Raw genomic sequence first — 57,671 nt, 5'->3', positions numbered from 1 at the left:
CCGTCCAGGGACCCTCGGTCTCGGCGCATCCCGTTGTCGGCCAGCAGTTCTCGTCGAACGACGTGAGGCTCGTGGAGCTGATGCCCGTCATGTTGATCAGTGATATCTCGGTCCACGTCGTGAACTGATTCGACTTGGGGTTGAGGTTGATCTCCTGGATGATCTGCATGACCGCGTTGCCGATGGGAGCGCCATCGCGTGTGGCCGTAAGGGGGAGCATGCCGCGCAGACAGCCTTCTGTCCGGGTAAGCATGGCGCTGCCGTTCACATTCTTGCACCAGCCGACAGGACCTGTGCCACCTGCTGCGGCGGCCCTGGGCTTCGAGGGAGCGGCCGCGGTCGGGAGCGGCGAGGCAGTCTTCTGTGTCTTGGCACTGAGCGGCTTGTACTCGGCGCACAGGGTCACGCCGTCGCCACCGACCCGGCACGAAGACGCATGTGCCGGACCTGCTGCAAGCTTCTGGGAGGCAGCTCCCGCAGGCGCCGTCTCCTTTGCTTTCTGCGTTGCCACGAAGTCAATATCCGGGGCGTTGGGGTTTTCTGCAGGGACGTGGATTTCGGGCAGGCCGGAGTAGTTGCCGGGGACGAAGGCGACGGCTCCCCAGGCGATGTCCTTGTCCGCAGTGCCGCTGCTGTTGGCGTTGGACAACTTCACCTCGGGCTGCTGGCCGTTGAAGCGGTAGGCGCCCAGGTCGACCCACTTGCCCGCGTTGGCGCCTTGGTCGACCGTCCTGTTTACCGTTCCGAAGGGGGTGACGATCTGGTAGATCGCTTCCTTGGTCTGGGCTCCGGTGTCGGGGATGTGGGCGTAGACCTTGGCCTGTCCCTTGTCGACGGCCTTGCCGAGTTTCCAGGCGCCGTCGATGCTCATGACGCCGCCGTTGCCGCCGAGGTGGGCGACGTTGCGGTCGTGGGCGTACCAGAAGTGGCCGCCGTAGCCGCCGCCGATCTGGTGCAGGTCTGCCTTGGCTTCGTATCGGCCTTCCGCGCCGGGGGTGAAGGTGAACTCAAAGCTGCCCGCCGAGCTGGCCTTGCCGCAGTCACCCCAGGTCGGGGTTCCATCGGGCACGGAGGCCACGACCAGAGCGCCGGCCGGGGCTCCGGTGCAGACCGGGGTTCCGTTCTTCAGGCGGGTGCCGCGGCCCGGTTCAGAGATCAGCGTCTGGTACTTGATGCTCTCGTGGCCGCACTGACTGGCGCAAGCCTGCTTCCAGGTGGCGTTGGGCTTGTTCCACCAGAACTGGGCGTAGCAAGCCTCGTCCTTGCAGTTGGGCGGCGTGTCCGGGTCACAGTTGTTGGCGCTGTTGCAGAAGACTCCCAGGGGCGGTGAGACGAGGCTGCGGGAGAGGTTGAGGTCCCACCAGGCGGGCCGGAATCCGGCCGAGGAGAAGCCGGATTCACCCTTCCAGTCCTGGCGGCCGTCGGTGCCGTAGGAGAACCCGGTGTCGATCGACCAGGCGGCCCAGCCCATCACCTTCTCCTCATACGGCCAGTCCTGCGGGTGGGCAGCGTCGCGGTTGGCTTCGGTGCCGTCGACGGTGGTGTCCATGAAGGGGTGGCCCCAGCTCTTCTTGTAGAGCGGGTTGGCCGGGTTGTTGTACCAGCCAAGTCCCCAGTGGCCGCCGTGCGCGGAGGCTTCAGAGGGCGGGTTGAAGCCGAGGTTGTAGTTCCAGACGGCGGTGAACCAGTTCTCCACCATGGACGGGTCGTCGTTGTTGACGGTGATCTTCTGCCCGTCGGTGTGGACCTCGTTCCACTTGCTCGCGAGGATCTTCATCGACGCGGCGACGTTGGTGGCGTAGTCAACGGCGATGAGCTTCTGCAGCGCCGGGGACAGGCTGGTCTCGCCCGTTTTCTCGTGCCCGGCCAGGCGCATGCCGTCGGTGACCTGCCCGACGCCGTAACCACAGTCGGACTTGTCCCAGTGGATCTGCCAGGAGGCATCGGGGTTACCGGCGACGGCCTTGTGGCCGTAGTAGCCGTCTACGGCGGCGAGGGGGTTGCCCATCTGGCCGGGGATCGAACCGGACTCGGCCTGCCACAGGTTCGACTCCTGCGCCATGATTCCGAGCAGTACGTTCGCGGGGATCTTGCCTCCGCCATTCAGCGTCGGCGGGGGGAACAGACCCTGCGGGTCGATGGTCCCCAGACCGGCTTGGTCGCGGTAGCCGCCCTGACGGAGGTAGCCGGCGCGCAGGTTGCCGCGCACCGCCATGTCGACGGCCCACTCGACCTGGTTCGGGGTCGGCTGCAGCGCTTGCACGTTGACGTCGTTGCGGGAGACCGAGCACCAGCGGTCAGGATCGGTGGGGTCGTTCGATGCCGCCGCAACGCCGCGCAGCATCTTGGGGCGCGCGGGGGCGGCTGCCTTGAGAGCCGGGGAGAGACCGATCGCGGAGCCATCGGTGTTTTCCTGCTGCACGCTCTGGGCGAGCTTCGCCCCGGTAGTGGTGGCGGTACTGGTGATGGTGACCGGCTCGTCGGCGGAGGCGGCCGGTGCGGTCGGCGCCGCTGATCGCTCCGGCGCCGGTTTGACCTGGGTGAATCCCTTGCCCGCGTCCTTGACGTGCTTCAGACCAGCGCGGAGGCCGGGGGTGAGGACCGGGTCGACGGCCAGGCGGCCGTGGGAGGAAATGTCCGTGGCGGCCGGGGCATTGATCGGGATGACACCGGTGCCCCGGGCCGCAGGAGTGGTGGCGGGGTGGCCGGTGAGGAACACCTTGCCCGCGTCGCCCTGCATCAGGTCGAGGTCGCCGAGCTTACCCGTGGCAATGGAGGAGGGCTTGCCCTTGCCGGTGAAGAGCTTGGCGTGGGCGGTGGAGGTGTTCTTGCGGTCGACGAAAGCGACCTTGCCGTCAGCGGCGGGCCGGATATCGAAGGGCGTACTGTCCGCGTCCGCGAGGGATTTCACCTTGCCGGATTGGTCCAGGTGCACCAGGTGCTTGCCGAGGGCCGCGACCGTCCCGTTCTTGACCGGGACGGCGCTGGTGAGCTCACCCTTTGCCGCGGCCGAACCGAGGGTTTTGCCGCTGGTGTCGACGGTAATGACGCGTGTCTTCGTGCTCGCCGGATCGTTCATGTCACGGAAGGCGGTGAACGCGGCCGTGTGGGTGATGGTGTTGCAGGCCGGGTCGAAGTAGGCCAGCGACGCGGTGAACGGCAGCTTTGCCACCCGCCCCGATTCCAGGTCGACGATCGCGGTGAACGCACCGCCCTGCATCAGGTCCGGCTTGTTCGTGAAACTGCGCGGCGCGTAGACGACAGCGGCGTGGCCGCGGTCCATCTGGCACTGGTTGCCGATCCACGAGTCCGCGGGCATGCCCGGCTCGGACAGCGTGGCCACCGTCTTCCACGTGTACGCCTTGCTGCTGTCCGCGACGAGGATCTGCAGCCCGTCCCGGTCGGCGGCGGCGGTCACTGCGCGGTCGGGACTGGACTGCCAGTCCTTACCGAGCTTCTTGCCTGGATCCTGCACCTGGCCTGGCGCCGATGGCGTGGCAGGTGACTTGGGTGTGGGTGCGTCAGCCCACGCCGATATGGACATGCCGGGCAGCAGCCCGGTGAGGAGGGCGGCAGCGGCGACCGCGGTCACCGGCACCCTTGCCCTCTTACTGAGTCTCATCAGATCTCCTAGTGAATGTCCACCACCCGCACTGATGGCGGGCAGCTACCGGTACGCATGGGGCGTGGTGCCCGGTGCGTGCCGGAAGTCATGAGTGGGAAGCCGCCGCAGGGCGAGCCCGGACAGCACAGGCGCCGGCGCTATCCGTGGGGGTGCAGGCAGGCCAGTGCGGTGTGCTTGGGGCGGCCCGGACCCGGGTTGGCTGCGGGGGCTGGTTGTTGTGGGGCGTTAGCGGCGCTGTGCATCGGCTGGAGGGATCCGTGAGGCGCGCCATGCGGGACAGAGGCCGGGCCCTGGTCTATCAGCGCATCCCTCACCAAGAGCGCCCCGCCCGCGCATCGGCCGTGCAGAGCGCTGCGCCCGCGCCGGCCGCAGCGCACAGAGTGCACGAAGTTCGGCCCGAAGACGCTCGTCGACTGGTGTTACGACGTCCATGACAGGCAGCTGGCCGGGCAGCGCGGCTACAGCGTCGGCATGATGGTCACCGGGGGGAATCTGCGGATGACGGGAAGGTCGGGGAACGGGCTTCAGCTACCGCTGGCCGTTACCCAAATGACCCGTGGGCGGGCACAGTTGGCCACGCATGAGAGGAAGTGGATGTCCCCATCGATGAACCCCCTGGAACGCTTTTGTACGCTCACGCCCCCACGGGCGTGGTGTGTTGACGAGACTCACTCCAGGCCTGCTTCCCCCGGCCATACGAAGCGGATGCTCGCGCAACTGCCTGATCATTAGATCATCTTGATAGGCGATTAAAAGCAACATATACCCGATACAGGACACCAAGAAATAGCAAAGCTATGGATCTTCTGTGATGCCGTGTGCTGTGTGGGGTGATGTGAGTCGGGTAGGTGGCTCCGACTCTGGAGCCTCGACACCGACGTCAGCGAAGACGCCGTCATCAGCAACACATTCTCCCGCTGCCCCGACGTGACCCTTTTCGTCACCCGCACGCGCTGTACTTGCGTCGATGCCGCGTCTCGTGGGCACGGAGGCAGCGCCGACGGCCGGTTGGGTTGTCAGCGTCGGGGCCCCGGACCTCGCGCCGGGGCCGGGGCCCCGGGTGGCGGTGCCGTACCGGTCAGGTCCCGCATGTCCGGCCTCCTCTGTGAGCGTCCAGCCGTTCTTCCGCTCCAGCGGAGCGATCAGCCCTCGCATGTGCCGGTGCCGTTGCTGGTCGAGGCGTTCGGGGATGATGTGGCGGATTCCGCGTCGCCGCAGGTAGCGGCGGTTCTTGCGGGAGGTGTATGCCTAATAGGCGCTGGGCAGGGGTTGGATGAGACGTCTGAGATGTATGCGGCGCCTGAGCGCTTCGACAACAGGGATGCACCAGCCCCTGCCCATGGTTGTCGCGTCGCCGTACGGTGCCATGGTTCGAGCCACGCTCAAGGTCATCTCCCGTAAAAGCCGGGGCTGTTGAGCCCTTCGCGAGAACGAGGCCCTTGGGTGCAGCTGGGGCTACGGATGGCTGATGGGGTGGTGCGCCAGGAGCGCTTCTATTAGGTCGCCGGGTGGTCCTGCCGCGGCTCGACGCCGACGGGCAACAACCGTTCGAAGGAGTTCACAGTGGCTGTGACCTGTGGAATCGATTGGGCCGAGGACCATCATGATGTGGCGCTCGTCGACGAAGGCGCCCAGCTGCTCAGCAAGGCCAGGATCACCGACGATGCGGCCGGCCTGCAGGACCTGCTGACGCTGCTGGCCGCGCATGGTGACAGCCCGGACGATCCGGTCCCGATCGCGATCGAGACTTCCCGGGGGCTTCTGGTGTCGTGCCTGCGGGCCACGGGACGCAAGGTCTATGCGATCAACCCGATGGCGGTCGCCCGCTATCGGGACCGGCACTCGGTCTCGCGCAAGAAGTCCGACCACCAAGACGCTGTGGTCCTGGCGAACATCCTGCGGACCGACCGCGAACTGCACCGCCCGATGCCCGCCGACTCAGACCAGGTCACAGCCATCGCGGTCCTGGCCCGCGCCCAGCAGGACGCCGTCTGGGAACGCACGCGCATCCACAACCGGCTCCGTTCGCACCTGCGCGAGTACTACCCCTCCATCCTGGAGGCGTTCACCGACAAGCGCGAAGGGCTGATCCGCCGCGAGGCCCGTGCGATCCTCACCGACGCGCCCACACCCTCCGAGGCGGCCCGGCTGTCCCCGCGTCAGCTCAAGGCCGCCCTCCAGCGGGCCGGGCGCCAGCGGAACATCATCGCCGAAGCCGGCCGACTGCACGAAGTATTCCGCCGCACCTGGCTCCACCAGCCCGCTGCGGCCGAGACCGCCATGGGCCGTCAGACTGCGGCCCTGATCGCCCAGCTCAATGCTGTCTGCCAAGCATGTGAAGACCTCGCCCGAGGCACCGAGGCACCGAGGCACCGAGGCACCGAGGCACCGAGGCACCGAGGAACTCTTCCTCGCACACCCCGACGCGGAGATCGTCACGAGCTTCCCCGGCCTGAGCATCCTCACCGGAGCCCGCATCCTCGCGGAGATCGGCGATGACCGCACACGCTTCCCGCATGCACGCGGCCTCAAGGCGTATGCCGGAAGCGCCCCCGTGACCCGGGAATCAGGCAGAAGCCGCCACGTCACCCACCGCAGGATCAAGAACAGCCGACTGGCTGCCACCGGACGGCACTGGGCCTTCTCCCCACTGACCGCCTCGTCTGGAGCCCACGCTCATTACAACCACCGACGGAGCATCGGAGACCGGTACTACGCGGCACTTCGCCACCTGTTCAACCGCATGATCGGACAGCTCCACCACTGCCTGACCACACGCCAGAACTATGACGAATCGATAGCCTTCAACCCTCCTGCATCAGATCAACTCATCCCGGCTGCTTGACCGTTAACCGCATGGGGTGCCTTGTCGCCACGCAGTTTGGCGGGGCGGCGCCGACGGGGGCCGCGACGGGACCGGATGGGTGGGATGCCCCGGACGAGCGGTTCGAGTGCGTGGCTGTCGTGGACGTTCGCGCCGGAGATGCCGACAGACAGGGGCAGGCCGGTCCGCTCGGTGATCAAGTGGATCTTCGAGCCGAACTTGCCCCGATCTACAGGATTCGGGCCTGTCAGGCCCCCTTTTTCAGGGCTCGCACGTTCACCGAGCCGACCGCGCACCGCGACCAGTCCAGCTCGCCGCGGGAACCGAGTTCATCGAGCACCAGGCGGTGCAGCTTGGCCCACACCCGCAGCCGGCTCCACTCCATGAACCGACGGTGGGCCGTCGCCCCGGAGGGGCCGAACACTGGAGGGATCTGCGACCACGTGCACCCCGTGGTCGCCACGAAGATGATCGCCGCCAGCACCTCCCGGTCGCCCTACCGACGCCGACCACCCCCTTGAGGCCGCGTCGGCGCCTCCGGCACCACCCGCTCGAACAACTCCCACAACCCGTCCGGCACCAACCGCTCAACCATCAACACCCAGACAGGCTACCGGTCAATCCAAATGAGATGATCTCTTTAAAGCAGTGTCCCGCTACGTCGCCCGCCTCGCTTCAACGGCTTACCCACCAGGCGGTTCCCGTTCCGCTGGTCGTGGTCAGCAGAGTGATCAGCCATACGGGCACGCGCTGAATAGTCAAGCACACTCCCCCGACCCGAAGTTCCAACACAGGCGGCGCAACGCCTTGGTCATGGGTAGTGCGCTGTACAGGGGAACTGTTAGTCACGGTTACCTCCAGCATGCAGGGGGTCCCGGCGGGGGCGCGGCACAAATAATGCGAGTGCTGTCCCGTGAGGCAATGGCGTAGCAAACCCCTGATCAGAGCCGCCAACACGCCTCAAAATGGCTCTACTTGAAACGGTAACAAGAGAACCGCCCTTCGCGAATTCGCTTCGCGCTTCCACGCGCCCCTCACGGGACGTCATCCCCTTATGCCCTCGCAAGCCCCCATTGCCCTGCCCCCGGATAACCGCCTGCACTCCAGTCTAGGCATGATCAGCCCCACCGAGTACGAGGCAGCGCACTACGCTGACCCACACCCCCTGACCGACTGATCACCGGCCAACAAAACACCGGCAGGAAAGCCGGCACGGTTCACTGCGCGACAATCGTCGCGGTGGGCGGGTGCCTTTCAGTCCAGGGACCAACGGTTCGGCCGCTGATGGCCGGCGTCGGTCTGGGCCAAGAGTCACTCCGGGCCAGGACTGTGACGGGCCACGCCGTGAACGGCGGGCAATCTCGTGATCAGGACACCGAAGTGGCCCAAGGCGGCGTCGGCTCCCACCACGTCGGACAAGTCCATTTGAAGGCACCCTCTGGGGCCACCATTGACAAGAGTCACCACATGGCGGGACGACCGATACCACCCTGGCAGCCGATCCCAGACCGGCCACTCCGAGTCTCACAGCCGTTGACAGTAGGGGACGATGCTGTCCCGCGAGCTGGCGTCGCCGGGGACGCCGGGCAGTGTTCACTGGATCAGCTCGATGTGCGGATGGTCCGGGGATGCCGGGCAGACGTGGAGTTGCAGATCGTATCCCCGGGCAAGGTCGATCATGGTGTAGTTCGCCGGAGGATAGCCGGGAAGGGTTGCAGTGGGGTTGGCCTGGTCTTCCTCGGGGGCCCAATTGTCGGTACCGGCGCCCCATTCGGTGGTGGCGATGGTCAGCAGCGGCTCCGCCTCGGTGCCGCATGCGGAGCAGACGCGGGGGACGGGGTCGGTGAGGCCCCAGCGGGTCCACCCACCGGCCTTCCAGCCGGGAGCGATGGACAGCTTGTCCGTGTAGAGCTCCTGCGGGGCGGGCGCGTAGTAGCTGTCGACAGCGGCGCCGGCCGTCTGCCACGTGCTCCAGTCCCCCAACTGCTGCTGCAGCTCCGTGCTCAACTCCATCACGTGGGGGTACTCGGTAACCTGCTCCGGTTCGAGTAGGCACGGCTCCGGCAGATAGCCGGGGAACTGGACGGCGGGCGGCTCCGGAGGGGTGTAGAGGACGTCGGTGACCGCGGCAACGGACCGCCAGAACAGGGCGGTCCTGGGGTGCGCCGGGTGGTCGAAGGGACACCACAACACCTGGAGCAGATCGGCCCCAAACCGACCGGGCGGGCGCAGCAGGGGGACGTCACGCCCGTACAGCTGGGCTACGGGCAGCATGGCGATCGGGCCCACGGGCCACGGGTGGCCGGCGTTGATCCGCTCGTTGGTTGCCTGTTCCTCAGGCGTGTACCGGGCTGTTTCGGGAATGCCGTGCGGTCGGCTCGCCACGGCTGCCTGGATGCGCCGCTGCAGCCGCACGTCTTCCGGCGAGAGGGGCGCGTTCACCTGGTCCCACACGTGTGGTCCGTCGCAGTGTGGCCACGGCTCGTCGGCGGGCCACAGTAGTGGCCCGCCGACCGAGCTGTCGTGCGGCGTCGGCGATCCGGGGCGTGGATGCAACCGGGTCGCCGTGCGCACCAGGGGAGCCAGTTGAGGGAAGACCGCGGTGACATCGACCGGTCGCGGCGGGGTGGTACGGCTCATGCTGGCTCCCTGCGGTGTGCGTCAGATCGGATCAGTTTCCGAGGTTGAGCAGCCCAGTATTGCCCTGGGTGTTGGAGATGGTGGTGACGAAGAGCAGGGTCTGTGTTCTGTCCGCCCGCTGAAGCGATGCACTCACGGTGACGCCGGTGGGGATCGTGCTGTCGCTGTCCTTGTAGAGGGGCGTCACCACATAGAAGACCGCATCATCCGGCCCCGTGGTGGATGCGACCGCGTCCTGTACCTGCTTCTCGTAGGTTCGCATGCTGGGCGTTCCGGTGTTCATCCCCACCTGCCAGCAAGGGACGAGGTTGGCCTGTCCGCCGTCGAGTATCTGGCCCTTCCCGCCGAGGACGTTGGCGATCAGGTGGCAGCGGGAGATCGCCGTGCCGGGCGAGTTCGTGGCGACGAACAGCTGCGCGTCCTGCCAGCCGGTGATGTCCCCCGAAGCCGCGCTGCCCGAGCCGAGCGGCTTGCGCAGACAAGCCTGCGCCCCGGCCGCCCGAGTACCGGCCTGGCTGGTCGGGTCAGTCCGGTTGCGATGCGGCACAGGGTCGGTGCTGTTGAGGATCCACCCACCGCCGGAATTGGGCTGAGCCACATCCAGGCAGGCGGCCTTCGGCTTGGTGAGGCGCGCCGTATTGCGCGCCGGCTCCGAAAAGCAGATGTCGCCGCTCACGTACTGGAAGTGGGAGACGCCGGCATCGACCTCGGCGGTGTAGAGTCCCTCGCCCTCGTCCTTGTCGCTCGTGTAGCTGCCCTGCCAGCTGTCACGCAAGAGCAGGTTGCCTTGACTGGTGTACTCGTGGGCGTAGTTGTTCGGCCCCTTGATGGTGACGAGCCACTTGTAGCCGATGGCTGACCCGCCGAAGACATCGAACCCGGTCTCCATGACGAACGGCTGGTGGTTGGACTTCAACTTGAACCTGACAAAGCTTCTGCCGCATTCGACGGGCCCGGCGGCTGTGAGCTGGGTCTTGGCCTGCTGGGCAGCGCGGCGCATCACCAGGTCCTTGTTGGCCGCCGGGATAGGAATGGTCTTCCCGTTGGCCAGCCGCACGGTGACGTTGCCCGCGCGATCCGGTGTTGTGGTGACCAGCTCCGTCACCCGCACCGTGGTCATCTTGAACGTGATGGTGTGTTCCGCCGGGCCTGGCGTGACGGCGCTGATGCGGTCAGTCGGATGCGCGGGCGCGGCGGCGGCCGTCGCGGTGCCACCGAGTGCGACAGCGGCGGCCGTCGCGGCCACCGTCGCCCCTGACAGGACACGGCGCAGCCAGTTCGGCTTTCGGTCCCGTCCTCTATGGTGGCGACGTATACCTGGTAGAGACATGATCGATCCCTCTCGCATTTCTGGTGGATAGGGCCTGTCCGCACCGGAGTTGCCCGGAGCTCATGCCGGTGGTGGCGGGGCGGGCAGGTGGGCGTGTCCATCGCGCCGCACGCCTGGTCTGCTGTGACGACGGCCGGCTCAGGCCTTCGAGTTCACGGACGGTCCGGCAAACGCGCCTGACCGCGGTTCACCAGGGAATTCCCGAGCCGGGCAGTTCAAGTCCCGGGCGGACCGGCATCTCTTCGGGGAGCCGGAGTTGCCGAGGCGAGGCGCGATGTCAGTGATGTATTCGGGCGGGTGAGGTTCCTGGCGCTGACTCCCGGCTCACGCCGCGCACCTTGACGAGTTGTCAACGGCCAGTGCCACACCGTCACGCTCCTGAGCGCCCGCCCGGCACGCCCCTGTCGCGCGCGAGGGCCCGGGGACGCGGAGTCCCCGGGCCCTCGCTATGTCACCGGTGCTCCCGAACCAGGCGTGGTGTCAGGGGTCAGGCCTTGACCAGGACGTAGGTGCCGCTGCCGTCGGCCCTGCCCATGCTGTACTGGCGTACGGGCTGGTCCTGGGCATTGCGGTCGTGGCCCATCATGAAGCCGGTGTACTTGTTCTGGACGCCGATCTTGTCGGAGCCGGGCACGTCGCGGTAGACGAAGAACCGCTGCAGGTCATCGACCTTGCAGTCGTCCTGCACCAGAGCGGCACCTTCACTGGAGGCGGTGGCCTGCGGGACGGCCAGGCACTTGCCGGTGCCGCGGTTGATGAGGATCTGCTCGGCGTTGCCGTTGGTCTGCGGACCGTGGCACATCTGCCACTGGTCCGGCCCATTGCCGAACATTGAGGCGGTCTTCAGCGTGATGCTGTTGTCCAGGCTCAGGATGGGCGCCGACCAGAACAGGGACCGGTCCTGCGTAGCGATCTTGTAGTAGCCCGCGTCGCAGGTGAAACCCGCCGGCACGTTGCCAGTGGGCGGCCAGTCGACCGCCGCCTTCACCGCCGGCTTCTGCGCGTTCGCCGACACGGATGCCTTGTCTGCGGCGGGTGCGCGCTCGGTGCGGGCCAGGGCGGCGCCGCAGCCGAGGATGTCCTGGGCCTTGCGCATGATGCTGCTGGCAGGCACGGCGTCCTCGCAGCGCACCGCGCCCTCTTCCAGCGTGGTGTAGGTGGTGTAGCTGCCGGCCTCGGGGCCGTCGACCCACTTGGTGGCGTAGCTGCCGTTGCCCAGGCTCACCCGGTTGCAGTTCAGGCTGCCGTACTGGCCGGTGACCTTGCGGGTGCCCTCGTACAGGGCGTAGTAGCCGGGTCTGCGGAAGTCCCAGGTGATCGACTTGGACTCGCTGCTGGTGTGGCTGTAGGACGCCTGGACACTGATGCCCAGGCTCGCCCCGACCTGGGCGAGGGCCTCAATCTGGAAGCTGCCCTGGATGGAGGCGTTCAGGCCGACCGACACGGTGATCACGGTCTGGGTGCTGGTCTCCACCGTCTGCGAACCCATGGTTCCCTCGGTGACGTACCAGCCCTTGAAATGTGTGATCGTCGGAACGATCTGGGTCGACTTGATGTACGGGTACCGCTTGCCGAGGTCAGCGGGCGTGCAGGCATCCCCGAGCTTGGGCTGGTCGGCCGCCACAGCGGCGGCCTTGGAAGGAGCGGCCTCGGCGGGGGCGGCCGTGGCAACCGCCGCGGCGAGCGTGGAGACGGCGACCGCGATGAGGACCGTCAGTCCTCGTCTGCCGCGGCCGGATGATCGTGAATGACGCATCGAGCTCATCCCCTCCCCCTGGACGAGACTCCCGGGTTCGAGCAGGCGGGAGTCCCGGCCAGCGGTGTGGTCGGTGTGACGGTGCAGATCGCGGGGCACGGGGCGTCATGGCCGTCTTACCTGTTCGTCATGCTGCCCCGTTTGATACCGCTGCTTGCGGCGGAACCAGATCAGCGGTGATTGGGCAGAACCGACTCTGCCCGAAAAACCGCGGGACGTAATTGGCGCCCAGTGCACCCTTGTTGGCGTGGAACGCACTGTCGGTCCCCAACACTGCTGCACTTTGCTGACTGTTCTGGATCACTGTTGCCAGAGTGCGTGGGGGTAGGGATGCGTTCCACAGTCGTCGACACCACCGGATTTCCCGTCCGCGAGCGGCCGGAGGCGTGGGCCGCGGCCATGGCCCTGGCGCAGGTGCCCCAGCGCGTCACCCCTCTGGAGGCGGGAACCTTCAAAGCGCGGATCGAGATGATGCCCCTGGGCGCCGGGCAGGTCTCCGTCCTGTCCTCCTACGCCTCCGTGACCGCGCAGCGCACAGCCCGGCATATCCGCCAGTCCGACCCGGAGATGTACCGGATCCACCTCGTCACCGCCGGAGAAGTAAGCATCGAGCAGTACCGGCAGCGGTCCCTGCTCAACCGCGGCCAGATGGCCTTCGGCGACAGCTCGCAGCCCATCGACATCCACGCCGGTGACACCCCGGGCAGGCATCTCGTCTACCAGTGCCCCAAGAAGCTCCTGCGGCTTCCGCACGAGCAGCTCACCCGCCTGTACGGCCGGTCCCTGCCATGGACACAGGGCATCGGCCGCCTGTTCGGCCAGTTCCTGACAGGGCTCGCCAACGAGTACGCCCAGTACACACCGGCCGACGCCGCCCGCCTGGAAGCCAGCGCGCTCGACCTGCTGTCAGCCGTCCTGGCCCACCATCTCGACCAAGACGCTTCGCCCAGCAGCCCTGCCGTATCAGGCGCTTCGGGCCAGCAGGCGCTGTTCCTGCGGATGAGCGCCTTCACCACTGAGCATCTGGCAGACCCCGACCTTGGACCGGAAACCATCGCCGCGGCCCACCACCTCTCCCTGCGCTACGTGCACCGCGTCTTCCAGCACCACGGCCTCACACCCCGGGCATTCATCCGCCGGCAACGGCTCGACCGCTGCCGCAGGGACCTGGCCGACCCCGCCCTGCAGCACCTCACGATCCACGCCATCGCCGCACGCTGGGGCTACCCCCAACCCGACGGCTTCTCCCGCGCCTTCCGCACGGCCACCGGAATGTCCCCCAGCGAATACCGCGCCACCCAGCGCCACTCCACACTCACTCCTGACGAGGACGGCGTCCCGGGCCGAGATCCGCGCCACACCGCGCGTTGATGTCCGGCGACACGGGGACATGACCGAGCTTGCTGCTTCCCGAGTCCCCCACCACTCCGACTCCCTCGTCGGCGGCGTGATCACGCCGTCCGGCACCGCCTGCTCTGCGGGCCTGTAAATAGAGCGGCTCTGTCCCGTATTCGGCTCTGCCCCGTAATCGGTGGTAACGATGGGTGACAGTCAGTGCGGGAGGATGCGGTGGCGGAGGAGATCGAAGCCCGCGCGGCCGTGCATCTGTCTCATGATTCGTCTGGTGCGGGTGTTGACGCCTTGGTCCGCCCATTGTGGTGCGGGAGGGTGAGGCCGGCGGTGACGGCTGCACGGTCGAGTTCGAGGCCGTTCGCAAAGGCGTGGAGGCAGGGCAGCTGGGCCGTGCGGACGCTGACGATCCACGCGGCGAGTTTCTCGTCATCGCCTGCGGCCGACGTGAGGAGCTGTGCGAACTCGCGAATAAATGAGGCCAGTTGAGTCATCTTTGGGCAGGACGAGGTGAGCTCGGCGAGGAGACTTGCGTCCCTGTCCCGGAGGTGGTCGGGATGGGTGAGTAGGAGGCGGCCCAGCCATCGCGGGGTGGTGACGGGCCGGTCGACTTCGGCCCGGCCTTGGGGGATGTAGCGGTAGCCGACACGTCTCACACACCTACCTGTAAAGCCCCGCAGCCCCGGACAGCACCGGGTGAGTGACCAGGAGGCGTCCGGGAACACCGCGAGAGCAGCCAGCGGGACGGGCTCCCGCTGTTCCTCATGCGTACGGGGGTGGTCCATCAACTGGCCGCAGGGGCAACTGCCTGCCCGCGTCCCAGGGCCGTCAGCGAGCCGTGGCTGCCACTCGCGAGCCTGAAGCGCCACGACCGGCGCATGGTGTTGCATCTCCAGGCCCGGCGTGCGCTTCTCACCACACGAAGGCCGGAGCGCACGGCGCTTCACCACAGTGCACGCCCCTGCGCGCATCGCTGCGCCCTGTTGACTGGATGGCCAGATCTGGCTGGTCGGCGGACACTTCCCGTACGCGCCACACGCGGACGAAGGTGGCTCCGCAGGTCGACCGACAGTAGCGGGCCGGGCGTCGGTGGCCCGGACCCGCCGCCGTACCGATCGCGGTACGCCCCCCCGGGCGTGCGGCGCGGACAAGGGCACCCCGTACAGGGAGGAGCCACCCGTGATGGACCTGACATCGTCGGCCTCCCCGAGCGTGACGGCAGTCGCCGACACCGGCCGCACCTATCGGACCGCATACGCGCCCACGGCCGCGGTAGACATAACCAGCCAGGGCGGTGGGCGGTCCGTGCCGCGCACCCGCCACGCTGAGGTCGGCGGCCGGCCCCGGCGTAACACCCTGGTGAGCAAGGCCATGGCGGCGTCGGCGAAGGACGCGCCAGGCTCCGGACGAACCCGGTCGGCCTAGGCCTGCCCCGGGGGCCCCGGCCATCTCCTTACCGCCCCGTGAGCGGTGGCTTTCCCCTCCACGGTCTCCACCGGCGCCGTCGTGCGCCCGTACACCGCCTCACCTCGTCCAGGCCGTACGGCACCGACACGACGTCAGGCCCGGTGTGCGACCCGGCGGTGCCACGGCTTACGCGACGTCATGCCCTCCCACCCCCCGTATCCCGTCAGGAGGTCCGTCATGCGACGACTCGTCAGGACGATCACGACCGCGGCCACGGCCGCGACGCTGGCCCTGGGCACCGCACTGGCTCCCTCGGCACCGGCGGTGCCGGACACCGAGGGTTGTACGGAGGCGACGACGCCCGGCGGCGACTGGCCGATGTACGGCAGGGACTACACCAACACACGCACGCAGCAGAGCGAGCACCGCCTTGCGCCGCTCAAGGCCGCGGCCCTCACACCGCGCTGGGTCTACCACACCGGCAACCCGTCCCAGGTGGTCGGCTACGAGGACCTCGCCGGCACACCCACCGTGGCACGCGGCTGCGTCTACATCGGCGACGCCGCCGGCGACGTGGCCGCCCTCGACGCCAACACCGGCCGCCGGGTGTGGCGCACCCCCATCGACCTGAGCGTCGACGAGACAGGAGCCCGCGCGGGCGTCGTGGTCTCCACGATCTTCGTCGACCAGCAGCAGGTGCTGGTGGCCGTGAACAAGCTGGGCGGACCGTACGTCCTGGCGCTGGACGCCCGAACCGGAAACCGACTGTGGCAGAGCCCCGCGCTGGACACCCAGCCCGGCGCCTACACCCACGCCAGCCCCATCGTCTACCAAGGGGCGGTGTTCGTGGGCTTCTCCGGCCCGGAGGGCGTGCCCACCGCCCAGGGCGGGTTCGCCGTCCTGAGCGCTACCGACGGCCATGTCCTCAAACACACCTACACCATCCCGGAAGCCGACCAGCTCACCGGTGACGCGGGCGGCGGGATCTGGAGCACCCCCGCCGTGGATACGGCCACCGGATACGCCTACGTCGGCACCGGCAACCCCTTCAGCAAACAGAAGGAACACCCCCGGACCAACGCCATCCTCAAGATCGACCTGAACCAGAGCCGGTCGGCCTTCGGCACCATCACCGCCTCCTACAAGGGGCTGATCGACCAGTACACCCCCATCCTGCGCGACCTGGCGAAGCCCACCTGCATGCTGCTGCCGGAAAACCCCACCCTCCCAGCCTTCCCACCCTTCCTCCCGCCGCTGGAGGAAGCCCGCGACAGCATCGCCTGCCTGCAGCAGGACCTCGACTTCGGCGCCGCACCGAACCTCTTCCGCGACCGGGACGGCGCGCTCCTCGTCGGCGACCTCCAGAAGTCAGGGATCTACCACGTGGTACGGACGGACTCGATGCAAGCCGCGCGCCGGATCCTGGTCGGCATCGGCTGCCTGGTGTGCAACGGCTCCTCCACCGCCTACGACCCCGCGGCCAGGCAGGTCTACGCCGATGTGGCCCTGGGTACCCTGATGGTCGCCTTCCGGCCGGACGCGAGCGCCGCGTCCTGGCTCTCGCCCGTCGGGGACGGCATCCACTACCAACCGGTGGCCACCGCGGACGGCGTCGTGTACACAGTCGACTCCATCGGCTTCCTCGACGCCTACGACGCACACACCGGCCTGCCCCTCCTCCACCGGCCCCTGGCACTCGACGGCGCACCCGACGCCATCGCCGCACTGGCCGGCAACGGCGTCTCCATCGCCAACCACACCGTCTACGTCGCCGCCGGCAGCCACATCATCGCCTACCGGCCCCTCCTGTGAACACCGCACACCCCGCCGCCCGGAGCGGGACGGGGACGGCACCACACCGCCCCGCTCCCGGGCACGGGTGCCTGGCCCGACCACGAGATCAGCGATCGGATGCGCGCGGCCACCTGGGCTTGATCCGCTTTGACGGACATCCGAGATCAGGGGTTCGTCCCCGGAAGGATGCCCATCATGGAGAACATGGGGAAGAAGAAGCCGCGCCCTCGCCGCTCGTTCACGCCGGAGCTCAAGGCCGAGATCGTCGAGCTGTGCCGACGTGGTGACCGCTCGGTCGGCGATCGAGACCGGCATCCCGGTCTACTTCGCCGACCCGCACAGCCCCTGGCAGCGCGGCACCAACGAGAACACGAACTGCCTGTTGCGCCAGTACTTCCCGAAGGGAACTGACGCTTCTCGATGGGCGGCTGAGGATATCGAGGCGGTTGCTGCCACGCTCAACAGCCGGCCCCGGAAGAGCCTCGGCTGGAAGACGCCCGCCGAATCCCTCAACGACCATCTACTATTGATGAAATAAGCCGGTGTTGCATCCACTGGTTGAACCTGGTCAATACACCAGTCAGCAATTCGCCACCCTGGCAACGGAGTTCGGCATCCGTCTGTCTGTTGGCCGCACTGGACAGTGCTGGGACAACGCGCTCGCTGAGGCGTTCTTCGCCACCATCAAAGGGGAGTTGCTCGACACGAGAACCTGGCCCAGCCGGGCCACGGCCCGCACCGCGATCTTCGACTTCATCGAGGACTGGTACAACTTGCACCGGCTGCATAGCAGCCTCGGCTACCGCAGCCCCGCTGACTACGAGACCGCACTCGCAGCCTGACCACCACACCGATGGTCTCCGTCAAAGCGGAACAGGCTCAGTGCTGGGGCTGGGGCTGCGGCTGGGCGTGGGTGTGGGTGTGGGGGTTGTGGGGCCTCGGCCACCCCTCGTGTCGTACGTGCGCTCCGGTGTGCGAGGCTTCAGGGAGTACAAGTCACGGGGGTGCACAAGTGCGCAAAAAGCGCGTGCGGAAATTGCTGCGGTCGATGGCGTCCGGCGAGCCGGTCAAGCTCCGCCTCTCTGGGTACACGTTCAAGGGTATGACTCGACTCGCCCTCGTCGCTGAGCAGTTCGGGTACGTGTACATGGACCTGCACCAAGACTTTGAAGATCAGTGCGCCACCATGCTGCTCCTGCCGGACCGTAGTGATCACGCCCAGGCCCGCGCGGCGGCGAACTGGGCCCGCTATCCCCACGCGGCCGACGGACGCTCACTGCCGCCCGACGAGCCCGAGGTGCGCGAACTCCTCAAGGCCCGGATGATGACGGACCTCAACCGTCAGTATTCGATGAGGCACCGGGCGCTGGTTATGCTCATCCCTTCCCTGGCGGGCACCTGGGAGCTCTGGTCCGAGTTCAAGACGGAGAACAGGACTTTCGCTCTCCTCCTCGCGGGCGGCTTCTTCGTCCTCGCTTCATCTCTCATCATCTTGAGGATCGCACTCGCCCAACGCGACTCCACCAAGTACACGAGGCGGCTGGAGGCCGCCGGGTACACCGCCGTGACCGACCGGAACGGGCGACGGCGCTACTACCCGCCCGGCCGGCACCTCCCGGGGCCCGACAGCCTCATGTTCTCCGCGAACGAGCTAGGGGACTACTGAGTCAGGAGTGGCCTGGGGCCGACAGCCACCGCCACCGCCACCGCCACCGCCAGCAAAATGGGGCCACTCAAAACGGCCACCCTCGTCCGGGACGGTACAGAAGCCCTGGACGAGGACTGACCAGCCGCCCGCCAGGCAGAACTTTTCAACCCACCGTCTGGAGCCCGGACGAGCCGATGGCTCAGTTGTTGTCGGTCCGGGAGCGTTTCGGGCTGCCTGCCGGGTGCTGTGACAGGCAGCCCCAGAGTGGCTAGGCGATCTTTGTGTAGCCCTTCAGGAGTGGTCTTGCTGCTCTGAGGGCTGCGGCGCCGAGGGCGGTGATAGCCGCAGCAGCACCTGGTAGGAAGAAGTACGCGAGGATACCGAGGACAACGAGGGCGCCCACGGCCACGCCTACACCGGCATAGGTCTTCCAGCTGCTAGCCGCTTGACGTAGTGGGGTCTGCCGCACGATCGGGTGACATCTGAACTGGCTTGCCCTGTGGGGCAGATGGGAAGGGTGTCGCTGTGCCCAAGCCTTATCCGGAAGAGTTCCGCCAGGACGTCGTGCGGGTCGCGAGGAACCGCGGTCCGGGCGTGACCGTCGAGCAGGTAGCCGCCGATTTCGGTGTCCACGCCATGACGCTGTGGAAGTGGATGCGCCGCGCAGACATCGACGACGGGACCAAGCCCGGAACGACCAGCCAGGAGGGTGCCGAACTTCGCGAGTCACGTCGGCGGATCAAGCTGCTGGAGCAGGAGAACGAGGTTCTGCGCCGGGCCACGGCCTACCTGTCGCAGGCGAATCTCCCGGGAAAAGGATCTACCCGCTCGTGAAAGAGCTAGCCGGAGACGGAGTGCCCGTCGCGGTGACGTGCCGGGTGATGAAGCTCGCCAGACAGCCCTACTACCGCTGGCTGGAGCGGCCGGTGACCGATGCCGAATTCGATGAAGCCGCTCGAGCCAACGCGTTGTTCGACGCTCACCGCGAGGACCCGGAGTTCGGCTACCGCTTCCTGGCCGACGAAGCCCGCAATCTGGGAGCTGGCATGGCGGACCGGACCGCATGGCGGATCTGCCGGGACAGCCGCTGGTGGAGCGTCTTCGGCAAGAAGCGTGGCAGGACCAAGAAGGCAGGCCCGCCGGTGCACGACGATCTCGTCCGCCGTGACTTCACCGCGACCGGTCCGAACCAACTGTGGCTTACCGGCATCACCGAACACGACACCGGGGAGGGGAAGTTGTATCTCTGCGCGGTCAAGGACGTCTTCAGCAAGCGGATCGTGGGCTACTCCATCGACGGGCGGATGATGTCCCGCTTGGCCGTCGCCGCGCTGAACAATGCCGTTGCCCGCCGCGAAAGCGTCGCCGGGTGCATTCTGCACAGCGATCGCGGATCGCAATTCCGGTCCGGAAAATTCGTTCAGGCACTCGCCGGCCACCAGATGGCCGGTTCGACAGGGAGAGGCGGGGCGGCCGGCGACAACGCGGCCATGGAGTCCTTCTTCAGCCTGCTGCAGAAGAACGTCCTCGACCGCCGACAGTGGGCCACCCGTCAGGAACTGCGAACGGCGATGGTGACCTGGATCGAGCGGACCTACCACCGACGCCGCAGACAAGCCTCTCTCGGCCGACTGACCCCCGTCGAATTCGAGACCGTCATGACCACACCGGCCCTCCAGGCCGCGTGACCGAACCTGTCACCCAAAGCTGCACCAGACCCAACCATCACGAACATGATCTAGAACCGTAAATAGGTTGCAAGCTGCCCACACCAAACACATGGGCCAAATCAACCTCCACTCAACCCTGACCTCTGAACTCCGCACCGCCGCAACATGCCTGCCCCACAAGACCTCCGCCCAGGCACCCCGGTACCCGACGCGAGCGCCCGCGCCCCCCTACTCGCCCACGAGCCCGAGCACGACGACCCAGTCATGCCGTCACGCGGACCGCTGTGCCGCCCCTCACCGTGCAACTCGCCATCGTGCACAGCGAGACCGCCGACGACTCAGCCCTCGACCGGATGACGCTCGGCGCCTACGCCCCGCAGATCCTGTGGCTCGACACCGACGAGCCGTTCAGTGACGGACTGATCTACGAGGCCCGCAGGTTCGGATGCGGCGCCGTACACGGGACCGCGGCCCAGGCCGTGCTCGTGCCGCCGCTCCGATACGACGAAGTCGTGTTCGGGCTCACCGGCGCCGGGTGGCTGTTCATCGAGCAGGCCTACGCTCAGCTCAACACCGCCAAGGAGGTCTGACGGGAGGGCCGCTCAGCGGGGGAATCGGTGGCTACCGGTCGACCGGCCCATCGACACAACAGAAGATCACCGTGACCGAGCTGTTGCAGAAAAAGACGCTACCCGCGCTCCCTGCCGCACCCGTGCTGGCATGCTCGGCGTCCTGGAGTGTCAGAGCCTGCAGATCGAGGAGTACCACGGCTTCGCCCTCCCTCGTCGGCGACCAACGGCCACCAGCGCTCAGCCTACGAAACGCGCCACGCCCCTGGGCAGGGGTAATTCGGGCAGGCTCAGACCGCATCTTCCCGACAACCACGATGCCCCGCGGCCCCGCGCCTTCACCGGCCGGGGCCGCAGCCACGCCGTCCAACCTCCCGCTCCCACGCCGGCTGCGGCCTGCGCGGGGACCAGTGAGCCGTACGGGGCGACAGGGGCGGCATCCGTAAAGGCCCGTACCCCCGGCGTCGCCGATGGGCGGCTGGATCGCTGACCGGGGTGAGTCGGCGGGGTCTGGCGCCCTGCCTCCGATACGGGCGCCGAAAGACAGCTCCGCGCAGATGTCGGCCGGGTACCGCAGACGGCCGGGCACGTCACGCTCGTTCAGGGCACCGATGACCAGGTCTGCGGTGAGGCCCCCCGGGTCGCGGCGGGCCGTCGTCGGGGGCGGAACCGTCCGGAGTCTGCAGGTGTGAGGCTCTCGGCGACTTGACTGGCAGATAGTTAGCCGCCATATTACTTCTTATGAGTGACGAGGACGCGAACCCCGGCGCTGCACCCACGCTCGAACAGGCGCGGAAGCAGATCGCGCGGTACGGGCTTGAGACCGACCCGCAGGCGGTACTTGTCGCGGTGCGCCTGATGGCTGCCGGGGCGCGCCTGGACCGGGCGTCCGAAGTGCACTTTGCGCGTTCCGGGCTGTCGACCGGGCGCTACCGCCTCCTGGTGGATCTCGAGGACAGCGACGGGGAGAAGTCGCCGTCGCAGCTCGCGAAGAGTCTCGGCGTCTCGCGCGCCACAGTGACGGGCCTGGTCGTTGGCCTGGAGCGAGAGGGCCTGGTGGCTCGCCGCGCCTCAACGGAGGACGGGCGGGGCGCAGTGGTGGTACTCACGGCGCGCGGCAGCCAGCGGTTGCGCGATATGGCCGCGGACCACTTCGCACGGCTTGAGGCGCTGGTCGGCGGACTGGCCGCCGATGAACGCGGGCTGTTCCTCGACCTCCTGGAGCGGATCACTCAGCGGATCGACGCATTGACTGCCGAATAGCTGCGGCATCACTTCCGCGCGGGGGCAGCTTCCTCAACCGCGCGGCACCCTTTCCTGCACCCATATAGTTAGCTTCCTAATCATCTGGTTAGCCAGCTAATTTATTTTGGAGGAGTCACATGAGCCCCTCTCCCAGAACCGCCCAGCGCGGTTTCGCCACGCGTCCGTTCACCCTGTGGAAGGAAGTCGCGACCGCCTACCTGGCCCCTGCGCTCACCGCCGGGCTCGGCGGATTCCTCAGCGGCCAGCCCGAACTGACCAGGGCCGCCTTCACCTCCATCGGGGCCACATCGGCCTTGGTGGCCTGCATCGTCGGCGCCTGGCTGCACCGCCGCGGCCGACCCCGGCGCTGGACAGCCTCGGCGCCGCGACCGCTACTCACCCTCGGCCTCGTCATTACAGCGGCCGGAATCGCCGGCCTGGCCGGATGGTTCGGATCCGACTGGCTGCCGTCGCACACACTGGTCCCCGATGCCGGATGGCTGGAGCGGCTGCGGATCGACCTGCCGCTGTCGGCCGGCCTGGCCGCCGCCATCGTCACCTGGCGGTGGCACGGCACAACATCCCGGCAACCGGCCTGACCCAGCCCTTCCCACCCGGTTCTCCAGACCCCTCACCCACGAAAGGCACACTGTGATCACCATCGTCGGCGCCACCGGCGCCACCGGCAGCGCCCTGCTCCGGCGGCTCATCGAACGCGAAGTCCCCTGCCGCGCCGTCAGCCGTACGCCCGACAATCTGCGCGCCGCGATCGGCGCAAACACACCAGTCGAGATCGTCGGTGCGGACGCCGCGGACCCTCAGACGCTCCGCGACGCGTTCGAGGGATCCACGCAACTGTTCCTCGCCATGGCCAACAGCCCGCGTCAAGCCGAGCTTGAGACCAACGTGATAGACGCCGCAGCCCACTGCGGGGTACGGCACGTGGTCAAACTCTCTGCCCCAGCAGCCGAGCCCGCCTCACCGGTGGCCATCTCGCGCAGCCACTGGCAGGTCGAGGAACACCTGGCGAAAACCGACATGACGGCTACGCTGCTCCGGCCCTACGCATTCATGCAAAAGCTGCTCCTGAACGCCCCAGCGATCGCCGAGGGCGTACTCATCGGGGCCATGCGCGAGGCACCCTGTAACTACATCGACGTCCGAGACATCGCCGACGTCGCCGCCGAGACCCTCCTGCGCCCCAGCCTTGCCGGCGCCACCTACACCCTGACCGGTCCCCGGGCCTTCAGCCACCCCGAGCTCGCCCGTCTGCTCGGCGAGCTGACCGGCCACCCCGTTCGCTACATCGACCTGCCGCCGAGCGAGTTCCACAGCCACCTCCTGTCCACCGCACAGATGCCGCCCTGGCTCGCCAGCCACGTGGTAGAGATCCAGCAACTGGCCATCGCACACCCGGAATCTCCCAACGACACCATCGAGATCATCCTCGGCCGCCCCGCCAGGACACTGCACACCTTCCTCCGCGAACATCTCCACACGTTCACCAAGACCGCCTGACCGACCGCCCAACCGTCTGCCCCGCCCCTCACCCTTCTCCGGGATACCGGTCCCGACATCCCGGAGAAGAGCATGCGACTTCGCGCAGGCGCAGATGCTGGTCCCCGACGGTGTGCTGGACGCCGCCAACCGCGTACGGGTCGCTCTGGCCGATGCCTACAGGCGGTTCAAGCGGCTCAGCGACGCGTTGATGGGGATCTTTGAAAACGGTTCTGACCGCGCTTCCGTGATGGCTACGCCAGAAAGACGACCGAGTCCAGGCTCGCGCGCCACCGCGCAACCGCTTGAGCAGCGCGGGACTCTGCGCCGAAGGCACTCGTGGCCGACGCCAGGCTGAGCCTTCACGGATGCACGGTCAGAACCTTGAAAACGCCCGCTGCCGCTCTTCGCCTCACTCTGTTGTTGGTTGAATGGTGTGAGGAGGGTGGGGATCGGCGAGCTGCGTGAGCCCTGCCGACCGTCAGGTCGGCGAGGCCCGGCGATGGTGAACCTCAGCCCATGGTCAATTGATCAACTCGCACTTCGAACTCGACGCGTCCGTCGAGTGATTCGAGTCCCCAAGGTGCGACGGAGATCGTAAGTCTGTCTGTGGTGGTGTCGGCGGTCAGGATGTCACAGAGGAGGCCGACCTCGACGGGATAGTCGGAGTCGGGGGTCAGGTCGTCGCCGGTGAAGATGGGCCACTTGTCGACGAAGGCCCATTGCTGCTGGTGGGCGTCGGCAAAGCGGACCTCGACCAGGCCGGGCTGGGGTTCGTCATCGACCCATCGGACCGCTTCGCAACGAAGGAAAGCCATGGGCAGAGCCTGCCATCACGGCCTGTGGTCGGCAGCTGGATATCCGGACTGCCGGCCCATCGGTCTCACTGTCATAGAACCCTGCGGAGCGGGACGACATCACGAAGGCCGGTCGGCATGGGCGGACGGGCGGCTTCCGGTGTCGCCAGGAGAGCGACGATGGTGACGGGCTGCTGGTAGTGCGTACAGGTGCCTTCGACGGCGGCTTCAGGGTCTTGGAGTGTTTCGGGCGGAACCGGAGATGCCTTCCTCGAACACCATCTGTCTGTGGTCCCTCACCAGCGCCTTCGTCACCAGCCACTGCGCCGACGGATCCCCTCCATCTCCTAGAGGTACCGGGGTGGCGACGCCTGCTATATCGCGTACCCGAGCCATCAGTACGGAGCACGAAATCGGCCTGCCTATCCCTCATCGGCCTCCTGGTCGTTGGCTTCGTTGGCGCGGTCGATCTCGGCCATGTGCTCCTCCGCCCAGGTCCGCAGCCCCGCAAGCGCGGCTTCCAGGGACAGCCCGAGTGCGGTGAGCTGGTAGAAGACCCGTGGTGGCACGGCCGGTTCGACCCGGCGCGACACCAGCCCGTCGCGGGTCAGGCTTCGCAGCGTCACGGACAGCATCTTCTGCGACACGCCGGGCATCCGGCGTCTCAGCTCCGCGAAGCGCACCTCCTCCGGTGCGGCATCGGCGAGCGTCTTGACGGCCATAGACGTCCACTTCGTACCAATGCGGTCCAGCAACTGTCGCGTCGGACAGTGGGGATCGAACAGATCGCCGCGCACCGGTCGACCGGCGGCCCGGGCTCCTCGGGTGGTCACCTGGGGCTCACCACCTTCCCTGAAAGTGCCGTCTTGGAAGCGGCCAGGCAGTTACCTACCGTTTGGTGGTCACCAATGGTAACCAGCAGGGGAGTCATCATGCCCGCAACCGCCGCACACCACCTGCACCGCATCGTGACGAACGGCGTCCAACTCAACGTCGCCATCGCCGGGGAGGGACCTGCGGTTCTCCTGCTGCACGGCTTCCCGCACACCTGGCAGCTCTGGAGCGGCATCATGAGCCGACTGGCCGGGCAGTACCGGGTCATCGCCCCGGACCTGCGAGGCCTCGGCGCCAGTGCACGCGCCGTCGAGGGCTACGACGCAGGCACCCTCGCCACCGACGCCGAAGGGCTGCTCGACGCACTCGACGAGCCCTCGGCAGCGGTGGTCGGTATCGACGCGGGCACCGCCCCCGCCGTCCTGCTCGCGCTGCGCCAGCCCCGCCTCGTCCGGCGCCTGGTCGTGATGGAGGCACTGCTCGGCCGCCTGCCCGGAGCAGAGCACGTCGTCGCGGGCGGCGCCCCGTGGTGGTTCGGCTTCCACGCCGTCCCCGGCCTCGCGGAAACCGTCCTGGCCGGCAACGAGGCCCCGTACATCGACTGGTTCCTCGACTCGGGAACGCTGGGGCGGGGAGTACCCGACGACATCCGTGCAGCCTTCGTCCACGCGTATACCGGGAGCGAGGCCCTGCGCTGCGCGTTCTCCTACTACCGGGCCCTGCCCACCAGCGCACAACAGATCCAGGACGCCGTCGCGACGGCTCGGCTGACCATGCCCACCATGGCCATCGGCTCCCACCCCATCGGCACAGGCCTCGAACACCAACTCCGCCCCATCACCGACGACCTGGTCGGACACCATCTGAAGGACTGCGGCCACATCATCCCCCTCCATCGCCCCGACGCATTGCTCGCACTCCTCGCCCCCTTCCTCTCCCCCGATCTACCCAAGTGACCGCAGCGGAGCCCAAGGATGGTCGGGCCTGGCGGAAGGGTATGGAAGTCCTGGGAACGGCTCACGGGTGACCAGGTCAGCCCTCGCCATCTCCCCCGCCCTGCCCGCGCCTACGCACCAGCGCCTTCGCCCCTACGACCAGGCCCACCGCACTCACGATCACCGCAACCCCCACGACGGCCACCGCACCGCCCACGGCGAGGAAGAACAACAGCAACGCCCACAAAGGCGGATCACCGTCCACCGGCTGCCCTCATTGTCCGCGACATACGTGTCACGACGTGCCATCAGGCCTACACGGTTCCCACCACTCACCCCACAGCCACACCGCCGACGCAGACACCACTACCGGCAGCCGCGGCCCGCCGCCGCACTCGCCAGGGCTGGTGGCCCTTCGGGCCGCTCCCGCTGAAACCGAGCACAGTCGGCAGCCGGTCGCGCTCGGGGCCAGACCCCGTGCATCGTCTCAACGAAGTTTGATTGATCTCACCGCACCTTGACCGCCAGCAGTCGATGTCGGCGAGAGCGAGAGCACGATGTTCTGGGTGGGCCTCGCCGTCCTGGCCGCCTTCGGGAGCCTCCGCTTCTTCCTGTCGCGCCAGTTGATCGACCGCCTAGGCTCGGTCGCGAGCCGCATCCCTGTCGAAGTCCGCTGTCCGTTGGCACTCATTCGAAGGCGACGAAGGCAACACCCCTGTTTTTAACGGGGTGTACGAGAGCCACGGCTCCGGTGTCTTTGGGGACCGGTGCTTCTCCGGCGAGGTCGGGAGCCGCTTTGGTGTGATGGTCTGTGACATGCCGCGTTTGGCGTAATCGAGTGGGTTGGGCTGTTTGGCCGCCACCCTGTGCATGTTGATCACGGTCCGGGTCAGGGAGACCGCTGGTGCACAGGTCGCATGAAGTGCTGTTCGAGAAGATCCGCCGGGCCGAGCGGGAGCAGGGGCTGTCGGGGCGGGAGCTGGCCGCGCGGTTCAAGGTGTCGCGGAACACGGTGAGGAAGGCGTTGGAGTCGCCAGTGCCGCCGAAGCGGAAGTCGCCGCAGCCGCGGCCGAGTGTGCTGGAGCCGGTGAAGGGGTTTATCGACGCGCTGCTGCGCGAGGACCTGGACGCGCCGGTGAAGCAGCGGCACACGGTCGTGCGGATCAGGAGCGCCTGGCTGCGGAGCACGACTTCGAGCTGGCGCGTCCGACGACCGTCTACGACTACGTCGCCAAGCGCCGTCCGCAGATCAGGGCGGAGGCGCTGGAGGGGCGTCGGCACGTGGAGGGCATGGTGCCGCAGGCGAAGCGGCCGGGTGAGGAGGCGGAGGTCGATTTCGCGGACTTCTGGCTGGACCTGGCCGGTCAGCGCCGCAAGTGCGTGCTGTTCACGCTGCGGCTGTCCTATTCGGGCAAGGCGGTTCACCGGGTATATGCGACGGCCTCGCAGGAAGCGTTCCTGGAGGGGCATGTCGAGGCGTTCACGGTGCTGGGCGGGGTGCCGTCGGTGCACATCCGGTACGACAACCTCAAGCCGGCGGTCAAGCAGGTGCTGTTCGGGCGCTCGCGGGTGGAGTCGACCCGGTGGGCGTCGTTCAAGTCGTGGTACCAGTTCTCGGCGTTCTACCGCGCCCCTGGTGAGGACGGCGCCCACGAGAAGGGCGGGGTGGAGCACGAGGGCGGCCGGTTCAGGCGCAAGCACTTGGTACCGCCGCCGCAGGTCGATTCGCTGGCGGAGCTGAACGAGCGGCTGGCCGCGATCGACGTGGCCGAGGACGCCCGGCACATCCACGGCCGGCCCACCTCGATCGGGTTCGACTTCGAGGCCGAGCGCGTACGGCTGAGGCCGCTGCCCGCGGACGACTACGACTGCGGGATCGACCTGACGCCGACCGTCGCCCGCAACTCCAGGATCACAGTGCGGCAGGGCTACTACTCGGTGCCGGCGAAGTTCATCGGTGCCAAGGTGCGGGTCAAGCTGCGGGCGAACGAGCTGTAGGTGTTCGACGGCCGCCAGGTCGTGGCCCGCCACCCGAGGCTGACCCGCCGCTATGCCTACCACGACATCCTGGACCACTACCTGGAGATCCTGCTGGTCAAACCCGGTGCGTTCGCCGGGGCCTCCGCGCTCGCGCAGGCCCGCGCGGAGGGCGGGTTCACCAAGGTCCACGAGGCGTTCTGGGCCGCGGCCAAGCAGAAGGCGGGCGACCGCGAGGGCACCCGGATGCTGATCGAGGTCCTGCTGCTGCACCGCCAGCTCCCGGCCCAGGCCCTGGCCACGGCGATGGAGACCTGCCTGCGGATCGGCTCGGTCTCCACCGACCTGGTCGCCATCGAGGCCCGCAAGGCGATGGAGGGCACCGATGCCGAGGACGCCGAACTCCTCACCGACCCGGACGAGCCGTCGCACGACGTGGTCCCCGGAGCCGGGGACCGGGCGGACGAGGAGGCCCGGGTGATCTCCCTGCACACGCGCCGTCTGCCGCCCGACCCGCGCACGGCACTTCCCGACATGAGCAAGTACGACCGGCTGCTGAGCCCGGCCACCCGCCGCGACAGCGGCCAGACCCGGAAAGGCCACGGCGCATGAGCCCCACCATCACCCTCACCGACCAGGACGAGAAGCCGGACACCGGGCAGATTCCACCCCGGCGGATGTCACTGCCGGGCGACCCGGAGGACATGCTCATCGACGAGGCCTGCCGCGACCTGCGGCTGCCCGCCTTCCGCGAACGGTTCATCGAGCTCGCCCAGTCCGCCCGGCGCGAGCAGGCCAGCTACAAGCAGTTCCTGCTGGACCTGCTCCAGGTCGAACTCGCCGACCGCGACCTGCGCCGCCAGCAGCGGCTGCTGCGCCTGGCGCGCTTCCCGCGCCCCAAGCGGCTGGAGGACTTCGACTTCGCCAAGAACCCGAACGTCACCCCGGAGGTCGTCGCGGACCTGAAGTCCCCGACCTGGGTACGCGAGGGCTGCCCGCTGGTCCTGATCGGCGACAGCGGCACTGGCAAGAGCCACCTGCTCATCGGGATCGGCACCGCGATCGCGGAGGCCGGCCTGTCGGTCCGCTACACCACCACCAGCGCACTGGTGAACGAGCTCGCCGAGGCCGACGCCGCCCGGCGCCTGTCCTCGGTGATCGCCCGCTACAGCAAGATCGATCTTTTGTGCCTGGACGAGTTCGGCTACCTCAACCTGGACCGCAAGGGCGCCAAGCTGCTGTTCCAGATCTTCACTGAGCGCGAGGAACGCAAGGCCACCGCCGTTGCCACGAACTCCCCGTTCACCGAATGGGACAAGACCTTCGGCGACGCCCGCCTCTGCGCGGCCATCGCCGACCGGATCACCTTCCGCTGCACGCTGATCCAGACCGGCACCGAGTCCTATCGCTACCAGGCCACCCAGGACTCGCTCTTCCCCACACCGCAGTGACCCCTGCCCCATCAGTCGACCATGGTTTGCCGTGGTCGACTCGGCGGTGCGCCGGAGGGCGGGATTACCAAGACGATGGCGAGGGGCTTCTTGGTTCAGGTGGCTGCCGGGCCGGTCCTGACCTGGGCCGACATGTTTGTCACATACGAGACAACGCAGTTGTAGTGGTAGGTGAGGAGAATGGGGCCTGCGGTCAGTGTGCTGTCTTTCGGTGCGCTGGGCGGGACCGTGACGTTGACCTGCCACTGGGCGATTCCCCCGGCGGGGACGAGCACGCCGGTGTAGTCGGAGACGCAGTTGAGGCCTGTCCTGTCGGAGTTCAGCGTGCACGACCAGGGGCCTGGTGCGTTGCCGACGGGGGTGAGGGTGTTGTCGGCGAACGTCATGCCATGCATCGTGTCCGTATACATCGACAGGTACATCTTGCCGGTGTCGCCATACGTCGGGACGCTGTCGTGGATCACGTCCTCGGTGGGGGAGGTGTTCTTCAGGCCGATCACCACCTGGCCCGATGTGCCTGGTGCGATGACGGGGGCCGGGGTCTGCGGGTAGTCGGTCAGCGCAGAGCTGTCCTTGGCCAGTGCCGGTCCGGCGCTCAGGGCCAGTGCCGCGCCCGCCATGAGGGCGGCGGTGCACCACCTCCCGGCCCGGTGAAGCCCCCTGGGGCGAGCCGCCCGGGGGCGTCCCGCTGCGTGGGCCGCCGGCACGGCGGCCGGTCCTTGCGCATCCGTCATCATCCGCGTCCTTCCGGTCTCTGTGAAGGGCACAGTGCCAGCGTCCGTTCCCCACAGGGACCAGTACCGCGGCGCCATGGGATACCCCTACCGCTCCGGGGCCCCGCCTCATTCCCCCATCAGGCCAAAACGACACGAATAGCGTCCAGTCCTCGCGCATCGCCCCCTGGGCGGTGCACGGCCGGCATGCGCCGACGCGCTCGGGACACAGGTGACGCCGTTACATGATCCAAGTCAGACACGAGGGCGGGCTCCTGGCCGCGTCTTGTCAGGGAGGCGACTTCCGGAGCCCGCACCCACACGCTATCGATGCCCCGGCAACGACCCCCTCGGACACTCCGCCCCGACCGGGCAGGTCACCCGAACAGTGGCTCCCAATCTCGCCGGAGTGGCTCCCGATCACACCGGAGCCCACCGCCCACGGTCGAGTACATCCCCTCCACGAACGGCCCAATCCCGGCTCTCACCACCACCGGAGTCGTGGCTCTCAAATGACCCGACAAAATCACAACACCCCCACTACGACCTACCTGCGCACCCGAGAGCACTACGGCCGCGTCAAGACGGACAGGCGTGATGCTCATCGACCGGCGAAGCTGATCCGCCTGGACGATTTGCCCGGTGCGGGTGCCGGATATGGGACAGGAGGCCGGGACGAGACCCTTCGAGGCCACCGGACGGGGCCGGAGCGACGTAGAGGTTCCGCCGATCTACACACAAGTAACATTCAGGTCATGTCTCTAAGCACCAGGCTGGAAGGCTCGGCCAAAATAGGGCTAGCGCTACTGGGCGTCGCGGCCCTCTCTACCTCGCTCAACCGGGCAACACACACCGACGAGGGCGCGGCGAACTGGATCTCGTACTTCACCAATCTCTCCAACCTGCTCGGCGCCGCCGTCCTGCTGGCCGGTGGGCTGGCCCTGTTGCGCGGCACCCGCCCGGTCCCCGACCTGTTGCGCGGTGCCGCCACCCTCTATCTGGTAATCACAGGGCTGGTGTACTGGGCCCTGCTGGCTGGGACCATCGACGCGAACACGATCATCTGGGCGAACAACGTGGTGCACGGCGTCATCCCGGCCGTGTTCCTCGCCGACTGGCTCCTGCGTCCTCCGCCGCGCCGCATCCCCTGGACCCGGGCCCTGCCGTGGCTGGCCTTCCCACTGCTCTACCTCGCCTACTCGCTCCTGCGCGGGCCGCACGCGGGCTGGTACCCGTACGACTTCCTCGACCCCCGCGAGCCGGGAGGCTACGGGCACGTCGCGACCTGGTCGGCGATCATCACGTTGGCCTTCACGGGGACGGCGTCGCTGCTTGTCCTGTACGTCAACGCGCGCCACAAGAGGGGTGGAAGTGGCGGAACCGGCGTCAGCGAGCGAGAAGCCCGTGACCGGGACCTGACGACGACCTGAGAGCAGCCGGGCAGGCGGGCCCGCCCGCGAGGTCGCCACCGCCTACGGCGTCGGCCTCGAACCGTCCAACGTCGCGGCCGGCGGCAACGCCTGCCCGATACGGTTCCGCTGCGTCGGCTGCGACCACTTCCGCACCGATGTCTCCTACCTGCCGGACCTCGAACGCTATCTCTCCGACCTGCTCAACAGCCGGGAACGGCTGATGCCCACGTTCGAGGCCGACGACTGGGCCCCCTCCGAAGCCGCCCCGTCCGAAGAGGAGATCCGGCGCGTCCGGCGGCTGATCAGCCGCGTCGAAGTCGATCTGGAGGACCTGACGGAGCAGGACCGGGCCCAGATCGAGGAGGCTGTCTCCGTGGTCCGTTGCGGCCGCACCGTCATGCTCGGCATGCCCCCCCATCCGCCGGCCCAGGACGGATCCCCCGTCAGCCCAGCCTCGCTCCAAGCCCATCTCGCCCGAGCCCAGGACCACAACTCCCCCGGCGCGGGCACGGAGGTAAAACTCCGGACCAGGGGGTGCTGCCGGTCGCAGTAGTGGGCCGCGCCCTCACCGGCATCGGTGGTGTGGCGCCTTGTCGGCGCAGCGAAGGCGCACGCGGGTCATGTCCCCTGTAGTGGTGTAACGGCGGCTGGTTGATCTTCTGGCTGGGGGTAGATCGAGTCCATGCCACCCTTGGGGAGGTAGCTGCGAGGGAAGGCGATCCACTCATCGTGCATCTCGATGAGGACAGCGGTGGTGAGTCGTTCGAGGGCCGGCGGGTTGGGAAAGATCTGGACGACGTCGACGCGGCGCTTGATCTCACGGTTGACCCGCTCCAGGGGATTCGTGGACTGGATCTTCTTCCAATGTCGCTCGGGGAAGTCCGCGAACGCGGTCAGGTCGGTCTTGGCCTCCAGGAGCATCTCCCTGACCTTCGGGAACTGCCGTCCGAGCATGTCGGCGACGGTGTCGAGCTGGGAACGGACCAGCTCGGCGGTGGGCTGGGCGAAGATCGTGCGGATCGTCGCAGCCACCATCTCCCCGGAGTCCTTCGGGATCACCGAGAAGACGTTGCGCAGGAAATGAACGCGGCATCGCTGATAGGCGGCGCCGAGCATGACCTTGCGGACGGCCGCGACCAGGCCCAGGTGGTGGTCGCCGATGACCGGGCGGACCCCGTTCAGACCGCGGGCCCGCAGCGAGCGCAGGAACCCGCTCCAGAACACCTCGGTTTCGCTGTCGCCGACCATGAGCCCGAGGACTTCGCGGCCGCCGTCCTCGGTGATGCCGGTGGCGATGACCACGGCCTGGGACACGATCTGGTGCTCGACCCTGGCCTTGCAGTACGTCGCGTCGAGATAGACGTAGGGGAAGCGGATGTGGTCCAGGGGCCGAGTGCGAAAGACAGTCAGCTCTGTGTCGAGGTCGCCGCAGATCCGGGAGACCTCGGACTTGGAGATCCCGGTGTCCCCGCCCAACGCTCTGACCAGGTCATCCACGCTGCGGGTGGACACGCCGTGCACGTATGCCTCCATGATGACGGCGTAGAGGGCCTGGTCGATACGCCGTCGGCGCTCCAGCAGCGACGGGAAGAACGACCCGGTGCGGACCTTGGGGATCGCCAGGTCCAGATCCCCGGCCTGCGTGGTCAGCAGCCTCTCGCGGTGCCCGTTGCGCCAGGTCGTGCGGCTGTCGGTGTGCTCGCCGGGCTCCGCACCGATATGGGCGGTGGCCTCGGCCTCGATGAGTTCCTGCAGGATCCGCTGGGCCAGGACGCGGACCAATTCAATTCCGTCCGCCGTACGCAGTGCCTCCATGAGGCGAAGTAGGTCATGCTGGGACAAGGCCATCGCGCCACCTCTCAACGAGCGTCACTACTCGGAGAGTTGCGCGATGGCCGCCCCATGACCAGGGGCTACGCGGAGATCGCCGCTACACCACCCGGCGGGACACCACCGGAATCCCAGAGTTTGTCGGCGCTTCCGCCAACGAGGAGGGTCGGCTCCGTGGCTCGCCGAAGCGCCGCCGCCACATGATCGTTGGTCAGGATCGGAGTGAGCCAGGCTGCCGGGATGTCCCTGTCAGCTGCGATGTCGCAGGCGAGGGAGCCCAGGGACTTGCCGACGACAAGCCGACAGGCCCCCGCTTCGGCATCGACGGCCTCGGTGTCCACGGTGAACTCCGAGAACCCGTCGGGAATCTGCCACCACAACTCCTGGACCGTCCAACCGTGCTGGAGCAGGACACTGCGGGCGAAATGCAACAGCGGCCGTGCGGGCGAGTAACCGACGCCAGGAATGACGACCACGACACGATCCGGCGCACCGTCGAAGCGGGTGGGCACGGCGAACGGGGAAGGATCAGGCATGACCGCAGACTGCTAGCCGGCCGATCATGCGACGCCGGTTCCCGACAGCCGCTTCGACCACTCAAGGTGCTGCCTGACGGGCCGCTTCAACTCGCCCTGCGGAGCCAGGACACGACGCTCGATCTTCGCCGTTTGGCCACGGGTCTGGAACGCGACCGCGCCGCGTCGACGCCGCTCTGACCCTGCTCTGTCACAACGGCCGCACCGAGGGGGCCAACAGCAAGATCAGGCTGCTCAAGCGCCGGACGTATGGCCGCGCCGCGCCGGCTACGCACCCCTGCGCCAGCGCGTCCTGCTCGGCCGACCTCCACCAAGACGATCAACGCCTACGAAAATCTTGGAAGACCCTGATGCGTGACAGACCCGGTCAGGTACTGCGTTGGTCGTGGGTGTCCTGGCGGAGTTGGTCGGCGTGCCGGGTCATGGCGTCGATGCGTTCGGTGAGCTCGGCGTCCTGGGGGCGCAGGTGGGGCCGGGTGTTGGTCAGGGGACGCAGGAGGCGGGCGGTGTCGTTGTCGGCGAGGGCCTGGTTGAGGTCGCCGATGGCGCCTTGGGCGCTGGCTGGGAGGCCGGTGAGGGAGGTGATCTGGCCGGCGAGTCGGCGTAGTTCGGCTGCGTTGTCGCGGGCCCAGGCGTTGACGGTGCGGTCGGCGGCGCGTGTGTCGCGGGTGGCTTGGATGCGTTCCTCGCCGGTGCTTCCGGCGGTGCCGGGGCGTAGTCGCAGGTAGCGGCGTTCGGCGGCCTGGCGGCTGGCGACGCCGAGGGGGCCGGCGAGGTCGGCCCAGCTGGCGCCCTGGTCGCGGGCGGTTTCGATCAGGCCGCTCTCCCAGCTGGCGAGCTGCTCGCGGACCTTGCGCAGCGTCAGCAGTGCGGCCAGTGCCGGATGCGGGCCCGAGTGCGGGGCGGGCGTGTCCTGAGCCGTCGGCGCGGTCCCGGAGGGCTGCTGTGCATCCCTTACGGCCTGACGGATGGTCTCCAGTGCTGCTGCTGCGGTGAGGAAGGGGATGGGTGCGGTCGGCTCGTCGGCTGCGTTCATGGCACTCTCCATCGCTCTGTCATCCTCCAGATGACTGCTTACTTGTCATCGTTTCGATGACATGTTACAACGGAAGCACGTTGAAGCGCATTGGCAGTTCCTGCCCGAACCAACTGGAGGTGTTTCGCGATGTTGATGCGCACCGACCCGTTCCGCGAGATGGACCGGATCGTCCAGCAGCTGTCAGGCACATCGGGCACATGGTCGAAGCCGTCCGTGATGCCGATGGACGCCTACCGGCAGGGCGACGCGTACGTGATCGCCTTCGACCTCCCCGGCGTGAGCACCGAGGCGATCGACATCGACGTCGAGCGGAACATGCTCACCGTGAAGGCCGAGCGCCGGCCCACGGGGAAGTCCGACGGCGTGCAGATGGAGCTCTGCGAACGGCCCCTGGGCGTCTTCTCCCGCCAGGTCATGCTGGCCGACACCCTCGACACCGAGCACATCGAAGCCGACTACGACGCGGGTGTCCTGACCCTGCGCATCCCGATCGCCGAGCGCGCCAAGCCGCGGAAGATCACCATCGGCGGCGAGTCCGGCCGCAAGCAGATCTCCGGCTGACCAGCCCGGCACCAGCGGCGGAGGACGGGAGGGCAATCCCCCCTCCGGCACCCCGTCCTCCGCCCTCACCCCCCCTTCCCCCCGGAGGTGGCGTGATGCCGATGCGCCGGGAAGCGTTCCTGTCCCACATCCAGGAACGCGGCAGATACCAGACACTGGCCGAAGCCGAACGGGCAGCCCGCGTCGTCCTGGCCCTGCTGGGCGCGCACCTGGTCGGCAGCGTGCGGGCCGAACTCGCCGCCCGGCTCCCCGAGACATACGCCCTGATCCTCCTCAACCCGCTGCAGGCCGCAGAACCGCTCTCCCCCGAACGCTTCGTACGGGCGACAGCGGCCTGGATCGAAGGCGCCACCGAGCAGACGGCCCTGTGGGACATCGGCGCAGTCCTCTCCACCGTCGCCGCGGCCGCGGGCGCCAGCCTCACCCGCGAGGTCCTGCTCCAGCTCCCGCACGGCTACGACCTCCTGTTCGGCGAGCCTCAACCCACCTGAGCGACGCCGGCCGGAACCCGAACCCTCGAAGAGAAAGGCAACCGCGCACCATGTACGACCAGCCTCGAGCGAACCCGCCGCGGACGGCCATGACGTTCGAGCAGATGCTGGAACGCGTGCGCTACGAAGGCGCCTACCCCACCCGCGAACGCGCCGCGGAATCCGTCCGCAACGTCCTGGCCGCACTCGGCCGACAGATCACCGGAGACGAACGCGTCGACCTCGCACGCTGCCTCCCCTTCGAGGCCGCCCTCACCCTGACCGCCCAGATCCCCGACACCGAACAGCTCACCGGCTGGGGCTTCGTCAAGGATCTGGCAACCCGCACCGGCACCACCGCGGCCACCGCCCGCTGGGACACCGGCGCCGTACTCACCGTCGTCTCCCACCTGGCCGGGCCCGACTTGCTCGCCCGCATCCTGAAGCAGCTCCCCGGCGGCTACGCCCTCCTCTTCGGCCAGGCAGAACTGCAACAGCCCCAGCACGCCGCCTGACGGGAGCCGCAGCGCCCGGGGATGCTCCGTCCCACAGCGCCAGCAGGTGAGCGCTTTCTGGCCGCCGGGCCACCGCCCCCACGCCCTTGTGGGCGGCGGCCCGGCGGCATCATGAGCTGGGCCTCGTCGTAGCCTGCGGCCCTGACTGACGCCCGCCCCTGGCTCCCTCCGAAGCCTTCGAGCTGCTGCTGGCTGGCAACCAACGCTTCAATTGCGGGCGCGCCGCAGCATCCGAACCAGGACGCCGCGCGCCGCGCCGAGACCGCACCCGGGCAGCGCCCGTTCGCCGTGCTCTTCGGCTGCTCCGACTCACGGCTGGCCGTCGAGATCTCTTCGACCGGGGACTGGGGAACTGTTCGTGGCGCGCACCGCGGGCCACGTGGCGGGGCCGGAGGTACTGGGCAGCGTTGAGTACGGGGTGAGCGTGCTGGACTGCCCGCTGGTCGTGCTGCTGGGCCACGATTCGTGCGGCGCGGTCGCGGCCGCCCGTGCCGCCCTGGGCGGAGGCGTCGGCACGACCGGGTAGGTACGCGACGTCGTCGAGCGCGTCACCCCCAGCATCCTGTCCGCCCGCGCATCCGGTCTCACCCGGGACGACGACATCCTCGCCGAGCACATACGGCACACCGTCGCCCTCCTCCTGGATGGCTCCCGCGTACTCGCCGACCAGGTCAGCACCGGACAGAGCGCCGTGGTGGGCCTGTCCTACAGCCTGGCCGACGGCAGCACCCGACTCGTCACAGCCCCGGTCTGCCATCGCAACTGGCCGCCTCGGGCCCCGCCACTTACACGGTTCAGTCGCTGGCGGTGAAGGCGATGCCGTCACGGGCGTTGGGGCCTGCCGCCGTCGGAGGCGGCGGCTGTCGGGCTCGCCGACTCGGCGGCGCGGCGGTATTCGGCGTTGATCCGCTGGGCCTCTTCGAGCTGGTCCTCGAGGATGACGATGCGGCAGGCGGCCTCGATGGGGGTGCCCTGGTCGACGAGTTCGCGGGCGCGGGCGGCGATACGGAGCTGGTAGCGGGAGTAGCGGCGGTGTCCGCCTGCGGAGCGCAGCGGGGTGATGAGGCGGGCGTCTCCGATGGCGCGGAGGAAGCCCTGGGTGGTGCCGAGTATCTCGGCGGCCCGGCCCATGGTGTAGGCCGGGTAGTCGTCGTCATCAAGTCGGTCGTAGGAGTCATCTGCCGTCATGTGCACCTCTGTCATGGAACGCGTCGAGGGACCCTGGTGCCATGCGGCACCAGGGTCCCGAAGGAACTGCTACACCATCTGCCGGCTCTCATGCCCTGCCGGCGTTCCGTGTCCGCCAGCCCGATGTCGGGGCTGCGGGGATCGCGGTTGCTTGACCGGAGACCACCTCACTATCGATGTCCTGCGGTACCCGGGCTCAAGGCTTCCGCCCGGGCGATCCTGATGGCGCTCGCTCCTCCGTTCTTCCCTCTGGGGTCAATCACTTGCTTACTGCGCGGGTCCTACTGTCCTGCGTACTGCTGGTACTGCTCACGGCGGCCCCTGACCACTGCGGGCCACCCGGTGCGGCCGTCAGTCCCGTCGCCATCCTGCAACCGCTCCGGCTCCGCAACTCCACCACCGCACCGTCCTGCAACCCGCACCTGCGGGTACCACTGCCCGGCAGTTCATCTCTGCCGGGCCCTGCGATCTCTCTGCGTTACGAGAGAAACCATACCCAGATCACTGTCAAAAATCTACTCCAGCCAACATAGATTTTCGCGTGCCGGGCGGTGAGGTAATCACACTCGAAGGAGGCTGGTGAGAGGAAGCCGTGAGCCTCCCCTACGGGAGACAGCGCTGCCGCCAGCGAGGCGCCGCGGCCCGGACACCCGCCACCAGCGCAGCACGCGACCCTCAAACCCCGGACAACGGATTCACCCGCGCGCGTCGGAGCAGGCGGCGGGCGTCCACTTCACCCGGCCGCTCACCAGGACCCCGCCCAGACCTACCCGCAGGGACGCCGGCCTGACTCCCTCACCGCCCCTCGCCATAGGGACGCAAGGGGGCAAAGGGGCGTCACCTGCGGGCTGCGCGGTGACCGAACCAGTGCCTGTCCCGGCGTGATGTGTCGGGCCGGAGCAAGTCCTCCGTTCCCTGCGCATCTACCCGCGCGCGGGCGGTGTCGCACTCGTCGATGAGGTCGTCGCGTCGCCGACCGACGGGCTCATCGAGCGCCGCGGCCACGACATCGACGCCTCCATCGCCCAGCTCGTCGCCCTGCTCGCCCGGCACGCGGTCACCAGCCGCCGGCCGGGCTGCTCCGCCGGATCAGCGGCACGCGGACGGACCCGGATCGCGAAGACGACGTCGTCGTGCTGGCCCTGCGCGTCCCCTGACAGCCCCACCCCTGGCGTCGGGCATCCCTACGATGAGCTTTCCCGTCGAGAAGTCGAACCCGGGGAGAATGACGTCGAGGCAAGCATGATGTCTGGCGTTCTGGCTTAACCGCTCAAAATCAGGGCAGACGCGAGCCGTGTCCGGCGGATTCTCCGGGCACGGATCCAAGGAGCAATCTCATGATTCTCATCCTCGGACTCGTCATTCTGATCGCCGCCCTCATCATCGGCTTGACCGGAATAGTCGGCAATACCGGAGCAGGGCACGGCCTTGGCGACGGCGGTGATTTCTCGATTTTCGGCTACCACGTCACCGGGTCGACCGGATCGCTCTTTCTGAGCGGAATCATCGTCGGAGCCGCAGCCCTCCTGGGCCTCTCCCTGATCATGATGGGCGCCCGGCGCTCGACCCGCCGCTCCGCACGGACACGCCGGGAACTCGGCACATCACGTCGTGAGGCCGCCGTCGTCGACCGCGAGCGCGACGATCTGCTCAAGCAGCGCGACGGCGCCCGCGCCGAGACCGGCACTGCGATGCCCGACGCCGGCCGCGGTCGACGCCACTGGTTCGGCCGGGCCGCACCGCGCTGACAGCCGTGGTGAACCGCCGGGACGCGGCGTGCAGGCGGATGCGGCAACCGCGTTCGTGGGCGACGAGCCTGGCGTGGAGGCGGGCGTGGAGAGACCGAGGCCTCGGCTGCGCCTGTCCGCACAGGGCTCCATCGCCCGGAAAGCCAGAACGGGGGAATCGATCTCACCACCGCCCCCTGGCCCTGGCGCCGTCCGACCAGTCAGCCTTCGACTCCCGTGGCGGCGTGAGCGGCACCCACGGGCTTCGATTCCGGTGACCCGCGCTGGCGCAGGTAGACCGAGAGGATGACCATGGCCGTCACAGCCAGGAGCTCGGACTGCCAATTCTGCAGCGTGCGGTTCCAGAACTCGGCGGACGTCACATACACAGGCCACCCGACCGGGTCCTGCAGCTGCCGCAGCTGCTCCTCGTTGAACGCGATGGTGCCGGTGACCGATTGGGCCAGCCACGACAGCACAAAGATCAGGCTCATCACCAGGCCGAGCGAACGGGAGTACACAGCCCTGCGCCAGCCGCCGGCAGCCGCCCACCGGGGCGAGTCGAAGCGCGCGTACGTGGCGACCAGCTGTTCCTCATCCGATTCCGTCCCCACCTTGTCCAGTGACTTGGACTCCGGCGATCCGCGCTGCACCAGCCACACCGTGCCCATGATGTAGAGGGAGAACTGAAGGAACTCCGACTGCCAGTTCTCCGTGACATCGACCATGAAGTCCGAGGTGAAGAGGTAGTCGACGAACGAGAGAGGATGCAGGCTCTGCGCCTTCAGGACGCTGTTGAGCTCCGCGTGGCCGGCGATGGCCTGGCCCACCAGCGTGAGCAGGAAGCCAGCACCGAACGCCAACGTCAGACCGTTGTCGCGAAGGAATCCCCGGCCGGTCGTCGCGCTCACCGGTGCATCAGCCCCACCGTGAAGGCATAGCCGAGCCCTGCGAACACTGCGATCAGGAACATCACGTACAGCACGCGTGCCTGGGACACTCAGTCCCCCTTCAACTCGCAGTGGTACGGGCGTCCCTGCCGGGGGATGCACCCGGCGGCCGTGACCTTCCAGCCGTCCGGGAAGGAGGTCGGGAAGACGCTGTCCCGCGCGAAGACCACCCTTGCCTGAGCCCCGTAGACATCGACCCGCTCCGCCGGCCCAGGCGCGGGCGGCAGCCGCAACGCGGCCAGGGCCTGGCCGCACGGCGCCTCGGCCTCCAGTTCCTCCCGCGTCGCGGGGGCGAGTACGCCACACATCCGTACGCCGTCGGAAGCCGTCAGCGCCCGCTCGAAGGAACGGGCCGCCGCCTCGGCGGCCCCGGCCCGTTCACCGACCGTGGCACACCCGGACGCGGCCAGACAGAGGGTGCCCGCCAACACCCAGCCAGTGATCCGACGCATGCGCCCGAGCATGGCCCCGAGCACGGCGACCGTCCCCGAGATCCGGCCGCGACACGCGGCACGTAGGCCGTTCGGTCTGCGCCCACCCACCACGGGTCACCCGCTGTGAAGACGTCGGCCACTCCTTGCTTCATGAGCTGCCGCTCGGGAGGTCGCGCGCCGCTCACCGCCTCGGACTCCTCGCATCCACCCGTGTGGCCGGGGTCCGGCCGCCACCTCAACAAGGCAATGCCCACACCCGCATCGACGCACCGCCTCCGGCTCAGGCGCCCCCGGCAGTGATCTCCGCGCAGCGGGTGGCCACAGCGCCGAGCGTGCCCTCCGTACGCAGCAGCCCGCGCTGGACGCGCGCCCCGTTGCCGTGCTCCCGGAGGCGGGCGATGCCCTCCCGGACGCGATCGTCGTCGCCGTGGTCGGCCAGGGCTTCGCGCACATGGGCGTAGAGCGCCTCGACCGCCCTCTCCGGGGACGTCTCGCGCATCGTCCGAGGATCGATGAGCGGGCCGTCCAGCCCCGAGCGGCCGGCGCGCCAAGCCGCCAGCCGCAGCAGGCCCGTACCGACCCTGGCCGGAGGCTGTCCGTCCCGCCAACCGCGGGCGGCGGTCTCGACCAGGCCGCGTACCAGGGCCGCCAGCAGGACCGGGGTCGACGCCTCCAGACAGACGTCCGCGACCCTGACCTCCACCGTCGGGTACGCGGCGGACAGGCGGGCGTCGAAGTACATCATCCCCTCGTCGCGCAGCACCCCGGTGTCGAGCATCGCGCGCACCTGCTCGTGATAGCGGTCGGCGGACCCGAAGACGTCCGTGGGCCCGGCCGAGGGCAGCCGGTTCCACACCCGGCTGCGGTAGCTGCCGTATCCGCTGTCCTCACCCTGCCAGAACGGCGAGTTCGCGCTCATCGCCGTCAGCACAGGCAGCCATGGGCGGATCCGATCCAGGACCGCGACGCCCTCCTCGTCCGACTCGACCGACACGTGGACGTGGCAGCCGCAGGTCAGCTGCTCCTGCGCGGTCATGCCGAACTGCTCGCCGACCCACTCGTACCGCTTGCCCGTGCTCAACGAGGGCCGGACCGGCAGCGGGGAGGTGCCGAGGGCCGCGACCAGCGCCCCGGCGGACGCAGCATGCCGGGCGGCCTCCGCCCGCCAGCGAGTGATCTCCTCCAGGAGCTCACCCATCTCCCTCACCGGTTTGGTGGCGAACTCCAACTGTTCCTGCTGCAGTTCCTTCTCGAAGGTGTGCCCCTGCGGTCCGCCGCCCTCCGTCCGCTGTCCGACCGACCAGTCCGCGGCCGCCAGCACGGCCCCCGACAGGGCCAGTGGCTCACCGCTGCGGGCGTCCACCAGCAACAGCTCCTCCTCCACGCCCACGCTTCGCATGCCGCCGCCCATCGGTCCGCCGTCCGCATCACCTCGCGTCTGCCCTGCCCCACCCCAACCATGCGGGTGCCGACCAGGGGGGTCGGGGCATCCTGCGGGTTGAGGCGCCGGGTGCGGGGCAGGCGCGCCGTCGGTGGCGGCGCTGCCCGTCCCCCGGCTCGTCGGCGGATTCGCCGGAACCGTTGTCGTCGCACAGGGGGCCAACACGACGCGAGCCGGACCGTCTCGTCTTCTCATTTCGCCGGATTCGCCGGGGCGCTCAGGACAGCAGCGCCCGCGCGCGCACCGGCCGGGCCGGTTCCTGGCCGCCGCCGCTGGGCAGGACGCGGACCTCGCTGCTGTCGCTTGTCTCGGCCCTGACGATGGTGCGATCCGCGGCTGTGCGGCCATAGTGCTGCGCCGGAAGTACCGCCGATGAGTTTCCGGCGGCTGTGCGGTCTACCCGTCAACGAAGGGAGCGCACCATGCGCAAGATCATTGTCTGCACGTTCCTGACGCTCGACGGCGTCATGCAGGCGCCGGGCGGTCCGGACGAGGACTCCGGGAGCGGCTTCAAGCACGGCGGCTGGCAGAAGCCGGTGGCCGACGACGAGGTCGGCGCGGCCATCGCCGGCTGGTACGAGCGCTCCGACGCGATGCTGCTGGGCCGCAAGACGTACGAGATCTTCGCGTCGTACTGGCCGACCGCCGATCCCGCCAACCCGTTCACCGAGCGGATGAACAGCATGCACAAGTACGTGGCGTCTCGGACCCTGACGTCCGTCGAGTGGCAGAACTCCACGCTGCTGGAGGGTGACGTCGCCGACGCCGTGCGCAGGCTGAAGGCGTCCGACGGCGGCAACATCAACGTCGTCGGCAGCGGCGACCTCGCCCAGACCCTCATGAAGGACGGACTCGTCGACGAGTACCGGCTGACCATCCACCCGGTGATCATCGGCACCGGCAAACGGCTGTTCGCCGACGGAGCGATCCCCACCTCGCTGGAGCCGGTCAGCGTCTCGACGACGAAGGGCGGCACCATCGTCGGCGTCTACCGACCGAACGGCAAACCCACCTACGACAGCTACTAGTGCCGTGCGCCAGCCCTGACACCCCGGAGCCCTGGTACGGCGAAGCCCCCGCTCACCGGCACGTTGGCGAGCGGGGACTTCGAACGTTTGGGCCACCGCTCCATCCTGTCGAGGCAGCGGATCGTCAGGGCCTGGTGGCGGGTTAGCGCCGTGGTGCTTCGCCTCGGCGCCGCGCGGTGATCCCTTCCAGCGTCGCGGTCAGGATCCGTGCCAGGCGAAGACGGAACCGGCCCACTTGAGATCAGGACTTCGCAACCTTCCGCGACCAGCCCCTTCCCACCCGGGGCCAGCCTGCCCATGCAGGGACCCCAGTCGCCCTCACGACCAGACGATCAAGCTCAGTGTAGTGAAGGGACGGGTGTCCGCCGCGGGTGCGGTGGTCTCCCCTGCCACGGTGCCCGGGTGGTGGGTGAGGTCTGTGCGCCGGTTTCCTCCTGCCCGAGATCGCCACGCTGGTCGACCGCATCAGTCGCCAATGTCCCACACGAGGCTCAAGACATCACCGCCGTTCTCCCCGCGACAGCAGTGCGGTTGCCCTGCCGCCTGGAGCAGCAGGGCAACCGCCGTGGATGGGGTCAGCGCCAGTCGAAGGAATACCGGTTGGCCACCCGGTCGAACGATGCCTCAATCCCGCGCGGAGGAAGGCTGAACTCTTCCTCGGCCCACCGGCACATCGCCACCGGGACGCCCTCCTCCTGGAAGTCCGACTCGACGTAGGACATCCGGTGGATGACTACGGTGGCAGGGGCACCCCCCACGCTGTCCGACACCTCGGAAGCGACCGCCGCGAGGCCGTCACGCAATCCCGTCTTGACGGCTTCGTCGAGTGCGGAAGCCGTTTCCTCGAAGGCGATCCACACAGGCACCTCGGGGGACACCCGTTCACCGTCCGACGGTTCGCCGTGGACAACCTGCGCGGTGAGCGAAATCCTCACGCCCCAGGGCCCTTTGAGGAGCTTGTAGACGTAGGTTCTGGATTCTGTCATCAGTCGAATTTCAGGATGAGGAAGACCGTGGACGCGAAGTAGTTCTCCGTGCCCTTGGCCGTCGGTCGGGTGATGTAGCTCAGGCCGTGGTCGGGTTTTCCGTCCCACAGGAGACTGTACTTTTCCATGAACTCCGTCGCGGCGTCGTCCGACATGAGGCCCAGGTGGGCCTGCGGGAGCGTGGCCAGGGCCACGTTGCTGACCGTGAACCGCATGATCTCGGAGCCCGGCTTGTTGGCCGCGTAGGCCACGGCTTCGGCCCGGCTTCCCCATGCGTAGACGCCGGGGCCGAAGTGCGCCCGGTGCGGCTCGGTCGGGAAGGGGTGGCCGCCGGCCCGGAGGCGCGCCGCGTCGGCCTTGTCCTGGACGGTGAAGAACTCGGTCTCGCCGCACGCGATGTCCTTCACCGCGTCCTTCGCGCCGCCGCCGCTGGCGAGCCTGGCGACCCCCTTGCCCTTGGGCGGCTTCGGCTTGTCCCGGTCGCAGTCGGGGATCTTCTTCTGCACCCGCTCGACGGCTTCCTCGACCTTCTTGAGCCGCTTCTTGGCCCCGGCGATCTTGTCGAGGAACTTGTTGATGCCCCAGATGGCCTTCGTGATCTTCGGGAGCTTGCTGCCGATCTTGAGCAGCTTGCCGGGCCCGATGTTCTGGACGATCGCCCAGAGGCACGTCGGGATGTCGGGGTCGTCGATGCAGGCCTTGATGTCCTCCAGGAAGAGCTCGACCAGGAGCTCGGCGCCGTTCTCCATCAAGTAGTCGATGAGGTCCTTGCCCGCGAGGTCCTTGGCCTCCTTGTACTGCTCGGGGGTGAGGTTGAGCTCCTTGAGCGCCTGGTCCAGTTCCGACCCCGACGCGGACACGTCATGGGCCTCCGAGGCCTTCCGGGCGGCTTCCTCGCGAGCCTTGCGCTCCTGGTCGCGCTGGTACTGCTCGGCGTTCTTGGCTGCCTCGTCGGCCTCCTTGGCGTAGGTGTCGGCGTTCTTCGCCGCCGTCTCCGCCGACTTGGCGTGTTCCTCGGCGGAGTCGGCCAGCCGGCCCGCGTCGGCGGCGTCCTTCTCCGCCTGCTTGGCCGCGCCCTGGGCGATGGCCGCCTGCTTCTCCGCCGTGGTGGCGGCGCTGTTGGCGGCGGCTGCCTCGTTCTCCGCCCGGGTGGCGGCGTCGCCGGCCCGCTGGGCCTCCGCCTCGGCAGCGGTGGCGGTGTTACGGGCCGCGTTCGCGTCCGCGTACGCGTCGTTGGCCGCCTGGCGGGCGTCCCGGGCGTCCGCTTGCGCCTGGGTGTCCGCCTGGTTGGCGCGGGCTGCGGCCGCACGGGCCTGTGCTGCCTCCTCGGCGGCCTGGGCCGCCGACTTGAGGGCGGCGGCGGAGGACCGGGCCGCGTCCGCCGACGAGCGCGCCGCGTTGGCTGCGGCCTTGAAGGCTGGTGCCACCTGGGCGTTGGCGCGGCTCGCCGCCGCTTCGGCAGCCTCGGCTGCCTTGACCGCCTCGTTCGCCTTGGCCTCGGCGGACTTGACCTGCTCCGCGCCCATCTCCAGGGCGGCCCGGGCCACCGCTGCGGCGAAGTCCGCGTCGAGGTCCTGGCCGGAGAAGGGAGCCGTCAGCTCGATGGCCGTGTTCGCCGGATCGGCGATGCCCGCGGCCGTCGAACGCGCCGACAGCGACGCCTGCACCGCGACGGTGGCCTGGATCTGCGCCATCGCCGCCTCACGGTTGGCGCCCTCCGCTTCGTCCTTCGTACGGTTGGCCGCCTGCAGGGCACCATTGGCCTCGACTGCCGCGAGACCCGCCAGGCGGGCCGCCTCGTGCGCGGCCATGCCCGCACGGGCTTCCTGGGCCGTCGCCTCGGCCGCCTTGTGGTCGGCCCGCAGGGCCGCGGCGTGCGTGGCCGACGCCTCGTAAGCGGCCTTCGTCGCGGCCTGGTTGGCGGCGGCAGCGGCGGCCTCCGCCTTGTTGGCCGCTTCGTTCGCCCGCGCGGCATGCGCGGACGCCTCGGCGGCCGCGGCCCGCGCACGGGCGGCGGCGCCCTCGGCCGCGATGGCGGCGGAGCGCGACCGCGTGGCCGCGCCGCTCGCCTCGTCGGCGGCGTTACGGGCCCGCCCGGCGGCCTGGCCCGCGGCATTGGCCGCGGTCCGCGCCTCGGTCGCGGCGGTCCGTGCGGCCTCGGCGTCCTTCGTGCCCTGGGCCGCGGCGGCGTACGCCTCGGTCGCCCTTGCCCGGGCTTCCTCGGCCTTGTGGTCGCGCTCGGCCTCGAACGCCTTGTTCCGCGCCTCGCGCGCCTTCTCCTCGTCGACGCGAGCTGCTTCGTCCGCGGTGGCGGACTTGCCCTCCTGGACAGCGGCCCGCTCCCGCGCGGCAGCGGCGTCAGCGGCGGCCGCCTGAGCCTCGGCACGCTTGGCGGCGGCCGTACGGGCCTCGGCCTCGGCCCGTGCCCGCGCCGCGGCGGCGTTGTTCCGTTCGCGTTCCGCCCGCGCACGGGCTTCCGCGGCCAGGGTGCGCTCGTGCTCGGCGATCGCCCGCTGCTCCGCGGCGATCTTCGCCTGGCGCTGCGCCTCCACGCGGGCCTCGCGGGTCTTCCTGGCGTGGTCCCAGGCTTCCTTCTCGGCCTTCTCGGCGTCGACGCGCGCCTGCCGGCTCTTCCCGGCGGCGTCGTCGGCGACCTTCGCCTGACGACCGGCCGCATCGGCCAGCTGCGCCGCGGCCTTCGCGTGCTCCTCCGCGTTCGCACGCCACTGCTTGGCCTGCTCCTCGTGCAACTCCGCCTGGTTCTTGGCCCCCAGACCTGCCGCGTCGGCGGCCGTCGCGTCCACCGCGTGCTGCGCGGTCTGCGTGGCCTTGACCGCGGCGGCCGCCGCCGACGCGATGCCCTCGGCGACCTGCGCCCACTGCGCGCCGCGCGCCAGACCGGTCTCCACCAGGACCTCGGCCTGCGTCTTCGCGCGGCCCGCGGCGACCTGGGCCTGCTTGGCCGCCTCGTCCGCGTTCTTGACCTGCCGGGCGATCTCGGCCTTGACCGGACCGTAGTCCGACGACCGCTTGCCGGCCCGGTCGGCGGCCAGCATCCGGTCGGCCTGACGTGCCTGTGCGGCCGCCGAACTCATGGCGTTCGAGGCGTTCTTGAGGGCCTTCACCGCATCGCCGTGGGCGGCGATCAGCTTCGTACGGGCCTCTGCGGCGCGCGCGGTGTTCTCCGCCAGTTTCCGCAGCTTCTCGGCGGCCTCCTGGGCCTCCTTCTGGGCCTTCTCCTCGGCGGCCCGCCGGTCGGCGTCCTTCTGCGCGGCGACCTGGTAGCCCTTCTCCAGGAACTCCGCGATGACCTTGTCGTCGTTGGAAGCCAGGGCCGCCGCAGCGGCCTTCTTTACCTCCGGGCCACCGGACGCCACCAGCATCTCGACCCGCTTGCGGTTCTCCTCCGCGCGCTTCTTGTCGTTCTGCCCGGTCTGCTTGTCCCGCTGCCGCGCGATCTCCGCGCCGAAGGCGATGAAGTCGGCCCGGTCCTGCCGCGATCCCTTCAGGACGCGGTCGATCTCCTGCTCCAGGAAGGAGCCGCCCGTGCCGCGCATCGCCTCGATCGTGCGACGGTCGGCGGCGTCCGCGGCGTCCTTCTTCTCCTTGGCGCGCTGGCGTGCCTCGGACTCGCCGTGCTCCAGGAACTCCCGGACCGCCTGCGGATCGGTGCTCTCCAGAGCCTTCTTCGCGGCCTCCCTGACCTCCTCTTCCTCGTCGAACTGCGCATAGATCTCGACCAGTTCACGGTCACGGTCGTCACTCGCCTGCTCGGCCGCGGTCCTGACGGCAGCGGCCGGTACGCCTGCCGGGCGCTGAGTCAGCGCCGACAGCGGCCGCGTCGCGGGCTGGTCGGTGGCGGCGACGGCCTGCTGCATGGTGCCGCCCAGCAGCGCCACGACGACCGCGGCGGTCACGACCTTGCTCGCCACCGCGCCGGCGGCACCGCGTCTTCTTCCGGCCCATGGCCGTAATCTGCCCATCACGGAAAATTCCTCCTGAAAAAGGGAAAAAGAAGCCCCTGCCCGCACACACGGGCAGGGGCATGGGGAACGCGAGAAACCGCGGGCACCCTCACGGGGCCCGGGCGGCGGGACACACCGCCGCCCGCGCCTCGTCAGCCCTTGACGCGGCTCTCTCCGTCCTGGGCTCGGTCGTACATGTCCTTCCAGAACGCCGCCGTACCGGCCGCGTCCGCCTGTTCCCGCGCCCAGGAATCCTGGTTGGCCCCGGCCGGCTCAGCGATGTGCTTCCAGAGGCTGTCGGCACTGTCCGCCGCCGCCTTGGCGATGTCGCGCCAGCTCTCGGCCTGCGCGCGTGCCGCTTCCTGGTCGGCCAGCCACCTGTGACGCGCCGCATGGGAGTGGTCGGCCACCGCCTTCCACGCCGCTTCCGCCTCGATGCGCGCCTGCGCGGCGTCGGCCGCGTCCTTCAACGCGGCCTCGGCGGCCACGGCCTTCTCCACCAGCCGGGACAAGGTGTAGTGCCGTACGGTCTCGGCCTCCGCGCTCCGCAGCCGGTAGCCCTCCAGATCCAGGCTCGCGCCGGACGCCCAGCCGTACCCGAAGAACTCCGCGACGTCCGCATCGGTCGCCGACGGCCGCAACGCCCATTGCGCCGCGACCCGTACGTTCTCCCCCGGGTCCCGCTCTGCCACGTTCCGTACGAACTCCCGGTCCTTCGCCGCGACGTCCCCCCGGTGCTCGGCATCCGCCTCCCGGACCGCCCGGTCGCGTTTCTGGGCCTCGGCATAACCGGACTTGACGAAGGCCGCCCGGTCCGCGTCCGATCCCTTCACGGCGCGTTCCGCGGCCGCGTGCACTTCCGGGGCGAAGGTCGCGGTGTGGGTACGTGCCACCCGCTCGCAGAACGCGCGGTTACGACTCCGGGTCTCCTTCAGCCGCTGCATGGCCAGCTCGAACCCGCCCCCCGGCGCCAGCCACTGGGTGATCGCCTCGTCGCCGCGCGAGCTGCGCAGCGCGAGCCAGGCCGACGTACGGATCTCGGACGGCAGATTCGACATCGCCATCTTCAGAACGCGGTCGCGGGCCGCCTGGGCCGCCGCGGACCTGACCGGCGAGGGCTGCTCGGCCGCCCCGTCATCCGCGGCGGTGACCGCGGCCCGGGCCGACGCGGTCTCGGCGACCACTCCCCCGCCCGCCAGCAGTCCGGCCGTCAGCACGGTCACGAGCCACCGATGTGCGCGGCCGGTCAGAGGTGGGCGGCGGGTCACTCGACCGCCTTGATCTGCCAGAGCTGGGCATCGCTCTGGTTGCAGGACCACGACTGCGCGACCACGCCGTTGGTCCGCACACCGTTCTGGAAGCCGCCGTTGTTGATGTCCAGGCAGCGCTCGGTCGTGTGGGTGGCCCGGAACTCGTAGCTCTTGTTGGCGAAGTCGACCAAGTCGGCCTGCCAGCGCATCTGCTTGCCCCCGGTGCACTCCCACACCTGCACAGCGGCTCCGATCTGCGTACCGCTGTTCTCGACTTCGAGGCACTTGCCGTTGCGCGCCGACCGCAGTTCGAAGGAGGAGTTGTCCACAGGGATCATGCGCCACTTCTGGGTGTCGGTCCCGTCGCAGGCCCACTGGATGGCCCTGGCGCCGTTGTCAGCGGCACCCGAGATGTCCAGGCACATGTCGCTGCCCGCCAGCTGGAGGTTGACGAGCGTTTCAGCGGACGCGGGTGCGCCGGCGGGCGCCGACGCGTGTGCGGTGGGCGCGCCGGCGGCCACCGCGGCGACACCGGCACAGACGGCCAGCGCGCAACGGAGAGTTCTTACCATCGTGATTTCCGTTTCTTCTCGGCGGTGGGCGTCAGGCCTGCAGGAAGCGCCAGCGGGCGAGGTCATGGCCGCACTCCCAGGTCATCGCGCGCATGCCGTCCTCCTCGGGCTTCCAGAAGTCGATGTTCAGGCATTTGTCGGGAGCCGACATGGGCCTCAGCTCGTACAGGTCCTTGGCGACCTCGACCAACATCACCCGCCAGCGCTGACTGGCACCGTCGAAGCACCATTGCTGCCCGACCTCGATGTCGGAGCTGCTCAGGCACCGGCCGCTGTGCTTGGCCCGCAGCTCGAAGGTGCCCGACCCGGCGGGCGTCAGACTGAAGAGCTGGTGGTCCGCGTCGGCGTCGCAGGTGGACTGCACCGCGTAGGCACCATCGCGGATGGCGCCGTCCTGGATGGTGAGGCACTTGCCGCTGTGTTCGACCTGGAGCCGTACGTAGGACGACGCAGCGGTGGAGGGGGTCGCCTGGGCGGTGGTAACGCTGCCGGCCAGGGCGGCGACGCTGGCGCCGAGCGCCAACGCGGCTCTGACGGTCCGGGACATGTGGAGTCCGTTCATCTCTGTTGAGGGTTCGGGAGCAGGAAGCAGGCAGGAGGCGGTCAGTCCGCGTACGGAGGGATGACCATCCAGGTGGAGTCCCGGTCGAAGTCCTTGCCGTACTGGGTGATCGCGTAGAGCCGCCCCTGGAAGTTCCGCAGCCAGACACCCGGCTTGCTCGCGAGCTCGAAGGACTTCCCGTAGCCGTTGAAGCCCTGGCGGGGACACCAGGAGGCGTCCGCCCGGAACTCCGCACTGCCGTCGTCCCCGGCCACCAGCACGTTCTCGCCCCGGTGCTCGTTCCTGAGGTAGTAGCCGGGCTTGCTCACCGACTCGAAGGAGAAGCAGCCGGGGTTGCTGGCCAGCGCGGGCACGATGACCCAGGTGGCGTCCTCACGGTCGGCCTGCTTGAACCCGTAGCTCATCGGGGCGATGAACGCCCCGTCGCCGTCGGCGGCGTTCCTGCGGATGTACCAGCCGATGTCGGTGACGTAGGACGACATGAAGGACTGCCGTCGCGCCCGGTGCTGGTTCTCGTCCTTGAGGAACGCGGTGACGTCCTCGTCCGTCCCGGCCAGCGCCTTCTTCGCCGCGGCCACCAGGTTGGGGTTCACCCCGCCGTTCTCGGCCGCGGCCTGGATGCGCCGGGCGAGCTGCCGGTTCTCCTCGGCGATCTTCTTGCGGCGGTTCTCGTCGTCACGCTTGTACGCCTCGTCGGCCCCGGTGTCGATGTACTTCTTCCACGCGGCCGGGTCGGAGCTGAGCAGCGCCTTCTGGGCGGCCGCGAAGAGTTCGGTGCCCTTGACGTCGGCCGGGGCCGTACGCAGCAGTTCGCGGAGGAAGTTGTCGTCGGCGAGGCCGAGCATGGCTTCGGTCGGCGTCACGCGGAAGAGCGCCGCCACGTTCTTGCGGGCGGCCAGCTGCCGCTTGCGCTCGGCTTCCTGGCGGTTCCTCTCCTCGATCTCCTTGAGCTCGTTGTCGACGTCGCGCTTGTGGGCCTCGCGGGCACCGTTCACGATGAACTCGTGCCAGGCGGCCGCGTCACCGGCCAGCGCGCGGGCACCCGCCGACCGCACCTCCGGCCCGGAGGCCGAGTGCCGCACGATGGCGCGGACGAAGTTGTCGTCGCTGAGCTCCAGCAGCTCCGGGCTGCTCGGGATGCCAACCGCGAGCAGGGCCTGGGACTTGGCGAGCCTGGCCGCACGGTCGGCCTCCGCCTTGTCCCGCTCGCGCTTCTGGTCGATCTTGCGCGCCTCGCCGATGCCAGTCGTAATGAACCGTACGTGGTCCTCGGGCTTGGAGCTGAACATCGCCTCCTCCGCGGCGGTACGCACCGTCGCCATGCGGTCGCCCCCGTCCCGGGCCTTCTGCCACAGCACGTGGATGAAGTCGTAGTCGCTGAGCAGGAGCACCTCCGACGGCGGATCGAAGTCGACCTTGGACGCCGCCTCGATGCGCTGCTCGGCGGTCGTGCCCACGGCACCGGCCTGGGCGCTCGCCTTCGCGGGCTGCTCGGCGGCGGTGGCCGGTGCGACGGCTCCGGTCACGGCGGCCAGTGCGGTGGTGGCCACGATGCCGCGAGTGACGATCTTCCGCACACGCGCGGAGGTGGTGTTGCTGTTGTGCATGCTGTGTCAGAAACCCCTCTGGTACCCAGTGCTGGGTGACCCGATAAATGGAGAGCGGTCATGGCGAAGGAGGCGCTTCACCGGTGCCTCACCAGTGCCTCACCGAGCGGAATTCGTAGTTCCTGAACGCGCGGCGAGATCAGCCCTCGCGACGAGGACGCGTGAAACTGATGCCGGGAAGGCCTGCCTCGGGGCCGGACCGCTGAGCGTTGTTTCTCGCCGACGCGAGGGCGCTTCAGCGCCTCACGGGGTATCGAGTGCTGCGGTACTCACCTGCGGGAAGCCGGAGTCCGGCTGCAGCACTCGTGTGGCGGCAGCCGCCACCGCACACATGGACTCCCGGCCCACGGTCATCCCCCATACCCCCGTCAACGAACTTCAGGACGGGCACACACGGCATGAAGGGGCGCAAACGCCCAGCTCACCCCGTACCCCCCGTCGACTGGATGAACCAGTCGCCATGACCGTATCCGCCGCATGTCGGGGAATGATCTTGTTTTAGCCAGCGGAATGGACTATTCCGAATAAAACGGGACACCGGCTCGACGAAGAGGTACGACAGGAAATCAAAGTCCCATGAGCAGCAAAACTCTGAGTCAAGCAATGGAAAAGCGAAGCGAGTTGAGCAACAAAGACGCTCGCGGTGCGGAGGGACTCGCCACCCATCACCCGACCCCAACAGGGACACAGGCAGCCACGACCGTCACTCCAGAGTGACTACTCGACTACGGAACGAATCAGTCTCGCTTGGCTGGATCGGTTCAGTGAGCACCAGTGGGGGCGAGGAGTTGGCTGGCCTCGCCCCCAGGTAAAGCACGGCTCGCCCCCACGTCCCCTCATGGAGCGCACACCGAGACCTTCGTAGGGCGCCTTCAGCCAGCCGAGTCGGTATCCGCACGCTCTGCCAGCGTGCCGGTCGCCACCCAACAGGCGGGCAGGCGGGAGACAGTGCGCCCGTGCCCGATACGGGGGTCGGCACCGCTGTAGACCTCAGCGCTCCAACCATGGCCTGCCAGCCACGACTCCACGTCGTCCCGGGCGGACAGCCAGCGAGCCCCCTGCGACGCGAGCCGTTCACGGGAAGGTTCGCCCTCCTCCCCCAGCATCGCCGCCTCCAACTGCTCCAGCATGATCCGACTGCCCGGCGCAGACAGCGCGGACAACCCGGAGAGCAGGGCGTCCCCCGCCTCGCCGGAGAGGTACATCAGCAGGCCCTCCACCAGCCAGGCGGTCGGCTGGCCGGGGTCGAAGCCCGCCGCGCGCAGCGCGTCGGACCAGTTGGCGGTCAAGTCCGCGGCCACTCCGCGGCGTTCACAGGTGGCGGCGAGTCCCGAGTGGGCAATCAGTGCGTCTTTGAAGGCCGTCATGTCCGGCAGGTCGAGCTCGTACCACTGCGTTCCGGGCGGGCAGTCCAACCGGACGGTCCGTCCATCCACCCCAGCAGCCAACGTGACGACTTGGCGGACCCCGGCGCGCATCGCGCTGAGCAGCTCGTCGTCGAAGAACCGGGTGCGCACCGCGAAGTACGCGGGGTATTCGCGCGTGCTGCTGCTCGCTCGGGTGACCATGTCCGACACCTCGGTGAAGGACGGGTCCTCCGCGATCGCCTTCAACAACCGGTCGGCGAACGGGTCTTGGAACAGGGCGTCGGGTCTCTGGCTCTCCATCTGCCGCATCCAGGCGACGACCAGCGCCGTCTGCCCGACGCCTTCGGGGACCTTCAGACCGTCGATCATCGAGATTCTCCTGAGTGAGGGGGTGGGGATGGCGGGTGGAGTCCTGGCTTCCGGCCCCGGAGCGGCGGAGGAGTACCGGCGCGTCAGTGCCCCGGGCGCGCATCAGTCGCAACCTCCGCAAGGGGGCGAGGAACTCACAGGCCGACGCGATTATCACCGGTACGAGTCCCCGTGATCACGAACTCCACCGTATTCACCGACCTTTTTTGCCGCCGCAGACACCCGTCACCACCGCGGACCCGGGTTGGAGGCCGCTGTCCTCCAACACAGTCGGCGGGCCTGGCCGTCGCGGTCCAGGTGGTAAGAGGAGTGAGAGCGTCCCGATCCGCCCCAGTGATTCTGGCGTGGCATCCGACAACCCTTGCCCGGCAGTGGCTGCCTCACCCCAGCAGCAACGCCCGTTCCCATGGCGTGGCGGCATGACCGTTCTCCCGCGCCAGCAGGGCCAGGCCGATCCCGGCGCTGCCGCCCAGGAAGCCGGGCAGCTGGTAGTCCTGGCCGAGATGGGGGTTGGGGACGGGGTAGAGGAACGGCGCGTCGAGGTCCCGGGCGGCGCGCAGCCGGGCCCCGGCAGCGGTGGCGGCCTCGGCCACTTCGAGGCCGGGGCGGTCGAGGCGCAGGCGGCGCAGTACGTGCTCGATTCCGGACCAGCCGTGACACAACCCCGGCTCGATGACCGCGCCCGCCTCCTCCGGGCGGCGCAGCATCGCGCACAGCGCCTCCTGCCCGCGCGCGGCCCACTCGGGGCGGGCGAAGGCGCGGGCGGCGAGGTGGAAGGTGTGGGCGAGGCCGGGTGTGCCGTAGCACCAGGACGGTCCGGGCAGCGGCGAGCCGGTGGCGGCGGACGGGTGCACGCCGGTGCCGCCGGGTGCCGTGAACCGGGTCCGGGGCAGGCAGCGTGGCCAGTACGGTCCCTCGGCGTCCCGCTCCTCGGCCCGGGCGAAGAACTCCATCACCGTGTGGACCGCTTCCTCCTGCCGCGGTACCCGATGGCCCTGCTCCCAGGCGAGGCTGAGCAGGGCGAGCGGACCGAGGATGCCGTGGGCGAGTCCGAGGTTGGCGTGACCGTGGTCGAAGGCGGGTTGCGGCACGGACGAGGGCTGCGAGGTGACCCACCAGCCCGGGAAGCATGTGCCGTCGACGACCAGCGGGTCGGTCAGCCGCACCAGAGAGCCGAGCACCCCGCGCAGTACCTCGGTGTCCGGGTCCTGCTGGGTCAGCAGGACGCAGCCCAGTCCCGTCAGGCCGGTGATGAGGTCCCACGACTGGAAGCCATCGGCGGGGACGCCGTCGTCGAGCCGCCGGGTCTCCTGGGCGAGAGCCGAACGGGCTGCCGCGCCCAGGCTCGTACGCAACGCGCCGCGCAGGGACGGGTAGTCGGACGTGCCGTGGGCGGCGCACTCGACGGCGAAGGCCACCGCGCCGAAGCCGCTGTAGAGGCCGTTGTGGTGGGGTGCGGCTCTCAGCGCGTCGACCGCGAGGCTCAGGTAGCGGTGGGTGACGCTCCGGTAGGCGGGGTCGTGGCGGGCCAGTTCACCGTAGAAGAGGGCGAGGGCGGGGTAGCCGGAGGCCAGGGAGGCGGGGAGCCAGGAGCGCACCTGTTCACCGTCGGGCCGGGGCGCGGCGGCGTCCTGCGCCTCCACGACTGCCAGCACCTGGGCGGGGTCGCGCAGCCGCCGTGCGATCTCCTCGATCTCCTGTGCCGTCCGGGTCGCGGTCGTCATGCCCCGGCCTCCCCGTGGTGGTCCGAACGGTCCGTACGGGCCGTCTCGAGGCGGCCGGTCCGGGCGCGGTGCGAGCGGATGCTGTCGCCCAGGACGGCATAGGCGAGGCTCTCCCCCTCACGTGTGAGTCCCAGGGCGCGGTTGGCGTGCATGTGCAGGACTCCGCTGAGCGCGCGGTCGCGCACCGCTGCGCCCGAACCGCTCTCGTCGATGGCTCGCGCATGGGCGCGCATCGCCTCCGCCCGCCGCGCCCAGGTGTCGCGCAGCCCTTGCGTGCCGGGGTGGTCAGACGATGCGCCGGTGGTGCCGTCCGGGCCGATCAGAGCCATGGCCTCACGGCGGTACGGGCGTACGGATCCAGCGGCCGGCCAGATGAGCCGGTCCAGCGCCCAGTCGGCCCACGAACTACCAAGTGCGGCTTCGAGCAGGTCGGCACAGGTGGCGGCGGCCAGGACCACGCGGTCCGTGCCAAGCCGTCCCCGCACCGCGTGCTGGAGCTGGGTGACAACGGCCACGCTGTCGGCGTGGAACACCTCCAGGGCACTCGCCACCGCCTGGTCGCCACCGTACCGTTCGGCCTCCGGGACGAAGGTGTGCAGCGATACGTCACGGATCAGCCCCTCGGCGTACAGACGGCGCGTCCAGCCGTGGAAGGCGGGCAGGAGGTCGGCGGAGCCCGATCCGTCGCGCGCCTCGATCCGGAGCCTGAGCTGCGGGTCCGGGTCGGCGTACCGCACGAAGTGCCAGCTTTTGACTGAATGGCCCAACTCGGCAAACAGTACGGGGAGTTCGTGGGTGAGGAGGTGTTCGTGCTCGGTCGGCGGGGTGAGCAGTTTCGTGGACAGCCACGCGCCGCCGATGTGGTGCGCGGGGACGTCACGCCGGGGCCGGGCCGCTATGCGGGGGGCCGGGCTGGGCGCGGGCGCGTCGGCGCGGGGCACCAGGGGGAAGACGATCTCGTTGGCGTGGCCGGCGGACCAGCCGAACCGGGTCCGCCGGTCGCCGACCGACTCGAAGACCGCCAGGTCGGGGCGGCGCGCCAGTTCGTGCCGGAACAGCTCCCGGTGCGGGCCGTGGGTGAGGTCCACTTCCAGCCGCTTGTCGGAGACGGCGACGAGTACGTGCCGCGGGACGAGGAAGGCGCGCCGCCACTGGTCCAGGGCCGCGGGCCAGTCGCCGGGCCGCTGGGCCGCGCCGGTCAGCTCGGGGGTGGGACGCCAGCGCGCCGGGTTGAGGACGGTACGGCCGTAGCGGACCCGCGGCAGATGGGGCAGGACCTCCAGGCGGCCCCAGTACCACGGTGTCCAGGCGTGCAGGCCGACAGCGTGCGACTCGGCGAGGAAGCGGGCGACGTTGGGAGCCGAGGTGGACAGGTCCAGCGCGTGCGGTACGACGACGGCGATCTGCTGTCCGGTGGAGCGGCGCAGGAGCTGGAAGCCGTCGAAGCTCGCGCGCACGGCCAGGTCGTCGACCGGGATCGACTCGGTACCAGTGGCATCGGTGGTGTCGGCGAACTCACCGACGGCGATCTTGGGCACGCCCGGCAGCGGGACCCGGGAGATGTTGACCGAGCGGGGCAGCACGGGGCGGAAGGCGAGCTGCGCGGCCACCGGCTCCTCCCTCCCCGCCCGCGAACCCACCACCGGGCGGACGATCGGGCGGCTGCCGGTCACCTCCCAGAACCGCCCGGATATGGCGCCGACGCCGTGCGAGCCGCAGGCGGGGCCGAGGACCAGGGTGAAGTCCCCGTCCGAGAGAGCGTCGCAGTCGACGGCGTGGAGCTGGCCGAACAGGTCGAGCGAGGGCGGTCGGCTCTGTGCGTCGTCGAAGGACAGGGCGGCTACGGTCTCCTCCGTCAGGACGATCTCGTCCTGGCCCGCGTGGAGCGCCCGCTCGACCAGGTCGCCCAGCAGATCGTCGCGCTCCCGTGCGGACCGCACGTCGACGGGGGGTCGCGCGGAGGGCGGCAGCAGGTAGCCGGACGGAGCTCCGAGGCCGACGACCGGGTCGAGCAGCTCGCGCACGGGGACGAGTCGCTCGACTCCGTACTGCTCCAGGAACTCCTTGTGATACTGC

The 57,671-nt window shown here is 68.9% G+C and carries 45 protein-coding genes and 7 pseudogenes (2 of these 52 running past the window's edge); 23 read left to right on the top strand and 29 right to left on the bottom strand.

Annotation, left to right across the window (positions count from 1 at the left end; all coding sequences use genetic code 11):
• Together IE252_RS18375 and IE252_RS43285 are read right to left on the bottom strand one after the other, a co-directional pair.
• Positions 1-3,592, bottom strand: partial view of a golvesin C-terminal-like domain-containing protein gene (locus tag IE252_RS18375; RefSeq protein WP_229848526.1) — the 5' portion only. It extends 746 nt beyond the left edge of the window; only the first 3,592 of its 4,338 coding nucleotides appear in the window; its start codon is at positions 3,590-3,592; the stop codon falls past the left edge of the window.
• A 1,179-nt stretch (positions 3,593-4,771) separates the two neighbouring features.
• A pseudogene (locus tag IE252_RS43285) lies at positions 4,772-4,873 on the bottom strand (IS5/IS1182 family transposase); the annotation flags it as partial.
• A 315-nt stretch (positions 4,874-5,188) separates the two neighbouring features.
• Here IE252_RS43285 and IE252_RS18370 point away from each other — a divergent pair.
• Positions 5,189-6,470, top strand: a pseudogene (locus IE252_RS18370) (IS110 family RNA-guided transposase).
• Between the two features lie 20 nt (positions 6,471-6,490).
• On the opposite strand, the pseudogene IE252_RS18365 reads toward IE252_RS18370, so the two are convergent.
• From IE252_RS18365 to IE252_RS18350, 4 genes and pseudogenes are all read right to left on the bottom strand, one after another.
• Positions 6,491-7,044, bottom strand: a pseudogene (locus IE252_RS18365) (IS5 family transposase); the annotation flags it as partial.
• 998 nt (positions 7,045-8,042) lie between these two features.
• Entirely contained in the window at positions 8,043-9,089 is a 1,047-nt protein-coding gene (locus tag IE252_RS18360) for a hypothetical protein (protein ID WP_190090504.1), read from the bottom strand.
• Between the two features lie 31 nt (positions 9,090-9,120).
• Entirely contained in the window at positions 9,121-10,335 is a 1,215-nt protein-coding gene (locus IE252_RS18355) for a DNA/RNA non-specific endonuclease (protein WP_229848525.1), read from the bottom strand.
• A gap of 571 nt (positions 10,336-10,906) precedes the next feature.
• Positions 10,907-12,175, bottom strand: a complete 1,269-nt coding sequence (locus tag IE252_RS18350; protein WP_190090538.1) for an RICIN domain-containing protein — start codon at positions 12,173-12,175, stop codon at positions 10,907-10,909.
• Positions 12,176-12,505: 330 nt separating this feature from the next.
• On the opposite strand from IE252_RS18350, the gene IE252_RS18345 reads away from it, so the two are divergent.
• A complete protein-coding gene (locus IE252_RS18345) occupies positions 12,506-13,546 on the top strand; it encodes an AraC-like ligand-binding domain-containing protein (RefSeq protein WP_190090503.1) in 1,041 nt (346 codons plus the stop codon).
• Positions 13,547-13,726: 180 nt separating this feature from the next.
• Here the strand turns inward: IE252_RS18345 and IE252_RS18340 are convergent.
• A pseudogene (locus IE252_RS18340) lies at positions 13,727-14,202 on the bottom strand (transposase); the annotation flags it as partial.
• Positions 14,203-14,704: 502 nt separating this feature from the next.
• Between IE252_RS18340 and IE252_RS43280 the strand changes: the two are divergent.
• From IE252_RS43280 to IE252_RS18310, 7 genes and pseudogenes are all read left to right on the top strand, one after another.
• The gene (locus IE252_RS43280; protein ID WP_229848523.1) at positions 14,705-14,950 is read left to right on the top strand and encodes a hypothetical protein; all 246 of its coding nucleotides are present in this window, start codon (positions 14,705-14,707) and stop codon (positions 14,948-14,950) included.
• 219 nt (positions 14,951-15,169) lie between these two features.
• The gene (locus IE252_RS18335; protein WP_190090502.1) at positions 15,170-16,744 is read left to right on the top strand and encodes an outer membrane protein assembly factor BamB family protein; all 1,575 of its coding nucleotides are present in this window, start codon (positions 15,170-15,172) and stop codon (positions 16,742-16,744) included.
• A gap of 280 nt (positions 16,745-17,024) precedes the next feature.
• Positions 17,025-17,264: pseudogene (locus IE252_RS18330) on the top strand (IS30 family transposase); the annotation flags it as partial.
• Between the two features lie 4 nt (positions 17,265-17,268).
• On the top strand, positions 17,269-17,568 hold the full coding sequence (locus IE252_RS18325) for an integrase core domain-containing protein (RefSeq protein ID WP_190090501.1): 300 nt from the start codon (positions 17,269-17,271) through the stop codon (positions 17,566-17,568).
• 260 nt (positions 17,569-17,828) lie between these two features.
• Complete coding sequence (locus IE252_RS18320) at positions 17,829-18,392, top strand: hypothetical protein (protein ID WP_190090500.1); 564 nt, start codon at positions 17,829-17,831, stop codon at positions 18,390-18,392.
• Between the two features lie 507 nt (positions 18,393-18,899).
• A protein-coding gene (locus IE252_RS18315; RefSeq protein WP_190090499.1) for an IS3 family transposase occupies positions 18,900-20,062 on the top strand; the annotation gives its coding sequence in 2 pieces (ribosomal slippage) (positions 18,900-19,184 and positions 19,187-20,062; 1,161 coding nt in all).
• A gap of 266 nt (positions 20,063-20,328) precedes the next feature.
• Positions 20,329-20,634 (top strand): hypothetical protein, encoded by a 306-nt coding sequence (locus IE252_RS18310; RefSeq protein ID WP_190090498.1) that lies wholly within the window; start codon positions 20,329-20,331, stop codon positions 20,632-20,634.
• Positions 20,635-20,665: 31 nt separating this feature from the next.
• Here the strand turns inward: IE252_RS18310 and IE252_RS44280 are convergent, their stop codons facing one another.
• Positions 20,666-20,914, bottom strand: a complete 249-nt coding sequence (locus IE252_RS44280) for a SapB/AmfS family lanthipeptide (RefSeq protein ID WP_373298566.1) — start codon at positions 20,912-20,914, stop codon at positions 20,666-20,668.
• Positions 20,915-21,354: 440 nt separating this feature from the next.
• On the opposite strand from IE252_RS44280, the gene IE252_RS18300 reads away from it, so the two are divergent.
• The 3 genes from IE252_RS18300 to IE252_RS18290 all read left to right on the top strand — a co-directional run bounded on the left by IE252_RS18300 (position 21,355) and on the right by IE252_RS18290 (position 23,376).
• Positions 21,355-21,876 (top strand): MarR family winged helix-turn-helix transcriptional regulator, encoded by a 522-nt coding sequence (locus IE252_RS18300; protein ID WP_190090496.1) that lies wholly within the window; start codon positions 21,355-21,357, stop codon positions 21,874-21,876.
• A gap of 119 nt (positions 21,877-21,995) precedes the next feature.
• A complete protein-coding gene (locus IE252_RS18295; protein ID WP_190090495.1) occupies positions 21,996-22,457 on the top strand; it encodes a hypothetical protein in 462 nt (153 codons plus the stop codon).
• Between the two features lie 52 nt (positions 22,458-22,509).
• Entirely contained in the window at positions 22,510-23,376 is an 867-nt protein-coding gene (locus tag IE252_RS18290; protein ID WP_190090494.1) for an NmrA family NAD(P)-binding protein, read from the top strand.
• A 491-nt stretch (positions 23,377-23,867) separates the two neighbouring features.
• Here the strand turns inward: IE252_RS18290 and IE252_RS18285 are convergent, their stop codons facing one another.
• A complete protein-coding gene (locus IE252_RS18285) occupies positions 23,868-24,173 on the bottom strand; it encodes a hypothetical protein (RefSeq protein WP_190090493.1) in 306 nt (101 codons plus the stop codon).
• Between the two features lie 401 nt (positions 24,174-24,574).
• Entirely contained in the window at positions 24,575-24,985 is a 411-nt protein-coding gene (locus IE252_RS18280) for a winged helix-turn-helix transcriptional regulator (protein WP_190090492.1), read from the bottom strand.
• A 99-nt stretch (positions 24,986-25,084) separates the two neighbouring features.
• On the opposite strand from IE252_RS18280, the gene IE252_RS18275 reads away from it, so the two are divergent.
• From IE252_RS18275 to istB, 3 genes and pseudogenes are all read left to right on the top strand, one after another.
• Positions 25,085-25,942, top strand: coding sequence for an alpha/beta hydrolase (locus IE252_RS18275; RefSeq protein ID WP_190090491.1), 858 nt, complete (start codon positions 25,085-25,087; stop codon positions 25,940-25,942).
• Between the two features lie 883 nt (positions 25,943-26,825).
• Positions 26,826-28,510 (top strand): annotated as a pseudogene (gene istA, locus IE252_RS18270) (IS21 family transposase).
• Between the two features lie 65 nt (positions 28,511-28,575).
• On the top strand, positions 28,576-29,349 hold the full coding sequence (gene istB / locus IE252_RS18265; RefSeq protein ID WP_190090537.1) for an IS21-like element helper ATPase IstB: 774 nt from the start codon (positions 28,576-28,578) through the stop codon (positions 29,347-29,349).
• A gap of 95 nt (positions 29,350-29,444) precedes the next feature.
• Here the strand turns inward: istB and IE252_RS18260 are convergent, their stop codons facing one another.
• Positions 29,445-29,969, bottom strand: coding sequence for a hypothetical protein (locus tag IE252_RS18260; protein ID WP_190090490.1), 525 nt, complete (start codon positions 29,967-29,969; stop codon positions 29,445-29,447).
• Between the two features lie 848 nt (positions 29,970-30,817).
• Here IE252_RS18260 and IE252_RS18255 point away from each other — a divergent pair.
• On the top strand, positions 30,818-31,492 hold the full coding sequence (locus tag IE252_RS18255; RefSeq protein WP_190090489.1) for a Pr6Pr family membrane protein: 675 nt from the start codon (positions 30,818-30,820) through the stop codon (positions 31,490-31,492).
• A gap of 202 nt (positions 31,493-31,694) precedes the next feature.
• A complete protein-coding gene (locus IE252_RS18250; RefSeq protein ID WP_190090488.1) occupies positions 31,695-32,027 on the top strand; it encodes a hypothetical protein in 333 nt (110 codons plus the stop codon).
• A 65-nt stretch (positions 32,028-32,092) separates the two neighbouring features.
• On the opposite strand, the gene IE252_RS18245 is transcribed toward IE252_RS18250, so the two are convergent.
• The 3 genes from IE252_RS18245 to IE252_RS18235 all read right to left on the bottom strand — a co-directional run bounded on the left by IE252_RS18245 (position 32,093) and on the right by IE252_RS18235 (position 34,876).
• Positions 32,093-33,322, bottom strand: coding sequence for an IS256 family transposase (locus IE252_RS18245; RefSeq protein WP_190090487.1), 1,230 nt, complete (start codon positions 33,320-33,322; stop codon positions 32,093-32,095).
• A 65-nt stretch (positions 33,323-33,387) separates the two neighbouring features.
• Positions 33,388-33,840, bottom strand: coding sequence for an alpha/beta fold hydrolase (locus IE252_RS18240; protein ID WP_229848519.1), 453 nt, complete (start codon positions 33,838-33,840; stop codon positions 33,388-33,390).
• Positions 33,841-34,207: 367 nt separating this feature from the next.
• The gene (locus tag IE252_RS18235; RefSeq protein WP_190090486.1) at positions 34,208-34,876 is read right to left on the bottom strand and encodes an HSP18 transcriptional regulator; all 669 of its coding nucleotides are present in this window, start codon (positions 34,874-34,876) and stop codon (positions 34,208-34,210) included.
• A 129-nt stretch (positions 34,877-35,005) separates the two neighbouring features.
• Between IE252_RS18235 and IE252_RS18230 the strand changes: the two genes are divergently transcribed.
• The 4 genes and pseudogenes from IE252_RS18230 to IE252_RS18215 all read left to right on the top strand — a co-directional run bounded on the left by IE252_RS18230 (position 35,006) and on the right by IE252_RS18215 (position 37,236).
• Entirely contained in the window at positions 35,006-35,440 is a 435-nt protein-coding gene (locus IE252_RS18230; protein WP_190090485.1) for an Hsp20/alpha crystallin family protein, read from the top strand.
• 95 nt (positions 35,441-35,535) lie between these two features.
• The gene (locus tag IE252_RS18225; RefSeq protein WP_190090484.1) at positions 35,536-35,931 is read left to right on the top strand and encodes a DUF2267 domain-containing protein; all 396 of its coding nucleotides are present in this window, start codon (positions 35,536-35,538) and stop codon (positions 35,929-35,931) included.
• Positions 35,932-35,981: 50 nt separating this feature from the next.
• Positions 35,982-36,425, top strand: a complete 444-nt coding sequence (locus tag IE252_RS18220) for a DUF2267 domain-containing protein (protein ID WP_190090483.1) — start codon at positions 35,982-35,984, stop codon at positions 36,423-36,425.
• A 158-nt stretch (positions 36,426-36,583) separates the two neighbouring features.
• Positions 36,584-37,236 (top strand): annotated as a pseudogene (locus IE252_RS18215) (carbonic anhydrase).
• 11 nt (positions 37,237-37,247) lie between these two features.
• Here IE252_RS18215 and IE252_RS18210 read toward each other — a convergent pair.
• Positions 37,248-37,613, bottom strand: coding sequence for a MerR family transcriptional regulator (locus IE252_RS18210; RefSeq protein ID WP_190090482.1), 366 nt, complete (start codon positions 37,611-37,613; stop codon positions 37,248-37,250).
• A 923-nt stretch (positions 37,614-38,536) separates the two neighbouring features.
• On the bottom strand, positions 38,537-38,779 hold the full coding sequence (locus IE252_RS18205) for a hypothetical protein (protein ID WP_190090481.1): 243 nt from the start codon (positions 38,777-38,779) through the stop codon (positions 38,537-38,539).
• 171 nt (positions 38,780-38,950) lie between these two features.
• Between IE252_RS18205 and IE252_RS18200 the strand changes: the two genes are divergently transcribed.
• The gene (locus IE252_RS18200) at positions 38,951-39,361 is read left to right on the top strand and encodes a hypothetical protein (protein WP_190090480.1); all 411 of its coding nucleotides are present in this window, start codon (positions 38,951-38,953) and stop codon (positions 39,359-39,361) included.
• Between the two features lie 200 nt (positions 39,362-39,561).
• Here the strand turns inward: IE252_RS18200 and IE252_RS18195 are convergent, their stop codons facing one another.
• From IE252_RS18195 to IE252_RS44275, 4 genes are all read right to left on the bottom strand, one after another.
• Positions 39,562-40,251, bottom strand: a complete 690-nt coding sequence (locus tag IE252_RS18195) for a DUF6766 family protein (protein ID WP_190090479.1) — start codon at positions 40,249-40,251, stop codon at positions 39,562-39,564.
• An 89-nt stretch (positions 40,252-40,340) separates the two neighbouring features.
• On the bottom strand, positions 40,341-40,742 hold the full coding sequence (locus IE252_RS18190; protein ID WP_229848517.1) for a hypothetical protein: 402 nt from the start codon (positions 40,740-40,742) through the stop codon (positions 40,341-40,343).
• A gap of 262 nt (positions 40,743-41,004) precedes the next feature.
• Positions 41,005-42,123 carry a glutamate--cysteine ligase gene (locus tag IE252_RS18185; protein WP_190090477.1) on the bottom strand — a complete coding sequence of 373 codons (1,119 nt, stop codon included), beginning with the start codon at positions 42,121-42,123 and terminating at the stop codon, positions 41,005-41,007.
• Between the two features lie 259 nt (positions 42,124-42,382).
• A complete protein-coding gene (locus IE252_RS44275) occupies positions 42,383-42,487 on the bottom strand; it encodes a DUF6296 family protein (protein WP_373298565.1) in 105 nt (34 codons plus the stop codon).
• A gap of 100 nt (positions 42,488-42,587) precedes the next feature.
• On the opposite strand from IE252_RS44275, the gene IE252_RS18180 reads away from it, so the two are divergent.
• Positions 42,588-43,193 (top strand): dihydrofolate reductase family protein, encoded by a 606-nt coding sequence (locus tag IE252_RS18180; RefSeq protein ID WP_190090476.1) that lies wholly within the window; start codon positions 42,588-42,590, stop codon positions 43,191-43,193.
• Positions 43,194-43,768: 575 nt separating this feature from the next.
• Here the strand turns inward: IE252_RS18180 and IE252_RS18175 are convergent.
• The 9 genes from IE252_RS18175 to IE252_RS18135 all read right to left on the bottom strand — a co-directional run.
• Positions 43,769-44,179: a hypothetical protein gene (locus IE252_RS18175; RefSeq protein ID WP_190090475.1), complete on the bottom strand. Its 411-nt coding sequence runs from the start codon at positions 44,177-44,179 to the stop codon at positions 43,769-43,771.
• Positions 44,179-48,111, bottom strand: a complete 3,933-nt coding sequence (locus IE252_RS18170; RefSeq protein WP_190090474.1) for a hypothetical protein — start codon at positions 48,109-48,111, stop codon at positions 44,179-44,181. Before IE252_RS18170 ends, IE252_RS18175 begins: the two co-directional genes overlap by 1 nt.
• A gap of 185 nt (positions 48,112-48,296) precedes the next feature.
• Entirely contained in the window at positions 48,297-49,367 is a 1,071-nt protein-coding gene (locus IE252_RS18165) for a hypothetical protein (RefSeq protein WP_229848515.1), read from the bottom strand.
• A gap of 41 nt (positions 49,368-49,408) precedes the next feature.
• Positions 49,409-49,966 (bottom strand): RICIN domain-containing protein, encoded by a 558-nt coding sequence (locus tag IE252_RS18160; protein ID WP_190090472.1) that lies wholly within the window; start codon positions 49,964-49,966, stop codon positions 49,409-49,411.
• A gap of 31 nt (positions 49,967-49,997) precedes the next feature.
• A complete protein-coding gene (locus tag IE252_RS18155; RefSeq protein ID WP_190090471.1) occupies positions 49,998-50,528 on the bottom strand; it encodes an RICIN domain-containing protein in 531 nt (176 codons plus the stop codon).
• 41 nt (positions 50,529-50,569) lie between these two features.
• Complete coding sequence (locus IE252_RS18150) at positions 50,570-52,135, bottom strand: AbfB domain-containing protein (RefSeq protein WP_190090470.1); 1,566 nt, start codon at positions 52,133-52,135, stop codon at positions 50,570-50,572.
• A gap of 872 nt (positions 52,136-53,007) precedes the next feature.
• On the bottom strand, positions 53,008-53,871 hold the full coding sequence (locus tag IE252_RS18145) for an SAM-dependent methyltransferase (RefSeq protein ID WP_190090469.1): 864 nt from the start codon (positions 53,869-53,871) through the stop codon (positions 53,008-53,010).
• A 380-nt stretch (positions 53,872-54,251) separates the two neighbouring features.
• Positions 54,252-55,595: a lanthionine synthetase C family protein gene (locus IE252_RS18140; RefSeq protein WP_190090468.1), complete on the bottom strand. Its 1,344-nt coding sequence runs from the start codon at positions 55,593-55,595 to the stop codon at positions 54,252-54,254.
• Positions 55,592-57,671 carry the 3' portion of a lantibiotic dehydratase gene (locus IE252_RS18135; RefSeq protein ID WP_190090467.1) on the bottom strand. It continues 1,025 nt past the right edge of the window, so only the last 2,080 of its 3,105 coding nucleotides appear in the window; the start codon falls outside the window, past its right edge; it ends in the stop codon at positions 55,592-55,594. Before IE252_RS18135 ends, IE252_RS18140 begins: the two co-directional genes overlap by 4 nt.

The organism is Streptomyces melanogenes, assembly GCF_014649795.1.
Classification (GTDB): domain Bacteria; phylum Actinomycetota; class Actinomycetes; order Streptomycetales; family Streptomycetaceae; genus Streptomyces; species Streptomyces noboritoensis.
The sequence above is the reverse complement of the archived record's forward strand: the minus strand, read 5'-3'. Positions and strand labels throughout refer to the sequence as shown.

Bases quoted from the DNA above. Each gene is read 5' to 3' on its own strand.
- IE252_RS18160 (WP_190090472.1), bottom strand. From the start codon at position 49,966: ATGGTAAGAACTCTCCGTTGCGCGCTGGCCGTCTGTGCCGGTGTCGCC.
- IE252_RS18255 (WP_190090489.1), top strand. From the start codon at position 30,818: ATGTCTCTAAGCACCAGGCTGGAAGGCTCGGCCAAAATAGGGCTAGCG.
- IE252_RS18300 (WP_190090496.1), top strand. From the start codon at position 21,355: ATGAGTGACGAGGACGCGAACCCCGGCGCTGCACCCACGCTCGAACAG.
- IE252_RS18180 (WP_190090476.1), top strand. From the start codon at position 42,588: ATGCGCAAGATCATTGTCTGCACGTTCCTGACGCTCGACGGCGTCATG.
- istB (WP_190090537.1), top strand. From the start codon at position 28,576: ATGTCACTGCCGGGCGACCCGGAGGACATGCTCATCGACGAGGCCTGC.
- IE252_RS18335 (WP_190090502.1), top strand. From the start codon at position 15,170: ATGCGACGACTCGTCAGGACGATCACGACCGCGGCCACGGCCGCGACG.
- IE252_RS18210 (WP_190090482.1), bottom strand. From the start codon at position 37,613: ATGACGGCAGATGACTCCTACGACCGACTTGATGACGACGACTACCCG.
- IE252_RS18220 (WP_190090483.1), top strand. From the start codon at position 35,982: ATGTACGACCAGCCTCGAGCGAACCCGCCGCGGACGGCCATGACGTTC.
- IE252_RS18260 (WP_190090490.1), bottom strand. From the start codon at position 29,969: ATGGCGGGCGCGGCACTGGCCCTGAGCGCCGGACCGGCACTGGCCAAG.
- IE252_RS18275 (WP_190090491.1), top strand. From the start codon at position 25,085: ATGCCCGCAACCGCCGCACACCACCTGCACCGCATCGTGACGAACGGC.
- IE252_RS18155 (WP_190090471.1), bottom strand. From the start codon at position 50,528: ATGAACGGACTCCACATGTCCCGGACCGTCAGAGCCGCGTTGGCGCTC.
- IE252_RS18140 (WP_190090468.1), bottom strand. From the start codon at position 55,595: ATGACGACCGCGACCCGGACGGCACAGGAGATCGAGGAGATCGCACGG.
- IE252_RS18200 (WP_190090480.1), top strand. From the start codon at position 38,951: ATGATTCTCATCCTCGGACTCGTCATTCTGATCGCCGCCCTCATCATC.
- IE252_RS44280 (WP_373298566.1), bottom strand. From the start codon at position 20,914: ATGCGGTCTGAGCCTGCCCGAATTACCCCTGCCCAGGGGCGTGGCGCG.
- IE252_RS18190 (WP_229848517.1), bottom strand. From the start codon at position 40,742: ATGCGTCGGATCACTGGCTGGGTGTTGGCGGGCACCCTCTGTCTGGCC.
- IE252_RS18320 (WP_190090500.1), top strand. From the start codon at position 17,829: ATGACTCGACTCGCCCTCGTCGCTGAGCAGTTCGGGTACGTGTACATG.
- IE252_RS18235 (WP_190090486.1), bottom strand. From the start codon at position 34,876: ATGAACGCAGCCGACGAGCCGACCGCACCCATCCCCTTCCTCACCGCA.
- IE252_RS18230 (WP_190090485.1), top strand. From the start codon at position 35,006: ATGTTGATGCGCACCGACCCGTTCCGCGAGATGGACCGGATCGTCCAG.
- IE252_RS18345 (WP_190090503.1), top strand. From the start codon at position 12,506: ATGCGTTCCACAGTCGTCGACACCACCGGATTTCCCGTCCGCGAGCGG.
- IE252_RS18145 (WP_190090469.1), bottom strand. From the start codon at position 53,871: ATGATCGACGGTCTGAAGGTCCCCGAAGGCGTCGGGCAGACGGCGCTG.
- IE252_RS18240 (WP_229848519.1), bottom strand. From the start codon at position 33,840: ATGCCTGATCCTTCCCCGTTCGCCGTGCCCACCCGCTTCGACGGTGCG.
- IE252_RS18350 (WP_190090538.1), bottom strand. From the start codon at position 12,175: ATGCGTCATTCACGATCATCCGGCCGCGGCAGACGAGGACTGACGGTC.
- IE252_RS18150 (WP_190090470.1), bottom strand. From the start codon at position 52,135: ATGCACAACAGCAACACCACCTCCGCGCGTGTGCGGAAGATCGTCACT.
- IE252_RS18225 (WP_190090484.1), top strand. From the start codon at position 35,536: ATGCCGATGCGCCGGGAAGCGTTCCTGTCCCACATCCAGGAACGCGGC.
- IE252_RS18185 (WP_190090477.1), bottom strand. From the start codon at position 42,123: ATGCGAAGCGTGGGCGTGGAGGAGGAGCTGTTGCTGGTGGACGCCCGC.
- IE252_RS18285 (WP_190090493.1), bottom strand. From the start codon at position 24,173: ATGGCTTTCCTTCGTTGCGAAGCGGTCCGATGGGTCGATGACGAACCC.
- IE252_RS18295 (WP_190090495.1), top strand. From the start codon at position 21,996: ATGAGCCCCTCTCCCAGAACCGCCCAGCGCGGTTTCGCCACGCGTCCG.
- IE252_RS18360 (WP_190090504.1), bottom strand. From the start codon at position 9,089: ATGAGCCGTACCACCCCGCCGCGACCGGTCGATGTCACCGCGGTCTTC.
- IE252_RS18245 (WP_190090487.1), bottom strand. From the start codon at position 33,322: ATGGCCTTGTCCCAGCATGACCTACTTCGCCTCATGGAGGCACTGCGT.
- IE252_RS18175 (WP_190090475.1), bottom strand. From the start codon at position 44,179: ATGACAGAATCCAGAACCTACGTCTACAAGCTCCTCAAAGGGCCCTGG.
- IE252_RS18250 (WP_190090488.1), top strand. From the start codon at position 31,695: ATGCCCACGTTCGAGGCCGACGACTGGGCCCCCTCCGAAGCCGCCCCG.